Annotated in this window: 59 protein-coding genes and 3 pseudogenes (2 of these 62 cut by a window edge); 31 read left to right on the forward strand and 31 right to left on the reverse strand. The window is 69.9% G+C overall.

Going from position 1 to position 54,914, the window contains the following annotated elements:
• The 5 genes from QT196_RS38790 to QT196_RS38810 form a co-directional block, all read right to left on the reverse strand.
• A protein-coding gene (locus QT196_RS38790; RefSeq protein ID WP_290356884.1) for an integrase crosses the window boundary here: on the reverse strand, positions 1–717 show its beginning. It extends 810 nt beyond the left edge of the window; only the first 717 of its 1,527 coding nucleotides appear in the window; the start codon lies at positions 715–717; the stop codon falls past the left edge of the window.
• A gap of 59 nt (positions 718–776) precedes the next feature.
• A complete protein-coding gene (locus tag QT196_RS38795; RefSeq protein ID WP_290356885.1) occupies positions 777–1,070 on the reverse strand; it encodes a hypothetical protein in 294 nt (97 codons plus the stop codon).
• 216 nt (positions 1,071–1,286) lie between these two features.
• Positions 1,287–1,787 carry a Pycsar system effector family protein gene (locus QT196_RS38800; protein ID WP_290356886.1) on the reverse strand — a complete coding sequence of 167 codons (501 nt, stop codon included), beginning with the start codon at positions 1,785–1,787 and terminating at the stop codon, positions 1,287–1,289.
• Positions 1,788–1,871: 84 nt separating this feature from the next.
• Positions 1,872–2,459: a hypothetical protein gene (locus tag QT196_RS38805; RefSeq protein WP_290356887.1), complete on the reverse strand. Its 588-nt coding sequence runs from the start codon at positions 2,457–2,459 to the stop codon at positions 1,872–1,874.
• A gap of 218 nt (positions 2,460–2,677) precedes the next feature.
• Positions 2,678–3,520, reverse strand: a complete 843-nt coding sequence (locus tag QT196_RS38810) for an AAA family ATPase (protein WP_290356888.1) — start codon at positions 3,518–3,520, stop codon at positions 2,678–2,680.
• Positions 3,521–3,655: 135 nt separating this feature from the next.
• Between QT196_RS38810 and QT196_RS38815 the strand changes: the two genes are divergently transcribed.
• The 3 genes from QT196_RS38815 (at position 3,656) to QT196_RS38825 (ending at position 7,330) form a co-directional block, all read left to right on the forward strand.
• Positions 3,656–3,859, forward strand: coding sequence for a hypothetical protein (locus tag QT196_RS38815; protein WP_290356889.1), 204 nt, complete (start codon positions 3,656–3,658; stop codon positions 3,857–3,859).
• A 196-nt stretch (positions 3,860–4,055) separates the two neighbouring features.
• On the forward strand, positions 4,056–4,532 hold the full coding sequence (locus QT196_RS38820) for a hypothetical protein (RefSeq protein ID WP_290356890.1): 477 nt from the start codon (positions 4,056–4,058) through the stop codon (positions 4,530–4,532).
• 215 nt (positions 4,533–4,747) lie between these two features.
• Positions 4,748–7,330: a tetratricopeptide repeat protein gene (locus QT196_RS38825; RefSeq protein WP_290356891.1), complete on the forward strand. Its 2,583-nt coding sequence runs from the start codon at positions 4,748–4,750 to the stop codon at positions 7,328–7,330.
• Between the two features lie 545 nt (positions 7,331–7,875).
• On the opposite strand, the gene QT196_RS38830 is transcribed toward QT196_RS38825, so the two are convergent.
• The 15 genes from QT196_RS38830 to QT196_RS38900 all read right to left on the reverse strand — a co-directional run bounded on the left by QT196_RS38830 (position 7,876) and on the right by QT196_RS38900 (position 19,813).
• On the reverse strand, positions 7,876–10,170 hold the full coding sequence (locus QT196_RS38830; protein WP_290356892.1) for a hypothetical protein: 2,295 nt from the start codon (positions 10,168–10,170) through the stop codon (positions 7,876–7,878).
• Between the two features lie 89 nt (positions 10,171–10,259).
• Complete coding sequence (locus QT196_RS38835) at positions 10,260–10,766, reverse strand: hypothetical protein (RefSeq protein WP_290356893.1); 507 nt, start codon at positions 10,764–10,766, stop codon at positions 10,260–10,262.
• Positions 10,767–10,768: 2 nt separating this feature from the next.
• Complete coding sequence (locus QT196_RS38840) at positions 10,769–11,527, reverse strand: hypothetical protein (RefSeq protein WP_290356894.1); 759 nt, start codon at positions 11,525–11,527, stop codon at positions 10,769–10,771.
• The gene (locus QT196_RS38845) at positions 11,520–11,843 is read right to left on the reverse strand and encodes a hypothetical protein (RefSeq protein WP_290356895.1); all 324 of its coding nucleotides are present in this window, start codon (positions 11,841–11,843) and stop codon (positions 11,520–11,522) included. Before QT196_RS38845 ends, QT196_RS38840 begins: the two co-directional genes overlap by 8 nt.
• A 67-nt stretch (positions 11,844–11,910) precedes the next feature.
• Entirely contained in the window at positions 11,911–12,192 is a 282-nt protein-coding gene (locus QT196_RS38850) for a hypothetical protein (RefSeq protein ID WP_290356896.1), read from the reverse strand.
• Positions 12,189–12,389, reverse strand: coding sequence for a hypothetical protein (locus QT196_RS38855; protein ID WP_290356897.1), 201 nt, complete (start codon positions 12,387–12,389; stop codon positions 12,189–12,191). Before QT196_RS38855 ends, QT196_RS38850 begins: the two co-directional genes overlap by 4 nt.
• Positions 12,389–12,538 (reverse strand): hypothetical protein, encoded by a 150-nt coding sequence (locus QT196_RS38860; protein ID WP_290356898.1) that lies wholly within the window; start codon positions 12,536–12,538, stop codon positions 12,389–12,391. The genes QT196_RS38855 and QT196_RS38860 overlap by 1 nt, the downstream gene beginning before the upstream one ends.
• 206 nt (positions 12,539–12,744) lie before the next feature.
• Positions 12,745–12,936 carry a hypothetical protein gene (locus QT196_RS38865; RefSeq protein WP_290356899.1) on the reverse strand — a complete coding sequence of 64 codons (192 nt, stop codon included), beginning with the start codon at positions 12,934–12,936 and terminating at the stop codon, positions 12,745–12,747.
• Between the two features lie 43 nt (positions 12,937–12,979).
• Entirely contained in the window at positions 12,980–15,844 is a 2,865-nt protein-coding gene (locus QT196_RS38870; RefSeq protein ID WP_290356900.1) for a hypothetical protein, read from the reverse strand.
• A 65-nt stretch (positions 15,845–15,909) separates the two neighbouring features.
• On the reverse strand, positions 15,910–16,275 hold the full coding sequence (locus QT196_RS38875; RefSeq protein WP_290356901.1) for a hypothetical protein: 366 nt from the start codon (positions 16,273–16,275) through the stop codon (positions 15,910–15,912).
• Between the two features lie 109 nt (positions 16,276–16,384).
• Positions 16,385–16,759 (reverse strand): hypothetical protein, encoded by a 375-nt coding sequence (locus tag QT196_RS38880; RefSeq protein WP_290356902.1) that lies wholly within the window; start codon positions 16,757–16,759, stop codon positions 16,385–16,387.
• A gap of 57 nt (positions 16,760–16,816) precedes the next feature.
• A complete protein-coding gene (locus QT196_RS38885; protein ID WP_290356903.1) occupies positions 16,817–17,347 on the reverse strand; it encodes a hypothetical protein in 531 nt (176 codons plus the stop codon).
• Positions 17,348–17,805: 458 nt separating this feature from the next.
• Complete coding sequence (locus QT196_RS38890; RefSeq protein ID WP_290356904.1) at positions 17,806–18,315, reverse strand: hypothetical protein; 510 nt, start codon at positions 18,313–18,315, stop codon at positions 17,806–17,808.
• Between the two features lie 145 nt (positions 18,316–18,460).
• Positions 18,461–18,817 (reverse strand): hypothetical protein, encoded by a 357-nt coding sequence (locus QT196_RS38895; RefSeq protein ID WP_290356905.1) that lies wholly within the window; start codon positions 18,815–18,817, stop codon positions 18,461–18,463.
• Positions 18,818–19,003: 186 nt separating this feature from the next.
• Entirely contained in the window at positions 19,004–19,813 is an 810-nt protein-coding gene (locus QT196_RS38900; protein WP_290356906.1) for a hypothetical protein, read from the reverse strand.
• Between the two features lie 378 nt (positions 19,814–20,191).
• Here QT196_RS38900 and QT196_RS38905 point away from each other — a divergent pair, with 378 nt between their 5' ends.
• The 8 genes and pseudogenes from QT196_RS38905 to QT196_RS38940 all read left to right on the forward strand — a co-directional run.
• Positions 20,192–21,082 carry a sigma-70 family RNA polymerase sigma factor gene (locus QT196_RS38905; protein ID WP_290356907.1) on the forward strand — a complete coding sequence of 297 codons (891 nt, stop codon included), beginning with the start codon at positions 20,192–20,194 and terminating at the stop codon, positions 21,080–21,082.
• Between the two features lie 13 nt (positions 21,083–21,095).
• On the forward strand, positions 21,096–21,956 hold the full coding sequence (locus QT196_RS38910) for an integrase (protein ID WP_290356908.1): 861 nt from the start codon (positions 21,096–21,098) through the stop codon (positions 21,954–21,956).
• A 461-nt stretch (positions 21,957–22,417) separates the two neighbouring features.
• Entirely contained in the window at positions 22,418–22,852 is a 435-nt protein-coding gene (locus tag QT196_RS38915) for a hypothetical protein (protein ID WP_290356909.1), read from the forward strand.
• A gap of 35 nt (positions 22,853–22,887) precedes the next feature.
• The gene (locus QT196_RS38920; RefSeq protein WP_290356910.1) at positions 22,888–25,455 is read left to right on the forward strand and encodes a hypothetical protein; all 2,568 of its coding nucleotides are present in this window, start codon (positions 22,888–22,890) and stop codon (positions 25,453–25,455) included.
• Positions 25,452–25,808, forward strand: a complete 357-nt coding sequence (locus QT196_RS38925; RefSeq protein WP_290356911.1) for a hypothetical protein — start codon at positions 25,452–25,454, stop codon at positions 25,806–25,808. Before QT196_RS38920 ends, QT196_RS38925 begins: the two co-directional genes overlap by 4 nt.
• 45 nt (positions 25,809–25,853) lie before the next feature.
• Positions 25,854–26,258 carry a hypothetical protein gene (locus QT196_RS38930; protein ID WP_290356912.1) on the forward strand — a complete coding sequence of 135 codons (405 nt, stop codon included), beginning with the start codon at positions 25,854–25,856 and terminating at the stop codon, positions 26,256–26,258.
• Between the two features lie 238 nt (positions 26,259–26,496).
• A pseudogene (locus tag QT196_RS38935) lies at positions 26,497–26,592 on the forward strand (DUF5131 family protein); the annotation flags it as partial.
• A 993-nt stretch (positions 26,593–27,585) separates the two neighbouring features.
• Positions 27,586–28,257: pseudogene (locus QT196_RS38940) on the forward strand (phage Gp37/Gp68 family protein); the annotation flags it as partial.
• Here the strand turns inward: QT196_RS38940 and QT196_RS38945 are convergent.
• Complete coding sequence (locus QT196_RS38945; RefSeq protein WP_290356913.1) at positions 28,229–29,350, reverse strand: three-Cys-motif partner protein TcmP; 1,122 nt, start codon at positions 29,348–29,350, stop codon at positions 28,229–28,231. The pseudogene QT196_RS38940 and the gene QT196_RS38945 sit on opposite strands and share 29 nt — an antisense overlap.
• A 281-nt stretch (positions 29,351–29,631) precedes the next feature.
• Between QT196_RS38945 and QT196_RS38950 the strand changes: the two genes are divergently transcribed.
• Positions 29,632–29,943 (forward strand): hypothetical protein, encoded by a 312-nt coding sequence (locus QT196_RS38950; RefSeq protein ID WP_290356914.1) that lies wholly within the window; start codon positions 29,632–29,634, stop codon positions 29,941–29,943.
• Between the two features lie 70 nt (positions 29,944–30,013).
• A complete protein-coding gene (locus tag QT196_RS38955; RefSeq protein WP_290356915.1) occupies positions 30,014–30,709 on the forward strand; it encodes an alpha/beta hydrolase in 696 nt (231 codons plus the stop codon).
• A gap of 250 nt (positions 30,710–30,959) precedes the next feature.
• Here QT196_RS38955 and QT196_RS38960 read toward each other — a convergent pair whose 3' ends face one another.
• From QT196_RS38960 to QT196_RS38975, 4 genes are all read right to left on the reverse strand, one after another.
• Positions 30,960–31,781, reverse strand: a complete 822-nt coding sequence (locus tag QT196_RS38960) for an ATP-dependent DNA ligase (RefSeq protein WP_290356916.1) — start codon at positions 31,779–31,781, stop codon at positions 30,960–30,962.
• Positions 31,782–31,813: 32 nt separating this feature from the next.
• A complete protein-coding gene (locus tag QT196_RS38965) occupies positions 31,814–31,945 on the reverse strand; it encodes a hypothetical protein (RefSeq protein ID WP_290356917.1) in 132 nt (43 codons plus the stop codon).
• 175 nt (positions 31,946–32,120) lie between these two features.
• Complete coding sequence (locus QT196_RS38970) at positions 32,121–32,327, reverse strand: hypothetical protein (RefSeq protein WP_290356918.1); 207 nt, start codon at positions 32,325–32,327, stop codon at positions 32,121–32,123.
• A gap of 440 nt (positions 32,328–32,767) precedes the next feature.
• On the reverse strand, positions 32,768–33,361 hold the full coding sequence (locus QT196_RS38975) for a TetR/AcrR family transcriptional regulator (protein WP_290356919.1): 594 nt from the start codon (positions 33,359–33,361) through the stop codon (positions 32,768–32,770).
• A gap of 115 nt (positions 33,362–33,476) precedes the next feature.
• Between QT196_RS38975 and QT196_RS38980 the strand changes: the two genes are divergently transcribed.
• The gene (locus QT196_RS38980) at positions 33,477–34,451 is read left to right on the forward strand and encodes a zinc-binding dehydrogenase (RefSeq protein ID WP_290356920.1); all 975 of its coding nucleotides are present in this window, start codon (positions 33,477–33,479) and stop codon (positions 34,449–34,451) included.
• Positions 34,452–34,853: 402 nt separating this feature from the next.
• Positions 34,854–35,033: pseudogene (locus tag QT196_RS38985) on the forward strand (MFS transporter); the annotation flags it as partial.
• Positions 35,034–35,147: 114 nt separating this feature from the next.
• On the opposite strand, the gene QT196_RS38990 reads toward QT196_RS38985, so the two are convergent.
• Entirely contained in the window at positions 35,148–36,197 is a 1,050-nt protein-coding gene (locus tag QT196_RS38990; protein ID WP_356948510.1) for a hypothetical protein, read from the reverse strand.
• A 393-nt stretch (positions 36,198–36,590) separates the two neighbouring features.
• Between QT196_RS38990 and QT196_RS38995 the strand changes: the two genes are divergently transcribed.
• The 6 genes from QT196_RS38995 (at position 36,591) to QT196_RS39020 (ending at position 41,629) form a co-directional block, all read left to right on the forward strand.
• A complete protein-coding gene (locus tag QT196_RS38995) occupies positions 36,591–37,844 on the forward strand; it encodes a hypothetical protein (RefSeq protein ID WP_290356921.1) in 1,254 nt (417 codons plus the stop codon).
• Positions 37,845–37,981: 137 nt separating this feature from the next.
• A complete protein-coding gene (locus QT196_RS39000; RefSeq protein WP_290356922.1) occupies positions 37,982–38,947 on the forward strand; it encodes a DNA-processing protein DprA in 966 nt (321 codons plus the stop codon).
• Positions 38,948–39,213: 266 nt separating this feature from the next.
• Complete coding sequence (locus tag QT196_RS39005; protein ID WP_290356923.1) at positions 39,214–39,498, forward strand: hypothetical protein; 285 nt, start codon at positions 39,214–39,216, stop codon at positions 39,496–39,498.
• On the forward strand, positions 39,495–39,893 hold the full coding sequence (locus QT196_RS39010; protein ID WP_290356924.1) for a hypothetical protein: 399 nt from the start codon (positions 39,495–39,497) through the stop codon (positions 39,891–39,893). The genes QT196_RS39005 and QT196_RS39010 overlap by 4 nt, the downstream gene beginning before the upstream one ends.
• Before the next feature lie 242 nt (positions 39,894–40,135).
• A complete protein-coding gene (locus tag QT196_RS39015) occupies positions 40,136–41,119 on the forward strand; it encodes a hypothetical protein (RefSeq protein WP_290356925.1) in 984 nt (327 codons plus the stop codon).
• Positions 41,120–41,209: 90 nt separating this feature from the next.
• Positions 41,210–41,629, forward strand: coding sequence for a hypothetical protein (locus QT196_RS39020; protein ID WP_290356926.1), 420 nt, complete (start codon positions 41,210–41,212; stop codon positions 41,627–41,629).
• A gap of 15 nt (positions 41,630–41,644) precedes the next feature.
• Here the strand turns inward: QT196_RS39020 and QT196_RS39025 are convergent, their stop codons facing one another.
• Positions 41,645–41,878 (reverse strand): DUF6207 family protein, encoded by a 234-nt coding sequence (locus tag QT196_RS39025; protein WP_290356927.1) that lies wholly within the window; start codon positions 41,876–41,878, stop codon positions 41,645–41,647.
• Positions 41,879–42,083: 205 nt separating this feature from the next.
• On the reverse strand, positions 42,084–42,878 hold the full coding sequence (locus QT196_RS39030) for a Ku protein (protein ID WP_290356928.1): 795 nt from the start codon (positions 42,876–42,878) through the stop codon (positions 42,084–42,086).
• Positions 42,879–43,082: 204 nt separating this feature from the next.
• Here QT196_RS39030 and QT196_RS39035 point away from each other — a divergent pair, with 204 nt between their 5' ends.
• The 6 genes from QT196_RS39035 (at position 43,083) to QT196_RS39060 (ending at position 48,429) form a co-directional block, all read left to right on the forward strand.
• On the forward strand, positions 43,083–43,793 hold the full coding sequence (locus QT196_RS39035; RefSeq protein WP_290356929.1) for an HNH endonuclease family protein: 711 nt from the start codon (positions 43,083–43,085) through the stop codon (positions 43,791–43,793).
• Positions 43,794–44,951: 1,158 nt separating this feature from the next.
• Positions 44,952–45,830 carry a helix-turn-helix transcriptional regulator gene (locus tag QT196_RS39040; RefSeq protein ID WP_290356930.1) on the forward strand — a complete coding sequence of 293 codons (879 nt, stop codon included), beginning with the start codon at positions 44,952–44,954 and terminating at the stop codon, positions 45,828–45,830.
• A 45-nt stretch (positions 45,831–45,875) separates the two neighbouring features.
• The gene (locus QT196_RS39045; RefSeq protein ID WP_290356931.1) at positions 45,876–46,259 is read left to right on the forward strand and encodes a hypothetical protein; all 384 of its coding nucleotides are present in this window, start codon (positions 45,876–45,878) and stop codon (positions 46,257–46,259) included.
• Positions 46,256–46,402 carry a hypothetical protein gene (locus tag QT196_RS39050; RefSeq protein WP_290356932.1) on the forward strand — a complete coding sequence of 49 codons (147 nt, stop codon included), beginning with the start codon at positions 46,256–46,258 and terminating at the stop codon, positions 46,400–46,402. Before QT196_RS39045 ends, QT196_RS39050 begins: the two co-directional genes overlap by 4 nt.
• A gap of 478 nt (positions 46,403–46,880) precedes the next feature.
• Positions 46,881–47,897 carry a NucA/NucB deoxyribonuclease domain-containing protein gene (locus QT196_RS39055; protein WP_290356933.1) on the forward strand — a complete coding sequence of 339 codons (1,017 nt, stop codon included), beginning with the start codon at positions 46,881–46,883 and terminating at the stop codon, positions 47,895–47,897.
• 13 nt (positions 47,898–47,910) lie between these two features.
• Positions 47,911–48,429, forward strand: coding sequence for a hypothetical protein (locus QT196_RS39060; RefSeq protein ID WP_290356934.1), 519 nt, complete (start codon positions 47,911–47,913; stop codon positions 48,427–48,429).
• 114 nt (positions 48,430–48,543) lie between these two features.
• On the opposite strand, the gene QT196_RS39065 is transcribed toward QT196_RS39060, so the two are convergent.
• Entirely contained in the window at positions 48,544–48,945 is a 402-nt protein-coding gene (locus QT196_RS39065; RefSeq protein WP_290356935.1) for a DUF6415 family natural product biosynthesis protein, read from the reverse strand.
• On the reverse strand, positions 48,942–49,193 hold the full coding sequence (locus QT196_RS39070; protein ID WP_290356936.1) for a hypothetical protein: 252 nt from the start codon (positions 49,191–49,193) through the stop codon (positions 48,942–48,944). The genes QT196_RS39065 and QT196_RS39070 overlap by 4 nt, the downstream gene beginning before the upstream one ends.
• Before the next feature lie 258 nt (positions 49,194–49,451).
• Here QT196_RS39070 and QT196_RS39075 point away from each other — a divergent pair, with 258 nt between their 5' ends.
• The 4 genes from QT196_RS39075 (at position 49,452) to QT196_RS39090 (ending at position 53,604) form a co-directional block, all read left to right on the forward strand.
• On the forward strand, positions 49,452–50,939 hold the full coding sequence (locus QT196_RS39075) for a helix-turn-helix transcriptional regulator (protein ID WP_290356937.1): 1,488 nt from the start codon (positions 49,452–49,454) through the stop codon (positions 50,937–50,939).
• A 13-nt stretch (positions 50,940–50,952) separates the two neighbouring features.
• Positions 50,953–51,573, forward strand: a complete 621-nt coding sequence (locus QT196_RS39080; protein ID WP_290356938.1) for a 2'-5' RNA ligase family protein — start codon at positions 50,953–50,955, stop codon at positions 51,571–51,573.
• Positions 51,574–51,761: 188 nt separating this feature from the next.
• On the forward strand, positions 51,762–52,487 hold the full coding sequence (locus QT196_RS39085; RefSeq protein WP_290356939.1) for a hypothetical protein: 726 nt from the start codon (positions 51,762–51,764) through the stop codon (positions 52,485–52,487).
• A gap of 79 nt (positions 52,488–52,566) precedes the next feature.
• The gene (locus QT196_RS39090) at positions 52,567–53,604 is read left to right on the forward strand and encodes a hypothetical protein (protein ID WP_290356940.1); all 1,038 of its coding nucleotides are present in this window, start codon (positions 52,567–52,569) and stop codon (positions 53,602–53,604) included.
• A 57-nt stretch (positions 53,605–53,661) separates the two neighbouring features.
• Here QT196_RS39090 and QT196_RS39095 read toward each other — a convergent pair whose 3' ends face one another.
• Positions 53,662–54,914 carry the 3' portion of a transcriptional regulator gene (locus tag QT196_RS39095; RefSeq protein ID WP_290356941.1) on the reverse strand. Its footprint extends 121 nt past the window's final position, so 1,253 of the gene's 1,374 nt are visible here — the last part of the coding sequence; its start codon lies off the right edge, out of view; the stop codon is at positions 53,662–53,664.

Raw genomic sequence — 54,914 nt, forward strand, 5'->3', positions numbered from 1 at the left:
CCGCAGCCCTGTGCCGTAGAGCCCGTCGACGAACGCGCAGTCGCGCTGGCTATTGCGCCCGCGCCATCCGTCGATCTCCCGACCGCTCAGGTCCAGCCCGCGCAGCCCGACATCGACCCAGCGGGCGTAGCCGGCCGGGTCCAGCCACTTCACGTCCTTGCCGCGCACGACGTGCGGACCGGCCGCGAACGACTCCGTGCTCGTGCCTGGGGCAGGGCCAGGAACCTGTCGCCGGGCCACCGGATCGCTCACTCCGAACCGGAACCCGGCCCAGCGGTAGAAAGCGCTGATCGCGACCAGGTCGTCCAGGACCGTCCCACCGGCCACGCGCCGGACGTTGGCCTCGTCGGTCATCCGCCAGAACTTGAACCCGGCGATGTCCTCCTCATCGGCGTCGTGCCAGGCCCGGCTGGTCGCGTCGAGGAACCCCAGCCAGACGGCCACCGCGAAGGCGTACTTCCGCCTGGTGCCCGCGCTCGCGTTGCGCATCCGCGCCGAGGCGAAGAACCCGTTGACCTCCGGCACCGACCAGCCGTCGGACCGCAGCAGAACCGGCTGTCCCGGCTGCGTGCCGTGCGCGTGCGCCCATTCCGCCAGCGTCGGCAAGCCTGCCAGCACCGGATCGGTCGCGTACCACGAAACCTCCCGCCGCGGGTCGCACCAATGGACCTGCCAGCGCGCCAACGGACCGACTTCCACCTCAAGTTCATCGATCATCAACGAGTAACCGTACAGCCACCCAAAGTCACTGAATTCCCAGCAACATCCGGTTGTGGCTAGAGACCGCCGGCACATCCGATGGCGATGCGGCGGGGGCCGGCGGGCAGAGTCGCGTAGTCCGCGAGGTTGTTGAGCAGTTCGCGGGCGCCGGGGGTGTTCAGGACGACGCCCTGGACGCGGGGGTTGAGGCCGTCGAGGTCGAGGATGTCGCGGGCTGCGGCCGGATCGCGGAGCCGGTCGCGGACATCTTCGATCCGGACGGCGGCGGGTGGGACGGGGGAGCCGTCGGGGCCGGTGGGCAGGTGCAGGTAGCCGAAGGAGGTCAGGTGGATCGGGTGGGTCGGGCGCATGAAGGGCGCCTCCATTTCGCTGATGGGGAGCAGGGCGGGGGAGCAGCGCGACCGGCCGGGTAGGTCGGGCGCGGCGCTCCAGGTGGTGCTGCTGGTGGGTTGAGGCGCGAGTGGCGTAGGAGGCGCTCAGGCCGGCCTGTCAGTGGCTGTCGGTCAGGCGCGAAGACCTGGGGGACATCCTTGGCCGGACGTCAGGGCCGGGTGTGGCTGGTCGGGCTACAGGGCGGCGAGGGCCAAGGAGGCCGGCGCTGCGGCGGCCGCGAGCACGAGGAGTGCCAGGGCGGTACGGAGGAGGTCGACCGCCTTGGTGAGGGCCGTGAACTTGGCGACACCCAAGGCCGACAGAACCTTGACGTTGGCGAGGCGGTGATCCTGGGCCATCACCTCGCGGATTTCGTCGTGCGTGAGCTGCGCGAGGTGCGGGAAGCTGCCGGGCGCAGGGGTGAGGGCGGGGCCGGCTCCGCTGAGGCGAGGACGGACCACCCGCAGGAGTAAGTCCGCGGCCACGGCGAGGACGAGGGCGGCCAGGCCGCCGATGACCTTGGTGGCGAGGGGCAGCGGCTTGTCGACGAGGCTGGCGATACCGGCCAGGGCGGCGCCGTCGAAGGCCAGCAGCAGGCTTGCCTTGGAGTCTGTGCGGCTGATCTGGGCGTTCACCGATGCGAGCGTGGCGTCCAGGTTCTTGTCGATGTCGGGGTTGGGTGCCGTGATGGTCATGCGCAGGGTTCCCCAGTCGTGAGCGTGGGCGGCTGCACCGTTGGGGTGCGGCCGCCCACCTGTCTGTGTCGGTTCGTTGGTGCGTCAGAACGGCGGTTCGGCGGCACGCAGGTGCTTGGCCGGGGGAGCGATGTAGGTGGAGGGGGCGGCGGGAGTGCCCTCATATGGGGTGTGGTCCTCACAGCAGGGGCAGGGCGGGTCGTCCAGGCCCTGGCGGCCGAGATTGCCGCTGCCGCCGCATGCGACACAGCAGCCGTCTGCGGCGGGGTCCAGCGCCCAGTTGTGCCCGCAGCGGCGGCAGCGGGCACAGGGGGCGCTGTCGTCGGTGTGGGGGATGGGCAGGTCGTAGTCCTCGACGTCGGCGATCTGACAGCTGGGGCAGAAGCGGGGCGCCGGGCCGGGCGGTACGGGGCCGTCCAGGAGGGCGATGATGTGGGCGCCCAGGTCCCACGCCTCCGCGCTCTCGCGGATGTCCAGGCGGGAGATCCTCGCCTGGATCTCGATGCTCTGGCGCCGGAAGACATTGACGGCGAGCTGCAGCTGCTCCACCTCCTGGGCGGCGATGTCGGCTCGGCGTTTCTCGGCGACGGACCGGTCATGGAGTTCGTGGATCGAGCGGTAGAGCCGACGGAGCTGCTGGCGGAGCTGGGGCCTACGGATGATGAGGAACATGGTGGGGCCCTTCAGGTGGTGATCTGGTCAACGAGGCTGCTGAGCACAGCGAGGCCGTGGTGGATGGAGCGGGTCAGGCCGGTGAAGGAGAGCAAGCCGCCGAAGGAAGCTGAATCCAGCGGCGACGAGCGGGCGGCCGCTGCGCAGCGATTGGCCGCGGATGAGCGGGATGACGACGAGGCCGGGAGCGTGATGGCGCTGACGGACAGGACTATTGCTCAGCCCTCCGCGTCGTCGGCGCCATAGCCGTCGCAGCTGCACCAGGGCTCGTCGGCCGGCAGGTTGCCGTGGTAGACGGTCAGCAGGTCCGCGGCGCTGGTGACTCGGACCCAGGCCGGTCCGGGGCAGCCGTCCGGGCAGGCGGTTCGGGCCTGCCAGTGGTGGTCGTACGGGTCGCCCTCGTCATACCAGCGCACCACCAGTTCCTGTCCGGCCACCGCGAAGATGCCCGTGTCGAAGCCGGCGCCGGGGTCGGGGTCGGGGTGCCAGGTGAAGACGTCGGCCAGGTCCTCTCCGAAGGCCGCCCGGACGGAGGCGAACGGTTCGGGCTGGGCCTGTGCGGACCGCCGCAGCAGCACGCCCATCAGGTCCAGCTCGTCTGCGTAGTACGCCGCGGCGAACCCCTCGTCGTCCTGCAGCTGCTGCACGGTCGGCACACTTGCGTGCTGCCAGGCAACCGTCGGGTCGGGGACCTGCCGGGTGGCCGACCGGCCCCGCTGCCGGTCCTGGCAGGTCTCCAGCGGAGTGCGGCACACAATCGCCACGGCCTTCATGCGGTGGTCGCGGGCCCGGCGGGCCAGCGCCATGCGGTGAATGCGTTCCACGGACGTGGCGTCGATGACGACTGGGAGCTGGCGCCGCAGCCGGGCGTCGAGGGCCGGGTCGAACACCGCTAGGGCGTCGGGGGTGCTGGCCTGGTCGCCGCCGTCGCCGGCGACGAGCTCGCGGAAGGCGTCGAGTTCGAAGCGCCATCCGCGAGGAAACGACCTGGCGATGGTGGACTTGCCGGAGCCGCTCGGGCCGATTAGGGCTACGAGGGCGGGCTGGTGCTGGGTGAACACGGGTCTCCTCAGTGCTTGATGGTGCGCTTGTCGGCCCTGAGCGGGTCAGGGCTGGAGTGCTGCGCCGGTGGCCCACAGGGCGGTCAGGCCGGCGGTGGTGAGGGTGAGCCAGGCGAGGGCGCCGGCCCACAGGCGGTGGCCCATGCCGTCGGGGTCGCGGAGGTCGGCGTAGGTGTCGGCGAGGCGGGCGTGGAGGGTGGTCAGCCATCCGAGGTCGGCGTACCAGCGGCCGCGGCGGTCGACTTCTCCGTCTTTCTCGCCGTCCGGGTGGTGTCGGCCGTGGATCTGGTCGCGGTGGCTGGCGCCTTCGGCTTTGAGTTCGGCGGGGGTTACTGGTGAAGGGGCAGTATTCCGATCCTGCGCTATTCCCCTTGTCGGCCTACTGGCAAAGCGTCTTCATGTCGTCGGATTTCTCCTCGGGTGGGGGCGGGTAACCGGTTGATGTTGCCCGTCCTGCACTTGTGCTCCGTGCGGGTCGGTACGCTCTGCTGTGGAGCTCTGTTCGTCATGTGCGGTGCGGATCACGGGGGTTGGAATGCTGGATCAAGCATTGGTTGCTCTTGCTTCGGCCGGCGGGGCAGCGGTGGCCACGGCCGCTGGGACGGATATCTGGACGGCTTTCCGGGAACGGATGGCCCGCGTCTTCGGCCAGGACGGCTCACCGGGAAGCCGCATTGCTCTGGAACGTCTGGATCGGTCGGCGGCGGACCTGGACAGTGTCGGCGCCCAGGAGACCGAACGGATACGTGCCGATATGGCGGCCTCCTGGCAGACCCGCCTTCAGGACTGGCTGGAGACTTTGGACGAGGCCGAACGGGCGGAAGCGACCGGTCGGTTGCGCGAGCTGGTGGCCCTGGCAGGCCAGGCCCCTGCTGGAGTCTCGGCCGGGGACGGGGGACTGGCTGTCGGTGGGGACACGAGCATCCGGGCCGATCACGGGTCCGCAGCTGCCGGGGTGATGGGTGACGTGAGCCTGGGAAACCCTTCGCGGCCGGGTCCGGATCGGAGCTGACCGCACCCGGCGCTGAGCAAAGCCCGCGTGTCATTGCAGAGACATCGATCCTGGCCCAGTACGGTTCCGTCGCCGCTCAGTACCTGCGCATCGAGCATTTGGCGCTTCCTGCCGCGCCGCGGACGGCTTTGTCCTGGCCGCACCAGGTGGGGGCGATCCCGGGCCAGGCGGAGTGCTTCCAGCACCGTGGGGCGCTCACTGCTCTGGATTCCGCGATGTTCGCCAGCGGAACAGTAGTACTGGCCGGGGCCGCCGGCACCGGTAAGACACAACTCGCTGCTCGCTACGCCCGCACGGTTCAGCAGGCCAGGATGGTGGACCTGCTGGTATGGGTCACCGCCTCCAGCCGGGAAGCGATCGTCACGGGATATGCGCAAACCGGCACCGACGTTACCGGGGCGGACCCGGGCGATCCCGCACAGGCTGCCACCCGTTTCCTGACCTGGACCCAAACCACCGATCGCAGGTGGCTGATCGTGCTGGACGACCTTGCCGACCCCGCCGACCTGCAAGGCCTATGGCCCGTCGCCCAGCCCGGGTGCCGGGTGCTGATCACCACCCGGCGCCGTGACGCCGCTCTCTTTGGCCAAAAGCGCCGCCGCGTCGATGTCGGCCTGTTCACCCCCGCCGAAGCCACGGGCTACCTCGCCGCGAAACTCGCCGCCCAAGACCGCTCGGACCATCCCGACCAAATCGCGGGGCTCGCCGCGGATCTGGGTCACCTACCCTTGGCGCTGTCCCAGGCTGCCGCTTACCTTCTCGACCTCCATTTGGATTGCGCCGGCTACCGCACGCGGTTGGCCGACCGCCGTCGGGCACTGGCCGATCTGGCTCCTGAGAACAGCGGACTGCCCGATGATCAGCGAGCCACCGTGGCCGCGTCCTGGTCGCTCTCCACCGAGCACGCCGACCGCCTTCGGCCGAGGGGCCTGGCACGCCCTCTGCTACAACTCGCCAGCATGTTGGATCCCAACGGCATTCCCGCCACCGTCCTCACCAGTCCTCCCGCGCTGGCCTATCTGACCGGACACCGCACGCTTTGGGAGAGCGCCGACGCCCTGGATGGGCACTCGCTTGCGGCCAGTGCGGAGGATGCGGCAGACGCGCTGCGGTGCCTACACAGGCTCAGCCTGGTCGACCACACGCCCAACACCCCCCACCAGGCGCTGCGCGTCCACAACCTCGTCCAGCGTGCCACCCGAGAGGCCCTCCCTCGCGACCAGCACGATGCCGTTGCCCGCAGCTGTGCCGCCGCGCTCTACAGCGCTTGGCCGCAGATCGAGCGCGATACCTCTCTCTCCCACACCCTGCGTGCCAATGTTGACGCCTTGACCGGTCACGCCCCAGGTGTGCTGTGGCAGCCAGAGGGCCATCCAGTTCTCTTCCGTACCGGGGACAGCCTCACGGCAAGCGGTCTCGTCGACGCCACGCACGCCTACTGGGAGGGGTTGCTCAGTTCCTCCCGTCATCATCTTGGTCCTGATCATCCCCAGACCCTGGACATCCGTCAGCGCCTTGCCAACGCACAGGCGGATTCAGGGGACGTGGGTGGAGCCATCAGCGCGGCCTTCGAACTACTGGATGACAAAGTGCGGGTGCTCGGTCCCGATCACCGCGCCACTCTGGCCACCCGGATGACCCTCGCCTCTTGGCGAGGGGAATCGGGGGACGCGGCGGGGGCGTTCACGGCGCTTGGTGAGCTACTGGAGGTCCTTTTGCGGGTGCTCGGTCCCGATCACCGCGCCACTCTGGCCACCCGGGTCGTCCTCGCCCGGTGGCGGGGGGAGTCAGGGGATGCTGACGGGGCGGTCAGCGCCTTCGCCGAGGTGTTGGCGGACTCTCTGCGGGTACTGGGCGCCGACCACCCCGACATTTTGACCGCTCGTCAGCACCTCGCCCGATGGCAGGGGGAATCAGGGAATGAGGACGGGGCCGTCAGCCTCTTTACTGACCTGGTGGAGGACTTGCTGCGGGTATTGGGGCCGGACCACCCGAGCACCCTGGCTGCCCGGGCCAACCTTGCCTATTGGCGGGGGCAAACTGGGGACCTGGACGGGTCCGTCACCGCCTACACCGAAGTGCTGGAGGACTTTCTGCGGGTACTGGGGCCCGACCATCCGAGCACCCTGTCTGCCCGGGCCAACCTTGCACATAGGCGGTGGGAAGCTGGGGACGTGGACGGGTCCGTCACCGCCTACACCGAAGTGCTGGACCACTCTCTGCGGGTACTGGGACCCGACCACCCCAACATTCTGACCTACCGCAGCATGCTGGCTCATTGGCAGAGGGAATCGGACGCAGAAGGGGCCCTCGCCGCCCTCACCCACCTGGTGGACGACATGCTGCGGGTACTCGGGCCCGACGATGTGAGAACCCTGGAGGTCCGGTCCTCCCTCGGCCGATGGCAGGGGGAATCGGGGGACGTGGACGGGGCCGTTATCACCTACACCGTCCTTGTGGACGGCTTTCTACGGGTAGTAGGGCCCGACGATGTGAGAACCCTGGAGGCCCGGGCCGCGCTCGGTCGATATCAGTTGGAATCGGGGGACGCGGACGAGGCGGTCATCACTCTCATCGAACATGTGGACGCCCTGCTGCGGGTACTGGGGCCCGACGATGTGAGAACCCTGGAGGCCCGGACCACCCTCGGCCTTGTGCAGGTGCATTGGGGGGGCTCGGACGAGGCGGTCATCGCTTTCACCGAACTTGTGGACGACCTGCTGCGGGTACTAGGTCCCGATCACCCCCTAACTCTAGAAGCGCAAATGATCCTCGCCCAATGGCGAGCGTCCGAATAGCAGTGGTGACCAGCAAGCCGCGTACGAGTCATTCTTGCCCCTTGCTTGCAGCCGATGCGCTTTCCCATTTTCGGCAGAGGGGGCTGGTGGTGCGGCAGACGGGGCAGCGGTAGAGGTACCGGCGCATGATCGTTTTCTCCTGGGCGGGGACGAGCTGGCCCTCCGCGGCGGTGCCGGGAGGGCCAGGAGGTGTGGGTGGATGGGGCGTTGGTGGGTGAGGTCGAAGGGCGAGGCCCCTCTCGGGTTCAGTGCCGAAAGTGACGCTGGGTAGTCCTACGGGGCGGGGGAGTGCCTGATGCAGCCGCGGGTGGCCCAGACTGAGCCGGTGTTGAGCCACCAGGGACCTTGTCGGTGCTGAAGGGCGGGCATTCCGGCCTGTTGCCGGGGTTTGGCTGTTGGCCCGCTCTACCCGCTCGATTGCTGGTCAGCGGCCTGTTGCACCAGCTCGCGTGGTGCTCGGGCCCCGCTCGGGCCCGCTCGGCCGGTGGGCCTTTGAGCGGGGCCGGAGCGGGCGCTGAGCGCCCTGAGAGCGGGGTTTGAGCGGGTCAGGCGGCGCTGTCCTCGACGCTGAGGGCGTCTTCGAGCGCGGGGCGCTTGTAACCCTTCGCATTCTTGAGGTTGTCGACTGCGCCGATGCTGACGACGTTGCCGCAGCCGGCTTTGCGCAGGAGTGCGCCGAGCTGGGTCTTGTCGATGTCCTCGAATTCGCCGTCGTCGCCGATGGCTGCGGCGAGGGTTTCGACGCGGGCGCGGTCGGTGTCCATCTCGTCGAGGGCGGCGAGGCAGGCGCGGACGGCGCGGACTTCGCGGGGTTCGGTGATGCGGGGTTGCCCGGCGGCGTCGCCGGTGAGGGTGCCGGCCTGTTCGCGCATCTGACGGGCGCGCTGGCAGACCTTGGCGAAGTCGGGGAGGCGCAGGAAGTCGGCGCTGAGGATTTCCCAGCGGTGGCCGGTGGCGGCGACGACGACGCCGACGTGGTCTTCGGTGAGGACCGAGGCGTCGGCTCCGGCGTCGGAGGCGAGGTCTCCCAGGCTCATGCGGCTGGAGCGGGAGTCCAGGCAGCGTACGGAGACGCGTACGCCGAAGAGGTCCCGGAAGCCGGTGGGGACTTCTTCGCCGTCGGGGCGCTGGGTGCCGACGACGAGGAAGACGCCGGCGGCCGGTCCGGCCCGCAGCAGGTTCTTGAGCTTCTCCAGGGCTCGTTCGCGGCGCTTGGGTGGCAGGGCGAGCAGGTAGAGCTGGAGTTCGTCGATGACGGCCAGCAGGACGGGCAGGCCGTGCTTGCGGGCGAGTTCGGGGGTCAGGCGCCCGTCGGGGACCAGGTGCACGTCGACGGTCTTGAGGTCGGCGTAGCGGGTGTTCATGTCCTCGACGAGTTCTTCGAGGAGGTCCTCGAAGGCGGTCAGGCCGGCTTCGTTGGTGCCTTCGGTGAAGCGGTGCGCGACCGAGGCGACTGACTCCCAGTCCGTGCCTCCTTTGCCGTTGGCGAGGTAGAGCCGCACTCCGGGGTCCAGCAGGCCGGCGGCGACGTCCAGGCGCATCGCGGCGGTCTTGCCGAACCGCATGATCCCCGAATAGAAGTGGCTGGTGAAGCCGCCTGCGAACTCGGTGGGAATGGTCTTGGCTTCGCCCAGGACGGTCTGGCCGAGCGGGGTGCCGGCCCAGAAGTCCCAGCTCTCGGCGGTGGCGAGGGGGCTGGTGGCGTGGCCGACGGCCAGGTAGGGGTCCTTCTCGGCTTCCCACACGTGCATCCGGCGTCCGTGCCCTCCGTCCGAGGCTGGTACTTCGCGGATGATCAGCTGCATCGGTGGGATGCCGAGTTCACCGGCGATTACTTCGGTTTTGCCGATGACGTCCTTGACCAGCTTTCCTCCGCCCTTGGGGAGGTCGGCGGTCATGGTGTAGCCGTTGCCGACGCTGTAGTCCGGCCCGTCGAGCACCTCGATGCCCTTGGTGTTCTTGGAGTTCAGCAGACCGGCCGCCGTGAGAGCGGCGTTGAGGCGGATGACCTCCTCCGGCAGCACCTCGCCCTCCGCCTCAGGAGCCGTGGCCGTGGCGGTCTCGCCGGTGGCCTTGGGCAGCGGCTCCAGTTCGCGGGGGCCGACCAGGTCGGCGGGCAGGGCCCGCTGCGTCAGCGCCAGCGGGTGACGCCCCAGCCACCAGGCGGCGCCGGCCAGGACCGGCACCGCCACCAGACCGGCCAGCGGGGCTGCCAGGACGACGCCGAGGGTGGTTGCCCCGGCGGGCAGCAGCACCCCCACGAACCTGCCCAACGCACGGACGGAGCGGTACCGGCGGACCTGGTCACCGGTGGGCTGGGCTCCTGCGACGTCGAACGGGATCTTCGTCAGGGCGGATCCGGCGGTGCGGCGCAGCTTCAGCTCGGTGCCGACGTCCTTGAGCCGGCGGCCTTCTTCGGCGGTCAGGCCGAAGTCGACGGCGTCCCGGGTGATCTTCTGGGCCTTCTTGCCCAGGCGGTTGATGTCGGCGGTGATGTCCTCGCGCTGTTCGATGTAGGTGTCGAGGTAGCGCTTGACCAGGCGGCGCCGGATCTCCTCATCCGACATGTAACCCAGGGTCGTCCAGTGGCTGATGGCAGCCCAGGCGTGCCCCAGGCCGGGACGGGTGTGGCCGGCAACGGCGCGCAGCACAGTGGCCGCGTGGAGGGCGGTGCGACGCGCGGTGGACGGTCCCTGACCGGTGGTGTCGGCGGGCTGCTCCTGGTCCTCGTTGGAGTGGGGTCCGGGCTCCTGGTCGTCGACGATTTCAGCCCAGACGAATTCGCCCTCGTACGGGGCGATGTCGCCCCTGGGGGAGTGGTGGTCGTGGGTGGTGCTCACGGTGTCCTCCGTCGATGCGGCGTGTGTTCGGGCTGAGGCGGCCCGCCACACCCTCAGCTGGTGGGTGTGGGGGACCGTCCCGGCCCGGACTAGCCGCCGAAGGCCCAGAAGCCGATGTTGTTGGCGGTCAGAACGGCGCCGGCCACGAAGAAGCCGGTGAACCCGAGGCCAGTGCCGTAGCAGATTCCAACGCCGGCACCGATCATCATTTCCTTGAGGTCCTTGGCCTTGCCCTTGGCAGCGAAGAGCTTGACGCCGTACCAGGCCAGGCCGCACAGGCCGACGACCGCGCCCCCGGCAGAGACGGGGGTGATGGTGGTGTGCGGAGGGTTCGGCGTGGTCTTGGCGCCGGAAACCCCCTTCACAGCGGCTTCGCCGCCGATGTTGAGGCCGTGACGCACGGCGCCGCCGATCTCGCCGAGGATGCCGCCGGAGTTGACGGTGACCAGCAGCACGAACAGCCCGACGAGGATCACGGTCCACTTCGCGCGCAGCCACTTGAATTTGAAGCCGGCGACGATGACGACGGTGCCGATCGCGGCGCAGGCCAGGGTGCCGAAGCCGGCGTTGGCACCGGGGTTGTCGAAGATGTTCATGATCAGACTGCTCCTGTCAGGCGGTAGACAACAAAGCGCCAGGTGGCGACGGTCAGGCCGCAGATGGCGGCCCAGATGGCGGGGCGGGTGATGACCCACCCGAGCCGTGAAGTGATCAGGGCCCAGGCGGCGCGGACGCTGACCGCGGTGAGCCCCCACAGGGCCTTGCACAGCACGCCGAACGCGTTGGAGGCGTGCTTGCCGAGGAACACCGGCCCGACGAAGGCCAGGGCCGTTCCGGCGGGCACGAACACCGCGCCGATGCTGTAGGTCTTCAGGGCCTCAGCGACCCAGACGGTCGCGGTGTGATCGCCCAGCGGCGCGGCCGTGGCGACGGCGATGCACAGCAGATTCCGTTTGACCTGCAGGCGCCCCCAGTCGACCTTGTTCCCCTCGGAGTCCCACACGGCGCTGCGCTCGATGAGCGCGGTGGCCAGGTCGGTCCAGCCGAACCCGAACGCGCCCGAAATCGCAGCCTCCACACCGCGGCTGGCGACCGCGGTCACGTCGAACCGGCGCTCACTGGCCGGCTCGTCGGCGTACGCGCCGTCGGCGCCGACGGCGGGCTGGGTGGGGATGCGGGCCGGCGGGGCCGGGGGAGGGGCGCTGCCGGTGATGGGGCACACGACGTAGGTGTCGGTGGCGAGCGCGCAGCCCGAGCGGATCGGGCAGGCGGCGCAGCAGCCACCACCCTCAGGCGCGCCCAGGGGCCAGCTGGTGCTGGTGGCGGCGGGTTTGGTGAACGAGTAGGGGTCAGTCATCGCGGGGCTCCGCAACGGTGTGGGGACGACCGTCGATCGCGGTCTGCAGGCGGGCCTGCACACCGCGCTCCTCGCGCTCCTCGCGCTCCTCGCGTTCCTCGCGTTCCTCGTGAGCGGGGTCGTGGTCCGTGGCGGCTGGGCCCGGTTCGGCGGGCTCGAAGGTCGGCGGCAGCCGTGTGGGCTGTGCGGGGACGGCCGAGCGGGGCGGGGCGGGGTGGCCGGGTAGCAGGGTCCGGGTGGCCGGCGCGGTGGCTGCGGCGAGGCGGCGCAGGTGCCGCAGGCGGCGGGGGCGGCGGATCAGCAGGCAGGCGAACAAAGCGCTCTCCGGGACAGGACAGTGGCGGGCCTGCCCGGCAAGGGCAGGCCCGCAGCGACGTCGGGGGTCAGTTGGCGCGGCTGCGGCTCAGCGAACGGGCCTGCGCGCGGGAGCTGGCCTGCGGCATGGCGACGCGGAACCCGCAGGTGGCGGCGAAGGGGCACTTCGCGCAGGCCGTTGCGGCCTCGATCCGGGTGGTCAGCGGCGCACGGGCACTGGCGGCCCGGTCGAACAGGCCCACATCCGCCCTGCACGCGGCCACGCCGGCGCTGGTGGGAGCGACCGTGGCGACTGCGGCGCGGGTGCGGCGGTCGCGGCGTGCGGCCTCGGTCTTGAGGTCCTTGCTCATCGCCGCCACCAGCTCCCGCGGTCCTGGCGGGCACGCTCGGCGGCCTCCCACGCCTGACCCTGGCGGTCGGCCGCGGCCGCGCTGCGGTGGTGCTGCTCGCGGCGCCTGCGGGCGGCCCTGTCGGAGGCCGACTCACGGTCGCTGTAGGTCGTCGACGCCAGCTTCTGGTCGTTGCCGACGATGCCGAAGAACGCCATCAGCGGGCCTCCTTCTTCTGCGACTTGGGCGTACCGGGAACCGGCTTGGGCTCCGCCTTGAAGTGGCCACCGCGGGACGCCTGATAGGTCGTCTCGAAGCGGGGGTCCGGCTTGCTTCCGGGCGTGATGGGGATGGGTCGCAGTGGCATGCTGAGTCAGCTCCTTGAATGGGAGAGACTGTGCGGCGGCCGGGCCCTGGAAAGCGGGCCGCCGCACAGTCGGTTGAAAGGACCGTGCGCCCGGTCAGGCCCTGGAAAGCGGGCCGGGCGCACGGTGGCCGCCTGGCGGCCGTGGCCGGCCCCACACCCGCACCGAGGTGCGGTTGGGGCCGACACCGGTCGGCAGGAAGGCGTGGTCAGTGACCGGTGCGGGGAGAGCGACAGGCGGGGGCGATGGCCGCGTCGAGGAGCGCCAGGTCCATGTGCAGCCCGGCGAGGTCGATCAGCGTCTGGCGTCGTCGCTCGTTCGTGGCCTTCAGCGCGTGCCGGGTAAGGCCGCGGGCGATCTCCAGCGGGGGAGTGTTGTCGGGGTAGAACGGCATGTCCATGGTTGTCCTCCTCGGTCTCCTGCCGAGGTCGGCAGGGGACCGTTCAGTGGGTGGTGTGCTGCTTGAGGGCGACGGCGATCTTTCCGGCGCGGTCGGTGGCGATGGCGCCGCCGGCGGTCCGGACCGCTTCGGCGATGTTCGGGCGGTTGAGCGGACGGCCTTCGGACCGGAGGCGGTCCAGGGCGGTCCGCTCGTGCGCGGTGAGCGTGATGACGGTCTGCTCCGGTCCGTGGTCCGGGTGGCCGACGGGTTCGTCGGTCCGCTCCGGTCCGGCGGTCCGGGCCCCGTCGGTCCGGCGGTCCGGACCTCGGTCGTGGTCCCGGTCCGGACCGGTGTGGTCCGGACCGACATCTGCACGCCGCTCCTGTTCTGTGGCTTGCGGGCGCGGTCCGGCGGTCCGGTCCGGACCGTGGGCCGGTCCAGCCTGCGGTCCGGCAGTGTGGCCCGTCGCGGTCCGGTCGGGTCGACCGTTGCGGTCCGGACCGGCGGACGTGTGCAGAACGGTGGCCGCGTCGCGGTCCGGACCGGACTCCAGTGCGCGGACCGGACCGTACTCGCGGTCCGGTGCTGCGGCGGTCTGGACCGCGCCGCGGACCGGCAGTTCCCGGTCCGGACCACTGTGGACCGGGCCGACGGGAGGCGCCGGGTGCCCCGGTCCGGACCGGTCCATGCGGGTCAGGGTCAGGACCGTGGGGATGGCAGCCGGACCGTGATCGGCGGTCCGGACCCGGGGGACGACTACCCGGTGCAGCGCCCGGCCTTCCTTGACCGCGGTCCGTTCCGCCAGGCTCTTCTCGGCCGCCTCCCACGCCTGGTCCAGCGTGGCCAGCGAGGCGTCGGTGATCGCCATGGACCACGCCGTGAACGAGTGGCGGAAGTAGCGCACCCAGCGGATGGCGCCGATGCGCGGCCGCGCCTTGGCGATCTGGCCCTTGGCGCGCAGCGCCTTGCGGTGCAGGAGGGAGGCGTAGAGCTCCCACAGCACCATGCCGACGATGCTCATCGTGGCGAAGCTGACCGCGGACTGCGTGGGCATCCCGTCCTTGGCGCAGTGGTGGGCGTAGTTCATCGCGGCCGCGCCGCCCGCGAAGATCCAGGTGAAGATGCGGTAGAGCAGGCCAGCGTCGCCAGCCTTGCGGGCCTGGTGGTACATCCACCCGGTGAAAGCCGTGGTCAGCTCCCACGCCGCCGCGAAGCCGATCGCGAAGATCGTCATCCAGCCGAACTCGGTCTTGGCGTAGTCCATCTGCGACCACCAGGCCACCGCCATCGGGGCCAGGATCGGGCCGGCGACCAGCACCCGGCGGGCCTGGGTCGCCGACAGACGCCGGCACCAGTCCGACACCGCGGACAGCCGCTCGGGCAGAGGCTGGCGGCCCTCGCGCCGCTTGGCCTTGCGAGCCGCTGCGACGTCACGGCGCCGGTCGCGGGCATCGTCCTTGAGCTGACGGCGGGCCAGGCGCTGCTCCGTGCGGTCGGTCGCCCGCCTCAGTTGCTCGGCCGCCTCCGCGGCGGCGTCATCGGCTTCCTTCTGCCGGTCGGCCGCCGTCGTCAGCTGTGCCTGCGCCTTGGTCAGCAGCTCCTCAGCCTCCGACTTGGCGACGTCCGCGCTGTGCTGGGCGTCCTTCAGCAGCCGGCCCGCCTCCGCCTCGGCGGCCGCGGTGGTGCGCTGGGCGTCCTCGGCCGCCTCGGTGCGCTGGCGTTCGGTGTCCTCCTCGGCCAGGCGCCGAAGCCGGTCCGCCTCGGTCTGAGCCGCTGCGATCTTTCGGTCCGCTTCCTCGACGAGCGCGCGGGCGGTGACGGTGAGCCGTTCGGCCTCCAACTGCCCTGCGGTGCGCAGGCGCCCCGCCTCGGCTTCGGCATCGGCCCGGACAGCGTCGGCCACACTCTTGCCCTGTTCGCGCAACTCGTCGGCATCGCTGCGGGCCTGAGCCCGCGCGGCGTCGGCCTCACGACGCGACTCAGCGACGTGCTGCTCGGCCTCATCGCGGACTCGGGCCTGCTCCGACTCGGCCTCCGCCTGCATCCGGTCGGCCTTCTCGGCGACCTGGGCGAGGAGAGCGTCGGCCTGCGACCGGGCTTCGGCGAGCAGCTGCTCCGCCTGCTCCCGGGCGCTGCGCTGGATCGCCGTGGCCGCGCGATTGGCGTGTGCGCGGTGCCGGGCCGCGGCCGCGCGGGCGGAGGTGACGGTGTCCTTCGCCTGCCGGCGGGCCTCCTCCCGGGTCTGCTGGGCCTCACGAGCGCCGTCGGCCCGCACCCCCTCGGCCTCGGCGGTGGCCTGGCGCAGGCGGCGGCCAGCCTCCTCGATCACCTCGGCGAGGACCTGCCGGGCCTGTGCGTCGGCCTCCTTGCGTACCTGTCGGGCCTGAGCGCGGGCCTGGTCGTTCAGGGCTGCGGCGTGGCCCTGAGCGTCGGCGAGCAGTTCCTGTGCCCGGTTCGTGGCCTCCTGCGTGGCCTGCTGCTTGGTCGCTGCGGCGGCATGGTTGGCGCGGTTACGGTGGCGGGCCGCGGCCGCGCGGGCGGAGGTGGTGATGTCCTTCGCCTGCCGACGGGCCTCCTCCCGGGACCGCTTCGCCTCACGGCTGGCCGTCTTGCGAATCCCCTCGGCCTCGGCGGTGGCCTGGCGCAGGCGGCGGCCAGCCTCCTCGATCACCTCGGCGAGGACCTGCCGCGCCTGGCCGTGGGCGCCGGCCAGCACGTCGCCTCGCGCCCGGACGTCGACCAGGGGCTGGTCAGCCGCCAGCTTCGGCACGGACGCCGGGGCCTGGGCGGGCGTCTTCCTTGCCGGGGCGGGGGTACGGGTGCCGGGGGCCGCGGCGGGCTTCTTGGCAGGGGACTTGACCGCAGTCTTCCGAGCGGACTTCTGGGTCTTGGTCTTGCTGCGGGTGGCGGAACGGGGGGCGGCCACGCCGACTCCTCTCTCGATCAACACGGCGGCCCGCACCAGGTTCTGGGCGGGCCGCAAGGGTTCGTTCAGTCGCTCTGGGCGGGCAGCTGCGGCCGCTGATTGGCAGTCGCGTGCTGCTGGTGCAGCCAGGCAATGGCAGCCGCGGTCAAGTCGCCGACCCCGCCGTTGATGTTCAGCGGGGCGGTGTCGATGTCGCGCATCGCATCGATGGCCGGCAGCAGCCGCATGTAGTCCGGGTTGGCGTTGTGGACCGGGCGGCCGGTGGCAATGACGATCAGGTCGTGCGTGCCGTCCATCCAGCTGCGCTCGATCCGGCAGACAAAGGTGTGGTCGGCCGTCCCGGTCCAGAACATCTCCGGGTCGCGGTACAGGACGAACTGGCCCCGCTTGAACGGGGTCGTGGGGGTGGTGATCTGGGCGCTGTCGCGCACGGCAACTCCTGGCGAGTCAGCATGGTCCGGACTGTCCGGCTCCCCACCGCCCTGCCCGTGCCGTCAACGAGGACCGACACGGGCAGAGGAGGCAGTCGACAGGCAGGCGTCAGCGGACCCAGCGGCCGTCGCGAATGAGGGCGGTGCCGTCCTTGAGGGTGAGGTCGGTGACGAAGGGCGACAGCGTGGTGCCGTCCAGCGCACGCCGGGTGTAGTTGGTCGCCCACAGGTCGTGGCCGTCGCGGTTGCCGAACAGGTGGACTCGGGTGTCGAAGGCGGGCTCCAGCGCGGCAGCGGCGTTCTCGGCCCGCGACTCGCTCGGCAGGACGAGCGTGCCGCACGAGTCGTTGATGCCGATCAGGAACAGCTCGCGCAGCTCGAAGCCGCGCACGTCCAGCACGCTGAGCACCGGCTCGGTCGAGCCGTGGGTGTAGACGTTGTTCGGGTGGGTCTTTACCCAGCGGCTGGTTCCGAATCGGCTCATGTCAAAGGTCATCGTGGCTCCGTGTCAGATCAGAAGGGTCGGTCCGGCTGGCCGGCGCTACTGGCGGCTGGCCTGCGACGGAATGGCCTGCGGGGCGCCCGCGACCAGCTGGATCTGCGTGATCGTCCAGCCGTCGGTGCGGGTGCCGTCCGACGGCTTCCAGTCCTCGGGCGGCACGCCGAAAATCTCCGCTGCCTTGATGGCGCCCTGCTTGCTGCGGGCGGCGTTGATCGGGGCGCCCTTGCTCTGCAAGACGTAGACCTCGCACTCGCCATGCCGGGCGTCGGCCAGCTCGGCCTGGAGCCGCGTCATCCCCTCGTCCCGGGTCCGCAGCTGGGAGCGCAGACGGTCCGCGGAGTTGGCGCTGTTGTCGGCCTCGTCCTGCAGATGCTCGTACTCGGTCTGGGCCGTGGCGAGGTCCTTCTCCAGGTCCTGGACACGGTTTTGAAGCTCCGCACGCTGCCCCAGCAACTGGTTCCTGTCCTCGCGGATCGCGTCCAGCTCCTCGGCCAGCTTCGCTGCTTCCTGGTTGTCAACCTCACCGGTGGCGGCGGCCGCGCGCAGGGCCTCGAGTTCAGTGCGGCGCACAGCCTTCCAAGGCCAGAGCGTGATCTTCATCGTGTTGCCTCTCTGCCCTTTCGGGCGCGGCGGACCACGCGGTGCCGACCCGCCACGCCGCGTCCGTCAGGGCGTCGGACGCGACGAGCATGGCCAAGACAGCGCGAGGTCGGGCCGATCGGTGGATTCCCGTCGGCGCTGAGCGCGTCAGGCGGGGTGTATCGGACAGCGGCGGCGCCGCGGTGGGTGTACGTCAGCAACGCAGTGGCCGGAATCCCACGCTGCGTCAGCGGCCATCGCGGCCAGAAGCAGCAGTGCGTGGGTGGTGGGGCTGACACCGCTGTCGTCGGCAGCCCGCGCCGCGAAGTGCTGCGCGGCGCGGGCGGTGCGTATCTCGGGGGTGGTGATCGGATCTCCTGCTGTCCGGTTTCCGTGTCTGCGCCCAGCGGGTGAGACACGGAAACCGTCGGGACGGGGGAGGGGAGCAGCTAGCGCCCGCAGCGCTTGCAGGCGGAGCCTTCCTCGTTGGACTCGGAGCAGAAGGGGCAAGTGACCTCGCTCGTCACCGACCGCGAGGTCTCCAGCGAGCCCCCGCCGAGGTGCTCGTCACCGGCTGCCTGAGGCAGCACGGTGCGGGGTACCGCCTGGTCCCAGTCCTCCGCCGGGTTGTCCAGCTCGCGGTTGAGGTCCTCCTCCGTCGCCGCGACCGGGGACAGGGGGAGGGGCAGACGGTCCCGCATCGAATCCAGCGTGCGCGGCGCACGCCGAGAGTCGGGGATACGGGCGTCGGCGGTGCGCCGACGGTGCTGCACTTCGGTGTGCAGACGGGCCAGCGCGTCGGTGGCCTTAGCACGGTCAGCCTTCCAGGCGGCCAGGCACTGGTAGGCGTCGGTCTCGTCGCGCTCGTAACCGCGGTCGTCATCACGCTCGGTCCGCTTGATCACCTCACGCAGGCCGCTGCGCGGCCGGGTGATCGTGGATGCCATGCTGGTGCTCATCAGGTCCTCCAACTCAGGTCCTGGTACTGACAGCCCCCGGTCGCACCCGGGGGCTGTCGCCGTGGCCGGCTCGGACGAGCAGGCCACGAACCCCGGCGCCCCTCCCGCATGAGGGGGCGCCGAGGAACGCGGTCGCTCGTACGAGTCAGGCCGCCACGCGAGGTTCGAGGGCCGCGACGCCGGACGGCGCAGGCTCCTCAGCGAGCTGCCATGTCAGGTGCCGGTAAATCGCCACCCGCGCCGCATCCATCAGGACCTCGGGCAGCTCGGAGTCCAACCCCGGCCGCACATCGGTGTTGTCCAGTCCGCCGAGCAGCGCCTTAACCCACGCCTCCTGCACCAGGTCCTCGACGAGATGCGGGTCAGGCGCAGAGCGGTAGTCGGCTACCGGCAGGCGGTCCGCGATGAACTGCAGCAGCTGCTGCTGATGCGCGAGGAAAAGCTCCTCCGCAGGGGAATAGCGTCGGCCGGAGCGGTGGGCGGTGATCGTGGTCACGGACATCGCGGTCTCCTTGTGCTGGGTGGACAAAGCGCCCCAGGGAACCCCGAGGCGCGGTGCAGAGCTGATATCGCTGGGCTGCCACGTCGACTCCCCAACTGGGGAGTCGAGCGAGCAGCGGCCCCGGCCGCCCCGTTCTCTGCGGGGCGGCCGGGGCCGTGGTCGTGGTCGATCGTCTCGGGGTGCGGGTCAGGCGGCTGACGCGGCCGGGTTCCTCCGCGCATACCGCTTGCCCAGTTCGGCCTGTCGCCGTTCGTGCGCCTCCAGATCCTGCGGCGCCAGCGGAAGCTGGGGGCCGCGGAACTCGGAGAGCGATCCCGGGCGTCGCTCCGCGCACCGGTTGTTCGCCGCCTCGATCGCCTCTCCGCCGCGCTTGACCCACTGCGCCTTGCGCACGGCCGGCGCCGTCTGCTTCCGCTCGGTGCGCCGCTCCTGGCGCTCCGCCTGCTCGTGGGCCTCGAGGCGGGCGGGCTCCTGGGTGAGCGCGAGGACGTAGCGGCGGGCGAGGATGCCTCCGTCCATGCAGTGCTGGCCTCCGACGCACACCGTGCATCCCCTGCGGTGGGCGAGGTAGGCCCGGCGGGTCGTCCTCAGCGTGACTTCTGCCTGGATCCGGGAGACCGGCGCGGCCGGAGCCGGGAGCGGCTTGTAGAACTGCTGGGCGGCGTGCCGGTTCTCCTGCGGCATCGCGTCGCGCAGCAGCCGGTCCTGTTCGGCCTGCCAGCGCCGGACGTCGATGTCGATGACCACGAGCTGGTCGCTGCCGGGGCAGGTGACGTGCTTCTCGCCCTCCGCGACCTTGTCGGAGATGCAGTGCTCGCGGATCTTGAGGACCTTGTCGCCCATGATCCGGCGCCAGGTGCGGCAGTCGGGGCAGGCGATCGACTTCACTTCGCCGGGCCGGACGTTGAAGTCCTCCGGGGCCATGCTGCTGAGCTTGAGCGCCTCACGGCGGTTGGTGTTCTTGGTCCGGATGCGGCCGGGACGCTTGCGGGGCATCGAATCCTCCTGACGTGGGAGCGAGTGCGGGTGCTGCCTTCTCTGCCGCGCCAGGCCGGCCTTGCGGCAGGTTGGTCCTGGCGGACAGACAGCGCAGCAGCGCCGTTCGAGGTGGATCAGGTGGAGCTATTCAGTACAGGCGCCTAGGCCGGGGGAGCTCGGCTCACCCCACTGCCGCCGCTCCGAAGAGCAGTGACTCCTGCTGTTTTGCGGTGGTGCAGTGGGCGCCCGACGTGCAGGTATAGCAGGCGCAACCGGCGAATTTAGCGCCCTAAACCGACTGCGTACCGAAACCATAGGATCACCACAGCGCCCGCGTCAACCACCTTGAACCGATAGGGTTTAGTGAGGTAAACATGACCGACGAAGGGAGGGACTATGGAGAACGGGGAGCAGCTGGAAGCGGCCTTCGATGCCACGTTGTCCCAGTTGAAGGAGCTGTCCGACCCGCTGACGCGGGCGAAAGCTGCGCACAGACTCGCCGGCAGAGTGTCGGAGTACGGCAACGAATTCCAGGTCGTCCGCAACGAAGCGATGAACGAGACGCTGCGTACTGAGCAGCGGAACGCCACGCAGTTGGCGGGGGAGCTCGGCATCAGCAAAGGCCGCGTGAGCCAGCTGGTGAAGGGCGCTCCGCCGGAGCGGCTCTTCCTCGGCTCGGGGAAGGTCATCGTGGCGCTCGCCGAGAAGCTGGAGGATCGCAAGCTCAAGGACGGTCGGGACAAGCGTGTGCAAGGCCCCGTGATCGCCACGGAGGATGTCCAGACCTATGAGCGCCTCCGGACATTGGCCGAAGAGGTCGGCCTCGAAACCGCTTTTGAGCGGATCCCACTGGGCGGCAACGTCCACCTCAACAGGAACAACCTCGTCGTGATCTGCGGCCCGCGGCTATCGCCTCTGATCGAGCAGATCCTCGAGGGCGACCCCCACCTGCGGTTCGACAAGGACGCCGATGGCTGGTACCTGATCGACCGGAACACCGGCAAGATCTACCGCTCCCCCATGGACGAGGGCGGGAACGGCGACATCGCCTACTTCGGCCGACTTCCGCGGCCAGACGGCAAAGGCACTTTCCTCTATATCGCCGGCATCCACGCCCGGGGTTCTGGTGGCGTCGTGCACTGGCTGAACAGGGAGTTGGCCACCGTTCACCGCGAAATCAAGGTGAAACGGTTCTCGACCTTGATCTCCAGCCGGTTTGACTCCGAGACACTGGAGATCATCGAGAGCGAGCGCATCACGCCGTACTACCGCCCGGAAGGGGCATAACGTGCAGGTCTCCATGGCATCGACCCAGGGTGTGGGCGCGGCGAACGAGGACAGCGTGCACGCCAGCCCCACCGGCGTTGTCGTGCTGGACGGCCTCTCCGCCCCCAAGGACCTGCCCATGGGCTGCGTCCACGGCACCCCGTGGTTCGTACGACAGCTCGGCACGTCCCTGATCAACCTGATCGGCGACGACACGACGCTGCGTGAAGCACTTCGAACCGCCATTACCCAGGTCAATGAACTCCACCGCGACACCTGCGCACTGGATACGGAGGCCGTCCCCGCCTCCACAGTCGTGATGGTCCGCAAGCGCGACGACGTCCTCGACTACCTGGTGCTCTCCGACAACGTACTGCTGCTCGACCTCGCAGATGCGGGAGTGCAGGCCGTCACCGATAAGCGGGTCGAAGAGGTCGCCGCCGACGAGATGCGCGCCGCCCTCCAAGGCCCCGCCGGCACTCCCGAGCACGCGGCGAGGGTCTCCGAGCTCGTCACCGTCCAGCGTCGCCTCCGCAATCAGCCCGGCGGCTACTGGGTCGCAGCAACTGACCCATCCGCCGCCGATGAAGCAATCACCGGCACCGTCGATCTGACCAAGGTCCGGCAGGCCGCGCTGCTGACGGACGGCGCCAGTCGCCTCGTTGACTCGTTTGACGCGCTGACATGGCCGCAGCTCCTCGACTTTCTGCGCACCGAGGGACCAGCCTCTCTGATCTCTCGAACCCGTGAGGCTGAACTCTCCGACCCTGCCTGCGAACGGTGGCCTCGGTTCAAGCAGTCCGACGATGCAACCGCTGCCTACGTCAGCATGCTGGCCAGCTTTGATGGCACATCAGGCCGGGCTGGAGGTACCCAAGTCGACGACAACACGTAATCCCCGGAGCACACACAGGCCCCAGGGAGCGATAGGGTGACCTGCATTATTGATCAAAATTGAAAGTGGCCCCGTCGACCGACTTGGGGAAGCCGGGAGGGGCCACGTGGCTGGAGACCTTGTAGGAGGGGCCTCCAGCCTGCCGAACACCCTTAAGCCTGAGAGGGGTCGACGTGATTAGGGTACCCGCACCCCGCACCGGACTCATTGCACCCTGCCGTGGTGCCAGCAGCTGCACGCTCGCTGGCCCTTCGGCAGGGTGTTCGTGCTGTCTGCGCAACCCCGACCAGCCCTCCTCCGAGGAGGGGGTCGAGATGACGTAGGAGTGAGGGCGGTCTAGCCGCCCGGGACGCTCAGCTCCAGGTGTTGGCGCACCTTGCTGGCGTCCCCGTCACCAGAGGGGTTTGGCAGCCCCCCTGAAGGGATTGTCCGCCGGTTGCAGCCGGTCGAACAGTTCGATCTTGGTTCTCCAGAACCCAAAGCACCACGAGGGGCTTCGTCATGCCCTCCCACAGGAAGACGGTGTCATCTTGCATCAACGGTTTGGCTTTTGCCAGCCCACCCATGCCCGAATGGCGCGGATTGAGCATTTTTTGCTGTCGCATCGGTCGGTTTCCGCCACCAGCGACGACACCTTCCAGCCGCCCGGCGCGGCCGTGCTCCGTGGGCGTCCTCTGTCCACATGCACTCCGGTTCAGCGTGGCCGCATGATCTTTTTCGGGTTGCCTGTCACATCTGGCCGTTCGACGCTCCCTTCTCTGTACGTGATCTCGTCGTACGTCGCCCCTGCTCAGTCCGCTCAGATCGACCTGTCCGGTTTGGATGATGCTGTCGGCGGCATGGCTCCTCTCCACACACCGACCATGTCCGCCACCTCGCTCCGGGGGCACCAGTGAGTGCCGTCGCGGCGGCAGCCGCGCAGAACGTTCGAGTGCCCGGTCCGCGGCGGCCGGGACGGCATCTGGCGTCAGTGCCGGCCTCCGGGCAGCCGAGCGATGGCGGCCTGGGCGACGCGCTGCGCCTGGGGCGGGCGATGCGACTGCGGCTGCTCGCCGCGGTGCGGGCTCTGCTGGCGGACCCGTCGGTGGCCGGGTTGAAGGACGTACCGAAGCTGGCGGCGGTGGTGCTGTATGCGAAGTCGCGGGCGCCCAAGGGCGAGAAGACCGACCTTCAGACCTCGATCTGGGGCGCGGAGTTGGGCCGCTGGCTGGGCGTGAAGGAGTCGACGGTCCACCACAAGGTGCTGCCGGTGCTGCGCGACTCGGGGGCGCTGCGCACCCGAGTGGTGACGGATGCCAAGGGGCACCCGACCGGGCTGGACTGCCTGGTCATGCCGCTGTGGAACGCGCGCAAGAGTGGGGGAGCGGGGCACCCGCTGGCCCTGTCGAAGGCGGAGCTCGCGGTGCTGCTGCGCCTCATCGAGGCCCTGTTCGGGCCCGGCTGGTCGCCGAAGGACAAGGAGCCGACGCTGCCGGGACTGCTGGCCGACCGTACGGGCAGGGGGGCGGCGACCGATCGGCTCGGGCTGCTGCTGATGGTGCTGAACACGCGGGCTTCGGGCTGGTTGCAGCTGTGCGGCGGCTCGGTGAAGAAGCGCGAGGGGCGCGGGGCGGCGACGCTGGCGCGGCTGCTGGGCTGCTCGCCGTCCGGGGCGCGCAAGGTCCTGGCGCGGCTGACGGAGGCCGGTGTCGTGGCGCGGCAGCGCAAGGCGACCGGGACGCGGATGAACGGCCGGGGCCGCGTCATGCTGCTGCCGATCGCCCGCGCGTACGGTCGCGCTGTGGCCTCTGTGGAGGTTGTCCAGGGGGCCGGGGCGGTGTTTTCGGCGCGTCCCGATGGTGCGTTCGGAGATCATGGTCGGGCCGGTGCTGCTGGTGCCCTTGGTACGTCGGGGATCTGCGGTGCTGAGGGCACCGAGAATGCGGCGGATCAGGAGCGTCCCGATGGTGCAGAGCTCCACGCAGACCACGCTTCTGTGGTTACTCCCGTAGTTCCTGTGCCGCTCTCTGGTCGCTTTTCCGGCGAAGGCCGTGGGACTGACGGCCGTCGGCCGGAACGCCTGTCCGTGCGCGAGGACCAGGTCGTCAGCGGCGAGGACGCCGTTGCCTCGATCGGGTCGCCGGTGGCTGAGGGCGGCCCGCTGCGCGGGGAAAAGCCCACAGATTCCCCGGTCGACGAGCAGGATGGGCAGCGTGCTGCCGGGGCTGGGACCGGGGGCCGGCCGAAGGCCGCTGGTGGTGGAAAGGCGCAGCAGCGGCGGAGGGGGGGCCTTCCGGCTGATCTTGGTCTGCGGGTGGCTCTGGGGCCGGTCGAGGGGCTGTGGGAGCGGCTCAGTGGCTGGCAGCAGGACCAGGTCGAAGCGGCCGCGAAGGCGCAGGTGAAGCGGCTGGCGGGCATGCTGATGCGGCCGGAGGAGGCGCCGCAGCTGCTGGCCGACCGGCTCACCGACCGCTTGTCGGAGACCGGCGGCGAGGCCCTGGTCACCGGCCCGTACGGATGGCTGATCCGCAAGGGGCTGGTGCAGCGGCCGGCCTGCTCGGACTGGCGGTGCGACGACGGGATCCGGCTGGACACCGGCGGCGATTGCGCGTCCTGCGGCAACGTGGTCCACCTCCGGCGTGCCCGGCGGGCGAGGATCGCGGCGGAGGTCGACCGGCAGCTGCCCGGTCTGGATGACGGCGAGCGCCTCCAGGTCCTCGAAGAACGGCTGCGCGCACAGGCGGCCCTCGAGGCGGAGGACTTCGTACGGCGGCGTGAGCAAGCCGCAGCCGAGGAGACCCGGCGGGATGCAGCCCGTGCGGCTGCGCGGGAGCAGGCCCAGCGCGAGCGTCAGGCCGCGGCCGCCGACGCCGAGCTCCGCCAGGCCCTGCCGTGCGAGGACTGCGGGCTTCAGCGGTCAGCCGGGCTGTGCGAGGCGTGCGGCTACCGGCGCCGGACCGAGGCCCTGACGGTGGAGGCCGGCATGGTCGCGGCCACCTGGTCCGCCGACCTGGACAACCAGGGCGACGTCACCGCCGTCGCCGCCCACGCGAGGACGGCGCTGGAGACCGACATCGAGCGTGCCCGGCGCGAGTTCCTGGAGCTGGTGGAGCCGGGCGAGCTGGACGAGGACCCGGCCCTGGCGGCGTCCGCGATCGCCTTCGCCGCGCTCCAGGCGGTGCAGCAGGCGCTGCCGGAGTACCACAGCAGAGCCCTCAACCGCCTTGGCCAGACCGAGGAAGCCGAAGCCGAGGCCCGGCGGGCGTACGCGACCGAGCAGAACCGCCGCTGGCACAAGCACAATCCGAACGGCGCGGATGCCATCGCCGCCGCGACGAAGGCCGCCGACGCCGCCCGGGAGCGCACCGCGCAGTACCTGCTGGCCGAGCGGCTGGAGCAGCTGCGCGTGCAGGCCGCCGCCCGCACCGAGACGACTGCGGCCGCGCCGTGGACGGACCGGCTGCCCGACCTTGCTATGCGCCCGCTGGACGACGACACGGCCGAGGCGGTGCTCGCATGACCGGCGAGCTGAGCGGGGTCGACCTCGCGCGCCAGGCCCTGATCGCCGCCCGGGAGGCAGCGAAGAAGAACAGCGCCACCCGCAAGGCGAAGCCGAAGCGGCGCACCGGCACGGTCGTACGCCGTGACGGCCGCGAACCGCTCGGGCTCGGCGCGGCGATCGGCATCATGATGACCGAGCGCGGCATGGTCGCCCCGGCGGCCGGCGGAAGCGTCCTCGCCCGGTTCGACGACATCCTCGCCGCGGCCGCGCCCGAACTCGCCGGGCACGTCCAGGCCGTGAAGTTCGACGCGGACACCGGCCGCCTGGACGTCGCCCCCGACGCCCCCGCATACGGCACGAAGCTGCGCTAGAGCACGCCGAAGCTGATCGCGGCCGCCAACAAGCAGGTGGCCAACGTGAACGTCCGCACCCTGCGCGTCCTGCCGCCCGCGCCCGTGCAGACCGGACCCGCCACGGCGGCTGCCGGCCCGGCCCCACAGCCAGCCGCGCCCGCCGCGCCAGTGGAGCGCCGGACGCCGCCGGCCGGCTACCTGCGCGCGCTCGCCGCCCACCGTGCCAGCCGCACGCCGACGACCGTGGACCCGACGATCCAGGCAGCGGCCGAGCGGCAGACCCGCCAGCAGGCACGCGAACCGGAGGAGCTGTTCGGCGACGGGCAGGCAGTCGTGGAAGAGCGGCGCGAGCGTGCCGCACGGCAGAGGGCGGCAGACACCACCCGGGCACGCGCCCTGAGACGTCTGGCTGATGAGCGGGCTGGCCGAGTCAGCAGCACCCCGCAGCGACTGGAGCGACCGGCATGACGACCGGAGCGACCGGTCCCGCATCCGTCACCGGTCCGAGGCCGGCGCGGGCTCGGATCCGGCGGGCGGGAGCAGCCGCGTGAAGACAGTTCACCTCGGAAGGGAAGGGTTCGCATGTTCGATTTAGGGAGTTCCGTCGTCTGCCCCATGAGCCGGTGGTTGGATGCCGGTATCGGGCAACCGGCAGCAGTCGTTGGACAGTTACCGGTACAGCCGGCGCAGAGTAGAGGGGCGAGCGGTGAGTGACGGCAGCGCGATCGAATGGACCGAGGCCACATGGAACCCGACGACCGGCTGCGACCGGGTGTCGAAAGGGTGCGACAACTGCCTTGCTCCCGAGACACTGGTGCTTTACGCCGATATGACCTGGCGCCCGATCGGCGAAGCAAAAATCGGTGATGTCCTCGTCGGATTCACAGACCTCCCAGGCCCCGGCCGCAACAGGGTCGTCGAGCGGTCTGTCGTCGAACACGTCTGGACCCGAGAAGCTCCCACCGTCGAGCTACAGGTTGGCTCCCGGCGGGTCGTCGCGAGCGACGATCACAAGTGGCTCGCTCAGGTGCGCCCTTGGTGGCGTGAGACGGCCCGACTGAGCCTCGGCACGCGCCTCCGCGTGTTGGGAGATACCGACCGCCGGGCCGCCTGCGAGTCGTCCGATTACCAAGCGGGTTACATTGCAGGCGCGACCCAGGGGGATGGCACCTTCCGCTGGGACCCCGCCTGGCGCTCGGACAAGCTCGGGTATCCGCAGTCCTACTGGCGCATCGCCGTCTTGGCTACGGACCGCCCGATCCTTGATCGACTGGTCCGGTACTTGGCGACCTTTGACGTACCTCTTGAGGTCAAGCCGTTCACGAACAGCGGCCCATCGCCGATGATCAAGGTTGAAACTCGAGCACTGAAGACACTCGCCAAGATCGCTGACGTCTTGGAGGCCCGTTCCTCGGAGGAATGGAAGGCTGGCTGGCTAGCCGGGATGTTCGACACCGACGGCATGTACGACAGGAACCTGCGCATCAGCCAGCGCAAAGACAACGGAGTCCTCGAACGCGTTGAGGCTTACGGCGCTGACCTCGGTTTCACCTTCAAGATCGAGAAGTGGGAGCGGGCCTGTCCGACAGCGCGCCTCACGGGCGACCTCGATACGCGCATCCGGTTCCTCACGGCCATCGCTCCAGCCCTTGAACGAAAGCTCTCCGACTTCTACGGGCGCCTCTTGGAGACCCCCGTAGCTGAAGTGACAGGACTGCAACGGGGGCCTGTCCGCGAGCTCATCGACATTCAAACCTCGACGGGCACATTTATCGCGGAAGGGATCTGCACGCACAACTGTTACGCGCTGACCCTTGCGAAGCGGCTGAAGGCGATGGGGTCAGCGAAATACCAGAGCGACGGCGACCCCCGCACTTCCGGGCCTGGGTTCGATCTAACGCTGCACCCTGACACGCTGCGTGTGCCGTACGGATGGAAGAGTCCGCGCACCGTGTTCGTAAATTCTATGAGCGACTTGTTCCACGCGCGGGTGCCGCTCGACTACGTGCGGCAGGTCTTTGAGGTGATCGCGGATACCCCGCAGCACACCTACCAGCTCCTGACCAAGCGCGCCCGCCGGCTACGACAAGTTGCCGGGCGGCTGGAGTGGCCGGAGAACCTTTGGATGGGCGTCTCAGTGGAGAGCGCGAAGGAGCTGCCCCGGGTTGACGATCTACGTCAAGTCCCGGCGGCTGTGCGGTTCCTGTCGTGCGAACCGCTGCTCGGTCCGCTGGAGGGGCTCGACCTGGAAGGCATCGACTGGGTGATTGCCGGTGGGGAATCCGGGCCCGGGCACCGCCCGCTGGAGGAGGGTTGGGTGACCGGGATCCGGGATGCCTGCGCGGCCGCGCAGGTGGCGTTTTTCTTCAAACAATGGGGTGGACGCACCCCGAAGGCCGGCGGCCGCACACTGCAGGGGCAGACGTGGGACCAGCTGCCTATGACCGCACCGGTGCCGGCAGGCTGACCCTGCTCTTGTTGGTGAGCTTGCCCGGGGACTGCAGCACCACCGCGCCGTCCCCGCGCAGCTCCCGCACCGCTTTGAGGGCGTGCTTGGGCATCCAGCGCGCGGTTTCCCGCAGTAGCCAGTCCCCGATTTCCTCCACCGTGGCCGTCCCGACCCTCAGGCGTTGGGTGACCAGCTCTAGCAGCTCGGGGTCGGAATACTCGGCGAGCTGGCGGAAGGCGAGCTGGCCGTCGGGCTCGGCGCCTCGGGTGCGTGGGTCGTGGAAGCTCTCACCGTCGCGGTCGTCCACCTTCCACATCGCCTCCTTCATCGCTTTGAGGCCAGCGGGGCTGCCCGTGCCGAAGACGAGATAGAGGTGCTTGCCGGTGCGGGGCACCAGCCGGAACTGCAGCTGGAAGCCGAAGCCGGCCCGGCGCAGCGCATCGCGGTAAGTGCGCAGCCACACCCGCCAGCGCTCGTCGGAACGGAGTTCGGCATCGGCCGGCGTCCAAAAGCCGCGGCCGCCAAAGACGGTGTCGAGGGTGTCGGCGTTGAGTTCCTCGCGGCGGCTGAACCAGTTGGGCCCGAAGGTGGTGATGACCTCGCTGGAACGGTTGCGGGCGATCCGCGACATCACCCCGAGAGGGACGTTGACGTTGCCCCAGCTGTCGAAGATCCCCAGAATCGGGTTGCCCCAGGCCCCCAGTTCGTCCAGGACGGCGAGGCTGTCGCGGCCTGCCTCGCCACGGCGGACCTCCACACGTACGGGTAGATCCTTCAGCGGGCCGAAGCATGCTTCGAGCTCGGCGACCAGGTGCGCGTGCCGCGCCCGGTCCTTCTCGATGAAGACGAGGTGGACCCTGCGAGGGCTGAGGTTCATGCGGTCGACCGCGTCGTGGTTCAAGAGGCGGTCGAGGATGAAGACGGGCGAGCCCGGCTCCCTCCCCTCGTAGCGGCCGGGGCCGGCGAAGGCATCCAGCAGCGTCACCCGCGGCCGCGCATAGCCGGTCCTCTGCGACGTCTGCAGCAGGATCGGCCACCAGGCATCCAAATACCGCTGGTAGAGCCGGTGTTTGGCCGCTGTCGCCGGTTCGAGTTTCCACAGCACACCCATGAGCCGCCCCCTTGCCATCAGACCATGACCATTGCCGTGATTGTCCGATGACTCAGCGTGTGTGCACCAGAGGGCGTCGGCCGGACGAACGGCACGTCTCCGATGACCGCCGCTGGGAAGCCTGGCTCGACCCTGCTCACCAGGACCGCACCTCTTGGACGAGATCACCGACGGCTGACGCGACGGTCGGTGCTGCACTGCTGGCGGCCGCGGCTTCGATGGCTTGCTGGGCTGAATGAGTGAGTACGGGTCTCGGTCGGCGCGATATCGTGGAGCGCCTGATGACCGCTGATTTCCATGATCTGGCAGGAGTGCCCCCCGTGGCCGAGGACCCCATCGCACACGGCGAGCTTGATGCGCTGACGCGCCGTACCGAGGCGGTCGAGGACCGTGTCGAGGCGCTGCAGGTACAAACCGGCGGGAATTTCGCTGCGGTCATCGAGGGCCAAGCGGCGCTGCGTCGTGAGGTGCGCGACGGGTTCGCCGCGGTCAACGCCCGCCTCGACTCTCTGGCGGGCGAGGTGCGAACCGGGAACGCGCAGATCCTGGAGCTGCTCTCCCAGCTCGTGGGCAAGAACCCTGACGCCAGCTGACCCATCCCCTCGAACGCAAAAGGCTGCCCGGACCGATCGAAAGGCAGTCAAGGCAGACGTGGAGGTGGCGATGAGGGTCGTGTTCGTGCATGGGGCGTGCGTGCGGGACGGGTCGTGGTGGTGGCACCGCACCGCCGAGCTGCTGCAGGAGCGGGGGGTGCTGAGCGTGGCCCCGGCGCTGCCGAGCTGCGGCGAGGCGGGCCTGCCCGGCGGTGTCGGTGGTCCGGGGCTGCCCGAGGATGTTGCCGCGGTGCGGCAGGTGCTGCAGGCTGGCGACCTGCCGACCGTTGTGGTCGCCCACAGCTACGGCGGTGTCGTCACTGCGGAGGCCGCTGCGGGAATCGGGTCGGTGCGCCACCTGCTGCTGGTCTCCAGCTACCTGCCCGAGGTCGGGCAGAGCCTGTCGGAGTTCGCGGACGGCAGCCCCGCCCCGTTCCTCGACGTCGACCCCGACGCCGGCACGTTCGGGGTTCGCCCCGAGCTGCTCGTGGACACGTTCCTGCAGGACTGCGATCCCGGGGTCCAGGCGCAGGCGGCGGACCACCTCGCCCGGCAGAGCGTGCAGGTGACCGGGCAGCCGGTCGGGGCGGCCGCATGGCAGCAGGTGCCCTCGACGTACCTCGTCTGCGCCCAGGACCGGGGCACCCCGCCGCGGCTGCAACGCGAGTTCGCCCGCCGCGCCGGCAGCGTCGTCGAGCTCGACGCCGGCCACCACCCGTTCCTGTCCCAGCCCGCCGCGGTCCGCGACCTGCTGCTGAGCCTGTAATGGCAGCCGCGGACGAGCCGGGCCGGCGATTCGAGGACCAGGGGTCGTCGTGAGCGCCGAGGAAGAACTTCTGTCGAGGGCCTATACGGCCCACAACGGGCAGGACGTTGAGCTGCGAACACCGTCGAACTGCGCCACCCGCTCCTCCTGCGCCGGTGGCGCGCAGCGCTGGACAAGCTGGCCGGGATGATCGCCCCTGGCCGGGCGTCCAGGCGCGCGCCGCCGCGACCGCCCATCCCGCCCTTGCCGATCACTCCCCGCCGGACAGCGGGGCGTCCTGCGGCGCCATGTCGGCCCGTACCCGCAGCAGTCGGACGGGGTGTCGCCACCGGCCGGCATCCATCGCGGTGTCGGCGCTGACTTCGGCGACCAGATCGGGCTTGGTCAGGTCGGCGGAGAGCGTCTCGCGCGAGCCCCAGCCCGCCGAGAAGGAGCGTCCGTGCCAGGGATGGTCTGCTGCCGCGGGCTTCAGCTGGCCGGCGAGCTGCCTGCCAGCCTGTGCTGACAGTGGGGTGCTGCGGCCGACGTACCGCAGGCGGCCGGAGGCATCGTATCGGCCCAGGAGCACGCCGGTGGGACGGGCCAGTGTGCCGGTGACGCCGCCGATCACGGCTTCCGTGGTGTGCCGGATCCGCAGTTTGCTCCAGGACCTGGCCGCCGGGCGGTAGGGCTGGTTGAGCTTCTTCGCCACGATGCCTTCGAGACCGACGTCGGCCGCCGCCCATTCGCGCATCCAGCGTTCCGCCTCGGCGCGCTCGAGCGTCATCGGGCACAGCGTCCACGGCGGCCTCAGCCCCTCCTCGGCGAAGAGTCGCTCCAGCCTCTCGCGCCGCCGCAGGTACGGCTGCGCCATCAGGTTCTCGCCTGCTACGTGCAACAGGTCGAATACGACGAAGTGGGCGGGGGCTTCGCGGATTTCGCGCGCCACCGCGGCGGCGGTGCGGTTCATGCGACGCTGCAGCCGGTCGAAGGCCAGCCGGCCCTCGTGCCAGACCACCAGCTCGCCATCGAGGAGGACACCGCCCTCGGGCAGGTCGCGTTGCGCGGCCGCCGCGATGTCGCCGAACGCCACCGTCAGCGCGGTGCCCCGTCGCGAGCGCAGTTCTACCTGCGCCCATCGGAGTGCCGGGCGAGCAGGCAGCGGTACCCGTCCCACTTGGCCTCGTACGCCACCCCGGCCGCCGGTAGCACAGTGACCGGCGCCGCCAGCATCGGCTCGGGAACCTGTAGCACCATGCCTGACCGCTACCACCCGGCGGACCTGGTGGCACTGCCCGCCGGGGAAGTCGACCTGGGCAGGTCAATGGGGAAGGCCGCAAGCACGAAGCCGCCCCGTCGACGAGGTCTCGGGGCGTGGCCTTCGTGGCTTGGCCAGCCGCAGGTCAGGCGCGTGCAGGCCGAATGCCCTCCATCAGCATTCCTCGGCAGGGAGCCGTCGGGCCAGGTTCCCGGCCAGGTGCCGGGCTGCGTAGGATCCTGCGCCGTTGCTGGCGCTGAGCAGCTGCAGCAGCTCGATCGTGGCGCGGGCCTCGCGCAAGGTCAGCAGGGGTAGCCGTTTCTCGTCGTAGGCGACGACGCTGTCGACCAGTGCCAGGAGCCGGTCATCGATGTCACTCATGACGGGCACAACTGGCCGTGCTCGGTTCGGTCACGGCACAACGGGAGCAGCGCAGTGCGGAGAGAAGTGAAGGGCATGAGCCGGTCGGCTCATGCCCTTCAGCCCCATCCGCGGGGACGGATGTGATGGACGCACCAGCCCAACGAACGACCGGCCACGACGGTCACGCACGGGCGTTGGCGGTAGTGGTGCTGGAGCTCCGGCGCGTTGTCGGCCCTGTGCTGGCTGAGCAGGGTCGGGGACTGGCGCCGTGGCTGATGCTCCGCTTCCAGTCCCCGGCCCTAATTCGTCGCTGCTCAACAAGGTGTCCTGACCCAGGGCTTCGAAGAGCCCGGGACAGTAGTACCAACGGGTGATGCCTGCTGACACAGGCACTAGTGACAACCGAGTGGGAGATGGGCGGTCTTCGGCCGTGAGGTGGCGCGGCCGCCGGCGGGCCGTTACGCCTCCAGCATGCCGGTGACCAACAGCCGTAGCGACACCGCAAGCCGTTGAGCCTCTCCTTGCCCCAGCAGGCGCACGATCGGCCCGTTCTGCAGAGCGCCGAGCAGGATATGGGCCAGCAACTCGGCGTCCAGGTCAGAGCGTTCCTCGGTGATCAGCTCGCTGATGTGGCCGTGCCAGAACCCGTAGACCGAGTGCTGTTCGCGCGAGTCCTCCTGGGCGTCGCGGGGGGCTGTCGCCGCCTGGCCGAGAGCGGCCAGCAGACCCTTGTTGCGGCCGACCACGTCCACGACCGCGTCGAGGAAGGCCAGCAGCCGCTGCCTGGGCGGGGCTCCCGGGCCCAGCGGCGGGGGGCCGTCCGTGACCGATTCACGCAGGGCGTGGGCTCGTTCCAGCATCAGCTCTCGCATCAGGCCCGCGCGGCTGCCGAAGCGGTGGAACACCGTGCCCTTCCCGACCCCGGCCGCGGCAGCGATGCGCTCCATCGACACCTGCTCCGGAGGGTGCTCGGAGAGGAGGCTCTCAGTGGCCTTCAGGATCGCGTGCCGATTACGTGCCGCGTCGGCGCGTTCACGACGGACTTCCGCCATCAGCTAGCTCCTCATCCAGGACCGCGATCCGTAGACAACTGGACCGACGGTCCAGTACGGTCGAATTGGACCGCCAGTCCAGTTTAGAGCACCCTCTTGTTGAAGGAGATCTGCCATGCGACGAATCCGCTACCACTCCTACGGTGGCCCCGAGGTCCTCACCCTGGAAGAAGTCCCCGTTCCCGTCCCAGAGGCGGGGCAGGTGCTCATCCGGGCCGAAGCGATCGGCGCCAACTTCGTGGACACCCAGCTCCGGCGCGGCATGGCCCAGACCGAGCTCTACCCGCGGCCCTTACCCAGGTCCCTCACCGGCGACGTGGTGGGCACGGTCGAGGCGGTCGGGCCGGACACGGATCCGGCCCTGATCGGACAGCAGGTCGCCACGGCCTCCGAGGACGCGTTCTGCGACCTCATCCTCGCGGACGCACAGTGGCTCGTCCCGGTACCCGACGGGCTCGACGCGGGCACGGCCAGCGCGCTCCCGATGGTGGCACCGGTGGCCCTGGGCGTGCTGCACGCCGGGCGGCTGGCGCCCGGCGAGACCGTACTGGTTCACTCCGCCGCGGGCGCCATCGGCCACCTCGCCGTGCAGCTCGCGAAGGTACTCGGTGCGGGTACGGTCATCGCCACGGCCAGTACGGCCGCCAAGCTGGACTTCGCCCGCGCCCACGGCGCCGACATCGGCGTCAACTACACCGATGAGGACTGGCCGGAGCAGGCCCGCACGGCCGCACCCGGCGGCGTGGACGTCGTCCTCGACGCGGCCGGCGGCAACATCCTGCGCCGCAGCCTGGACCTACTGGCCCCGTACGGACGGCTCGTGACGTATGGAGCCGCGAGCGGAGAGCTCGGCAGCATCCCCGTCACCGACCTGTTCGCCCTGAGGTCCGTCATGGGGTTCTCCCTCATAGCCGCGCATGCGGCCGACGCCGAGCGCGCCGTGAAGGACCTGGCTGAACTTACCGAGTACGCGGCCCAGGGGTTGCTACGCACAGCGGTCCACGCCCGGCTGCCGCTGACCGAGACCACCGAGGTGCACCGGCTGCTGGAGAGCCGTGCACAGCTGGGCCGCATACTGGTCGTCCCGTAGAACGGCCGGGCCGGTCCGAACGCTCGTTGCTACGGCTGACAAACAGCGAGTGCCAAGCTCAGCTCCACACCGGCGCGCATCAGGGAAGTCCGAGTGCTCTCGCGTACCGCCGGCACCATCCCCCACATTCGAACATGCCCTGCGGAAGATCACGGAAGGCGAGCCTGTCACCGTCGTCGAGTACGAGCCGTCGCCGCGCCCAGCCGTCTCCTCGAGGGTCGGCATCTGGCCGTAGAAGTCCAGCACGTCTCGACGGGGTGGCCGCCCGCTCTGGTGCCGGGATGAGCGGCCCTCCCGTCAGGTGCGCGATGGCGGCACCTGACGCTGTAGAGCCCGCCGCCCCACGCCGAGGGGCCTTCCGGGCCGTGCAGCTCTCAGGCCCAGGACAACGTCCCACCCTTCGTGCACGGCCCCCTGGCTCTGCTCGCGCTCGCGATCTCAGCCTCCGGAATCGGCACCACGGAATTCGTGATGATGGGCCTGCTGCCCAACGTCGCGGATGATCTGGGCACTTCCCTGCTCGCTTCCGGCTACCTCGGCGTCGTCATCGGCGTCCCGCTCCTGACCGCCCTCGACTCCCGCGCATCCCGTGCAAGCGGGTGCTGATCGGAGAGGCCCACCAGGCGGACGAAGACGAGGACGTCATTCGGCTCTCGCCGGCCGGTGACCGGGCCCGGGCGGTCTACGAGTCCGGCCTCAGCGGGTGGGCAGCGGGGATTTCTCCGGTAGAACGATCCCATCGGATTGGGCGGTCTTCCCCGGTCGTAGTGTCCACGGCACGGGTGCAGTATCGGTCAGCCATTCGTTCACCAGGAGCCGGCGCACAATGAAGGTTCGCAGGCTCCGTGGCAGCTCCCAGCCCAGTCCGGTGCACAACTGCTGGTAAGACGGGCCATGGCCGTGCTCCGCGCGGAACGCAACGGTGTACTGCGCTGCCAGCGGGCCGCGGTCGGGGTGTTCCCCCTTCCAGGCGCCGTATGCCTCCCGAACATACCGCGGTGACGGAATAACGGAGGCGTTGGCTGTGAAGGCGCCCGCCACCTGATCGAGAGACAGCGCGCACACGGAGCAGCTCTCGACCGCCTCGACATGCCGCCGCAGGGCCGGAGCAGCCTTGCTCTTCCACTGCGTCCACTCAGCCGTGCTGATCTGCGGCCGCTCGAGGGTGCGGCTCGGTGTCTTTGTCGCCGCGGCCTCCTCGGGCTCGGCGGGGTCTCGGAGCATGCCGGCGAAGTGCCGCATCTCTGGGGCGAGTCGGTAGAAGCCCCCGGAGTGTTCGGTGATGAACTTCTTGTTCAGCAGTTCGGGGAGAGCGGCGCGGCAGGCTTCGGGCAGGTCGTCGGGGAGGTTCCCATGGAGCTTGGAGGAACTGTGCGCAGCCAGGAATAGCGCTGCGAGTCGTGTGGGCGGCAGGGTCTTCTTGACCGGTTTCGAGGTCAGTGTGCGCGTGGTCCACCCAGAAACCCGGGAGCGTGTTTGCTTGCCGAACGGCAGTGGGTGCTGCGTCTCAGCGGCGAGGGCAGGCACTGTCACCGGGACAGGGGTCTCCGGGTCTCCGTCGAGCAGCGGGTCAGGAATCTGCCATTCCAGGCCGCGGAGAGCGGCAACGGCTTGGGCTGGGTCTGAGAGCCTCAGCGACCGGAGGTCTATGCCCGTGATGTTGCCGACTCCGCCTCGCGCGGCCCTGATGGCCACAACGACCGCGAGTAGCTGGGAATCGGGGGAGGGCAGCGGAAGTGCGGCCACGTACGACAGGAGAGTGCGTGCCGCCTGACCTTGCTGGGTCGTGAGCAGGAATGGCAGCGGAGTGGGGGCGGTGGCGATAGCAGGCGTTGACACAGCACACCTAACGCCGCATTACGGTCAGTGTCACTCTTCCCTGCGCCGTCCGTGCCCCTGACTGCTGCACAGGCGGAATTGATGAGTCGGCCGGCCCGATGGCGGCGCGCTGCTGTGTGATCGAGGTGCCGGGACGGGGGAGTTCGGCGGGATCTCCGTGCCGGGCAATGGATACGGGTCAGAACCCGTCGTGAGTACCTCGAGGAGGCGGGAAGTGGAAACCGCAGGTACGCAGCCAGACGGGTTGAGATCATGGTGGGAGGGGCAGATCGTGATCACGGCGCTGGGGAAGGGGCGGGGATGGACGACAGCAGCACGGTGCGCGCGGTCGTGTTCGACCACAAGGCGGTCCTGCGAGCCGGGCGCGCTTACGACGGGATCGCCGATCTCCTTCAGTGGCTCGACGAACACGGCATCTCCTTCGTGCTGCTCACCAGCAATCCGGTCGATGCCGAAGCCGCCATGATGGCGGCCGGCCTGCCCGCTCCCGCCCTCCACCTGTCCCGCGACGACATTCCCGGCGCGCCGGCCCGCGGCAGCGGTGTCTGGCTGGAGACGGTCGCCGACTGCCTCAAGCTCCGTACGAACCAGATCATGCTCGTCGGCACCTCGGAGTGGGACTGGCGCACGGGCATCAACGCTGGCGTCGTTCATGTCCTCGCCCGCTGGGCCAACTACGTCCGCGACGGCAAGGGCATGATCACCCTGTCGGCCGCCGAGCCGGCGGACGTCGGTGAGCTCTTGGAGCACTTCTTCCTGGACGAGCCCCGCTGGGCCTTCGCCCGTGACGATGCCCGCGCCTTTAAGATCCGCTCACTGCTTACCCCCAACGTCCGCTTCCCGCAGACCCGTGGGACCTTCCAGCTCCAGGACGTCTTCACCCGGGGGCAGACCATCTCCGTCGGCAACCAGGATGCCCGCGACATCCTGATGCTGCGCCTGCTGGCCTCCGCCTACCTCGACGGCGCACTGCCCCACCGCAGCCTCTTCTGCGTCTACCCCAGCAGCTCGCCGGGCCGGGTCAGCGCGCAGCTCGCCGGGTTCCTCACCAACGCCAAGGTGATGGTCGGCTCCCGCTACATGGAGGACCTCCTGGAGCGCGTCACCCAAGCCCCGGACACCAGCCTGGAGCGGGTGAAGATGAACAGGGGCCAGGTGAGCACGGCGGACATCTCCATAGCTGCCCAGGCCCGCACTGTCCGGGTCAACCCGAGGTACCGGGGGAGGCTGACGGGCAAGACAGTGATCGTCTTCGACGATTTCACCACCGAGGGAAAGTCGATCGAGTGGGCGCGCATCCTCCTGAGCAAAGCCGGAGCAGCGCAGGTCATCGCCTTGACGGTCGGCAAGTACGGCTCCCGCCACACCAACTACGCGTTGCGCCCCACGACCTCGAACGACTCCGGCGTCGCGATCGACCCATACACGGTCAGTAACCTCTCGGCTGCCGACTTCGTGTCCACGGTCTTCTCAGGAACCTATGGTCCGGGCCCGGAGGATTCCCTGACGGCCGCCATGGCTCACTTCGCGGCCGCCGCACAGAACACCGACTGAGTCTGCACCTCATCCGGTATACCGCCTCGCCAGCACCCTTCGGGCCCGCCCACGGCTCCCGTACGCCATGATGGAAGTGGCCCGAGACACCGCTTCATCCTTCGAACATCCCGGGGCCACGAGTAGAAGGACACCTGATGGACCTCGATATCACCGCTGCCCAGCACGATCTGCTGACCCTGTGCGCGCTGCGCGTCGGCGACGCCACCCTCGACTGGAGCCTGCTCGCCCGCAGCGCCCAGAGCCCCGAGGGCCTGGCCGCGCTCATGGACGGGCAGCTGCGCGAGGACTCGCGTGCCGCGACCAAGAACCGCCCCCTGCTGCAACAGGCCCTGGCCGCAGGCCTGGACGACGCCCGTGCCCGCGTCGACGCGGAGCTGGCCGCAGCCAGCGAAGCCGGTGCCCGACTGGTCACGGCCCTCGACGAGGACTACCCGGCGAACCTGCGCGTGATCGGCAACCTGCCGCCGTTCCTCTTCTACCGTGGCGAGCTCAGCGAGCGTGACGCCCGCTCTATTGCCGTCGTCGGCACCCGTCAGGCCTCCGAGGACGGACTGCGCCGAGCGGCACGGATGGCCCGCGAGCTTGTCGAGCACGACGTCGCGATCGCCAGCGGACTGGCCAAGGGCATCGACGCCGCCGCCCACCAGGCCACCCTGACCGCAGGCGGCCGGACCTTCGCCGTCATGGGCACCGGCATTGCTGCCGCCATCTACCCGGCCGAGAACCGGTCGCTCGCCAAGGCCATCCTCGCCTCTGACGGTGCGCTACTGAGCCAGTTCTGGCCGACCAGCCCTCCCGCGAAGTACACCTTCCCGCGCCGCAACGTCGTCACCTCCGGCACCACCCTGGGCAGCGTCGTCATCGAAGCCTCCAGCACCTCCGGCGCGAAGATGCAGGCACGCCTGGCCGCCGAGCACGGCAAGCTCGTTTTCCTGATCAGCTCCCTCGCCGACGCCCAACCTTGGGCCAAGAAGATGCTCGACGAGAACAAGGCGGGCCTGGTCACCCAGTGCAGCGACATCACTGACCGCCTCGAACGCGCCGCAGACACCCAGAGCGCCGGCCCGCAGCTCCAGCAGCTCGCCCTGACCAGCCTGTGACCGCAGGCCTCCCTGATCCTGCAAGCTTCCCCGGCCGCCCGGTATGCGCGGCCGGGAGCGCCGGCGAGGCTCTGCCGCACCCGGCCGGGCGTCGAGAATGCCCTTGCGCCGCTTGGCAAGCGGTATGCCCCGGCAGCGCAGCGGCGCGAAGTGCACGGCGCTGGCTCCTGGCCACGTGAACGGCAGGTGAGCGCCACTATTCACCGTCCCGGCAGGTGCCGCGATGACCCCGAGCTCTGACGCTGTAGAGCCTCTATAATTGACCTATGGCTTCGACGACGATTCAGGTGCAGCGGGAGACTCGTGATCACCTTGCCGAGCTCGCCAAGGAGCGCGGCGTGAGCATCGGACAGTTGGTAGAAGCGCTTGCCGCCCAGCAGCCGACCGCGGCACAGCGGGCAGAACGGCTGGCCGCTGACCGGGAGGTCGTGCGCCGGATGATGGGCGTGGACATCCCCGACGAGGAGTTCGAGCAGGCGCCCGATGTGCTCGGCAACATCTACAAGATCGCCGCCGAGAAGATCCGGGCCGCCAGGGGCACCGCAGCGTGATCATCCTGGACACCAGCGCCGTCAGGGCGCTCGCCGGCGGCCACAAAACCCTGAATCTCCTGGCCGGCAACATGGCGAACACTCCCGGCGAACACCTCAGCATCCCTGCTCTGTGCCTGACGCAGGCCGAAGCTGGCGAAGAAGACCTCTCGCAGCGCCTCCTCGCCCTCTCCTCCGTGGTCGTCGACAGCCTCGACACGATGGCCGCCGTCAGCGTCGGCACCATGATCCGCGACGGCTACGGCGGCCCCGACACCTGCCACGCCCTGTACTGCGCACTGCCACGCCCCGAGTTCACTGGGATGTCGATCCTGCTGACCGGCAACGAGGACGCCTACCCATCCGGCGTGGTCACCGTCGACATCGACTCACCCGGAATGCTCGGCTTTCACTGACGGGCAGGCGATCCGTCGGCCCTGACCGGCGTCGCCGCTGAGGCGGATGATCATCACGCGGCACCCTGTCGGAGGCATGTGCGGTGACCTTGGGCGCCCGTACACGTTGTACGGCCGTGCCGACGCCTTCCAGCACCTCTCCCGCCCCGTTCGCGCCCGCTGAGAGGAGCGCCCCTCAGCCTTTCCTGCTGACGATCCAGCACGGAGCCGCCGCCCGCCTTCTCCTGAGCTACGTGGCCTCGATGCCGCTCGCAGGTGCCGACGCGCAGCTCCTGGCCGCGGTGATCGCCATCCGTGCGGCCCGCGGCAGGACCGGAAAAATCACCGGTCAGAACCTGGGTTCTCTGCGCCTGACCGACGCGGAGGGTGCTGTTGCCGCTCTCACCGCTCTGGGCTGGCAATTCGCGGGTGACCCGCTGGGCGGCGATGGCGAGACCCCCGTGGCAGTCACGGTGCCGAACCTGGCTGAGGCGCTGCCGCTCAGTGGGACGGCGCGGTCGCGGGTTTCGGGATGGATGAACCGCACGCTCGCCATGAAACCGGTCAAGAAGTTCTCCCCGCAGGCGCAGCTGGCGGCTCTGTTCCTGGCCGCCCACAGTTCGAACGACCGCCACGGTGTGCTGCCCGATGAGATGCCCGAGCACTGCCGCCAGGCGCTGCCCGATCTGATGTCGGAGGGGTTCGTCGTCGACCTGGCCGACGACCGATATCTGCTGGATGAGTCCGTACGGCACCTGTCGGGCCTGCACCCGCGCTCGCACGACAGCATGGCGGTCGTCCGGGTGCGCTGGGAGGTGTGGAAGGACGGGGTGAGTCCGGCGTTGCGCCGTCACGCCGAGGCGGTGGAACACTGCCCGCTGTGCGCGCTGCCCCTGGAGCGGGTGGCACAGGCGTTCATGCAGCCGGGTCTGCCCATCCAGGCCCTGCCGAAGGTGCGAACCGCGTACGGCGCGTGGAAGGACACGCAGCCCGACCGCGGTCACCACGCTGCCGAGTTCGCCGCCACCTGGCGGGCCGAGCACGGCCACGGCCCGTCGATCACGCAGCTCTGCTCGGGGCTGGGATGGCCTGTGGAGTCACGGGAACTGCGGGCCTTCATCGTCAAGCGGCTGGTCGACAACGAGCGGCTGACCCACACCTTTCCCGTGCCGTGGACACTGCGCCCCGGGAAGGCCGCCCAGGAAAGCAAGACCACGGCACCGGTCTTCCGCTACGGCAAGCAATGACCGCCGGTGGCAAGTCATTCCGGGTCCACCAGATAACCTGCCGAAGTTGCAGCCCCGCTGGTCACATAGCCTCAGCCGATGAGGGGCGGGATGAGGGAAGAGCCGGTCGTCGCATCCGTCGCGTATACGGCTGTGTGCGAGAACTGCGGCGCGCAGCTGGAGTGCTGGGGCACACAGGCCTTGGTCGCCGGGGTGTTGCGCTGGGATGTGGAGTCCGCCTGCGCGGCGTGCGGGCAGGCGACAGCCACGTGCGGCCACGACGTCCCCCACCAGCTGAGAGATCGTCTGCTTGCTGACCTCGGGCCGACCACGCTCCACCTGGCGGACACCCCGGCCCGCGTCGTACTCATGCGGGTCCTGCGCGCGCAGCTCGGCACCGACCTGGCGAACATCGCAGCCCTTACGCACCGGGTCCTGGACGGTACCTACACAGGGACGCTGCCCGAGGTGGAACATCTCGCCCGCACGCTGCGCATGGCAGGCATCGCAGCGGTGGCCGGGGGCCGCTGAGGCGCGGCGGACGACTCAGGCGGTGTCGGGGCCGAAGCGGCCGTGGGGGAGTGGTGTGCGGCGTAGGTCGGCGTAGGCGCGGACGGTGACGCCGGCCCCGCCGGGGGTGCGCCAGGGTGCGGAGGGGCCGCTGGAGAGCCACAGTCCGCCGAGCGCGGAGGCGGCCTGGGCGGCGGTTGCCTCATCGGCTGCCGTGATGTTGATGACGACCAGACCCGGCTCGCTCAGATGCTCTGGGGAGATCTTCATGAATGGGCAGATGCCTGCGGCCGGCCAGCGGTTCGTCGAGACCGCGAACTTCACCCGTACGTGCCAGCGCCGCACCGCAGCCGTGCCGACGGTCGATCAGCGGTCCGAAGCCGTAGCGGACGGCTTCGGCGGCAGCGGCCCGGACTTCAGCCTCAGTGACCTGCTGGGCTCGGCAGGCACCGTCCTGCCGGGCCGCCGCGACCATTCACTGCCGGGAGCGGCGTGCGGCCTGGACGCTCTGCTCCAGTGCGGTAAGAAGGTCCACGGCGGGCTGCGGCGTCGGCAGCTCCGGGACTTCGCTTCCCACCGTCTTGGCTGCCACCAGTTGCTCCAGCGCGTGACCGTACTCGTCCTCCAGCTGCTGCATCTCGATCCCGGTGAGCTCGGACAGGAGTCGCTCGGCGACCTGCATTTCCCGGTCGGTGACGGGCACCGACGGGCCCAGGTCCCCGGGCTCGCGTACCTCATCGCTCCACAGCAGGGTCTGCAACACGAGCACCCCGTGCCGTGGGCGCAATACGGCCAGTCGTTCGCGCTGGCGGAGGGCGATTTTGCAGATGCCCACATAGCCGGTGCGCGCGAGGACCTCGGTCAGCAGGACGTACGGGCGGTCCGCGGCCGGCCCCTCGGGCGCCGCGTAGTAGGCGCGGCCGTAGCTGATCGGGTCGATCTCGGTGCCGGGGACGAATCCGAGCACCTCCGCCACGTGGCGCGTGGGAAGCGGGAGGCGTTCCAGGTCTTCGTCAGTGATCGGTACGAGCCCTCCGTCCGGTAGCTCTACCGCCCGCCCGACGTCCGCATAACTGATCTCCTCCTGCGGGCCTTCCACCTCGCAGACCCGCTTGTGGCGAATCCGGCCACCGCATCCGGAGTGCATCTCCCTGAAGCGGCCACGGTGCTCCTCCGTCGCGGCCACCAACCGGACGGGCACCGCCACAAGACCGAAGGACACGGCGCCGCGCCACACAGTCCGCATCGGCATCGGTGGTTTGGCTTCCATGCCCCCAGCCTCCGGCTGACGGCAGCAGGTCGCACTGCGGACTACTCCACGAAGCATCAAGCTGCCGGGGGCGGATGCAGACGCATGGTTGGAGTGCGGCTGTGGTGTGAAACGCCCGTCGCGGGGGCCCGGATCCCAGTTGACGGCACCTGGTGCGATGGGTAGACCCATGGAGCTGACGTACTCATCCGACCTAGGAGCCCTATGTCCTCCGCGCGCCGCTTGATGGCTCTGGCCTGCCCGTTGCTGGTCCTGTCCGCGGCCGCGTGCACTCCGAGCGCCTCCCACGAGGATGCGAAGCCGCCGCCGACGGACCCGAGCGCCTCGTCCTCCGGCGGCACCAAGGCCGGCCTTCGTCTGACGGACGCGATCGGCCGGTTGAAGGTGACCCGCGAAGCCAGGTCCGGCTACGAGCGGGACAAGTTCCACCTGTGGACCGACGAGGACCACGACGGCTGCGACACCCGCAAGGAAGTGCTCCTGGCCGAAGCGGTGAAGAAGCCACAGCAGGGCAAGAGCTGCAAGCTGACCGGCGGCAGCTGGCGCTCGTACTACGACGACAAGACCGTCACCAACGCACGCAAGCTCGACATCGACCACGTCGTCCCCCTCGCCGAGGCATGGGACTCCGGCGCCTCGAAGTGGACGCCGGGGCGCCGGGCGCTGTACGCCAATGACCTGGAGGGCGAGCGCAGTCTCGTCGCGGTCAGCCTGGGCCCGAACCGGACCAAGGGCGACAAGGATCCGGCCGAGTGGATGCCGCCGGCGAAGGACGCCACCTGCACTTACGTCACCGATTGGGTCACGGTGAAGCTCCGCTGGAAGCTGTCCGCCGACCGCGCCGAGGTCAAAGCCCTGCGCACAACGGCCGCGGGCTGTAAGGACGCGACCGTGACACTTACGCCGGCGCCGTAGCCCGCCGCTGGCAGGGATCGTCGCGGCGCTCTGCCGGCTCGCCCGTCAGCGGCCCTTCCGAAGACACGACTCCTCGGCCCTGCTCTGCTGCGGACTCGCGGTGCCCCGGGACGGAGAGCCGGATGCGGGGGCGAAGGTGTGCCGGGGCTCTCCACGTCGAGTAGATCGACATCGGCCAGTAGCACGTGGCTGTTCCAGCTGTGGGGCATGATGGGCTCGGAACCGGCGGGGCACTATATCGACACAATGTAATTTGCGGTCGCTTATCGCAAAGTTCGTCACGTGCGGCCCGCTGGTGTAGGAAAATTCGCCGTCATTGCCGAGTGCATGACGGGTGATGTTGCTTTCGTGTAGCCGATGAACCTCAAACCCGCTTTCGTGACGAACTCGTCGCTCTCTGTGTATGCGAGGGGTTAGGGTCGGCAACGCGAGAGGGCCCTGTGGCGGCGTCCAACCATTCCGCAGGGCCCTCTTGCGTTCATCTGTGACCACGAAGCAAGGAGTCAGAGTGCACCCTCGTTCGCGTCTCGCCGGTCTGACCAGCGGGTTCGAAATTAGCATGCGCCGTACGCCCGAGCGCCAAACTCCCGGACTTGTCGACACGACTGTCAACATCGGTGCCGGGGCGTTCGTCGCCGTTGCCTCACTGGGTCTTGTCCTCATCTACGGGCCGGCAGCAGTGCCCGCGATCGTGGTGCTGACGCCGCTCGCCTACGTGGCAAACCGGTCCTACCTCCGTCATCGCTCGCAGCGCCAGAGCTAACAGGCCCTTACGCCCGGCCCATCCCGCCGCATCCTCGGCCGGGCCGGGCCCGAGTCAAGCCCGCCACCGTAAGCGGGCCGTTTCGTGGCGCTTGGCAGCGACATATTCACTGCTGTCACGTCACGAAAACCCCTGCGGATGAACACAACCGACGTGTTCACGCATCCCTGTTCTCACACGGATAGTCGATGAGGAAGAACGAGCGACCCCTCCGCTGCCAACGATGCCAGCGTGTCTTTCCCCGCCCCCACTCCACCGGGCGCATTCCCCGGTACTGCAGCGGTAGCTGCCGCAGCGCCAGCTACCGACGCCGTACCTCCATCCCCTCCAGCCCCCGCTCCTACAGCGCCGCTTCGGTACGCCTCTCCCGGGCCGTGCTGAGCAAGGCCAAGGCGATGGCCAACAATTCCCAACGTCCGGTGCCGGCGGCCCCGCTGGAGATGCTGCAGATCTGCGTCGCCCTGCGGCGCGACCTGGAGGACATCACCGCGGTCGCCGTACGCCAGGCTCTCGCCGACGGCGCCATCTGGAAGGACGTTGCGAAGGTGATGGGGGCGGCCGAAAGCACCCTCAAGACCAACTACTCGCTGGAGAGAGTGGACAAGATGCTCAAGGCGCGCATGGAACGCGGACCTGCCCGCCCCCGCCAGCCAGCGGTGCCCAAGAACCGCGGTGGCACCACGCCTTCGTCTGCGCAGCCGCTGCTACCGGGCCAGGCCGGCTACCCGCTCTCGTGTGCGCTGTCCTACCTGCGGCGCACGAGCAAGAACACGGTGGGGAGCCTGGCCTACCTCACCGGGGTGTCGGCCTCGTACATCTACCGGATCACCTCCGGAGAGCGAACTCCCAGCTGGGAGGTCACCAAGCGCTTCGCCCTCGCCTGCGAGGCCGACCCGGAAGACCTGATGTTCCTGTGGAATCAGGCCCACTCCCTGCAGCCCCCACCGGCCCGCAGCTACGCAGAAGCGGTCCGTGCCCTTCAAGCCGCCCTGCGCGGACTGCACCTGGCCGCATCCAGCCCCGACCTCCCGCGCCTCCCAAAGACCGCACACCTCACCGCCCGCGCGGCCGGGGCCCTCCTGGCGACCAGCACCGACGCTCCCCCTACCGACTACCACCTGCGCTGGCCGGTGGTCAGGGATCTGACGACCGCACTGCAGGGCGACCTGCAGGCCATCCGCCCGCTGTGGGAACACGTCAAATCCCCGCCCCCGCCCGCCGATCACGGCAGCGACGGAGACGGGCCGTCCTGGCCGGCTGCCGCCTTCGGCTGACCCACTCACCGACACCGCACTCCGCACCGAACACCTGGGGGAACCATGCCGCCCGCCTCACTCACCGCCGACGGCTCCAGCCCGCACACCACCCCCGTGCATCCCCCGCTCGGCGAGCAGGCCATCACCGTGGTCCTGCCCGCCGACTTCGCAGCCTTCTGCCAGCTCCACCACGAGATCTACCAGCACTTCGCCCACCACCTCCTTGCCAACCACGACACCGCGGCCGACGCCGTCCAGCACGCCCTGGGCGACCTGGCGGCCTCCTGGACCCAGGCCCTGGCCAGCCACCACACCACCGCCATCGCCTGGGAAGCTCTCACCCACCGCATCCAGCGCGCCCACACCCCGCCAACACCCCCGCGAGCGCCCTGTACTCCCTCGTCCCCGCCGCAGAAGCCGACGCCGCCGTCCTGCACCGCATCATGAGGTTGAGCATCACCACCACCGCCGACACCCTCGGCACCGAATCCACCACCGTCACCTCACTATTGGCCACCTTCGACCGCCGGCTGGCCGCCGGAGCGACCACGGCCCTGCGCGCATGCTGGCGAGCGGCCCGACAGGCGTAACCGTCGAGGATGTGTCGCCAGCGATAGGTGTGCCCTGGGCCGGTTGCAGCAGCCCAGTGGTCGGCGAGGACGAGGACAACACCAGAGCCTGTGACACGGAGCCGGTCGCTGCAACCCCTCGTTGACGGACACCGCAGCAAGAAGAGCCGCACCCGGCGAAGCCCTTCCTCCACTACCTCCGGGCCCGGATCGGCACTGCAGCGGGTTGGTCGATCGCGGCGGGGCAAGGGCGCGGGGGCGTGACCAAGGGCGCGTGGCTGTGCGGGGGCCGCCCTTGTGTGGTCACCAAATGGCGCAATACGCTCACGCACTGTCGGGGGACGGCCTCTGACCCTGCTCCGCCCCGGTGGGTGTGGAGCAACAGGTCCGCCGTCCGGTGCGGTGCGTCGGGGGTCAGCACCGAGGGGAGCGACGAACGCTGTCCGCGTGAGACTCCTGCGCGCCTGCTGCTGGGCGGCCGGTTCGCAGGAAGGGGAACATGCGTACCGCATTCAAGAAAATCTCCACCGTGGTGGGATGTGCCGCCGTGCTGGCCACCTTGGTATCGGCTGCTCCGGCTGCGGAGAGCGCCGCGGTGCCGGGTGGGTTGAAGGTGTCGCTTCAGGCGCCGCAGGCGGTTGCGGGCTCGGAACGCTCCCTGGCTGCTGCTGGGTGTGCGCCGGGGGAGAACCGCTATAACCGCACCCAGTCGTGCATCAAGGCGCCCGGGAAGCTGAACATCACCCGCAATGGGCGCCTGGAAGGCGTGATCCGGTTCACGGTCACCCAGGCCATGCAACTGCACAACTCGCGCAACTTCTCAGAGAAGTACACGTTCAAGGTCACCGGCATCGCAGGGAACACCAGCGCGGTCACCGCGGCCTTCAACGTCTCGTGCGGCGGGTCCTGCCGGGCAACGAATCACGTCAGGGGCCCGCGGGCGGTACGGGCAGGCACCGTGATCTCCGGCCCGGTCAACTACCACGACTCCACCACCACCCAGCACCAGGACCGGGCCAAGTACAGCCTGACGTTCCTCAAGCCCGGGTACACCACCGGACTCTCGCGCTGGGAATCGATGACCTTCCGCTGCGACGACATCATCCGCGGCAGCGGCATCGGCGCGGGATGCGTCTTCCCCCGCTACGCACCCGTCCTGACGACGATGGCGAACCTGCCGCACATCCGGGCCAACATCAAGCGGATCCAGCAGGCCGGCCCGCACCACTACGGCAAGCGAGGCAACTCGCCCCTGACCCGGGCGACCAGCACGGCCGTCGAGCGGGCCAACCGGCGCGTCGCCTGCCCCCGCAACCGACCCGGCCGGCCCGCCGGCCACAGCTGTGACGAGTACCCCTTCGCCAAGACCTTCCAGGGCGCCTCGCGCACCCGCAAGCCGGACTGGGGCTGGGCCTGGGTCCCGGCGAGGGAGCAAAACGCACAGGGCGGCTACCTCAGCTCCTTCTATGCTGCCCAGCGTGTGCTGAACAAGGACAAGTTCTGGGTGGCGGTGTAGAGGAGCAGGCGACATGTCCAAGGCGACGGCCAACGTGCCGGTGTCGTACAACCAGTACTACATCGGCGGGGAGATCTTCGACGTCGAAGCATGGGACTACACCGGCTTCAACGGCCTGGTCGCCGCCTTGGACGCCCCCGGGCACTTCGCGGTGCCAGGGCAGTTCGCCGTCGTGATGACCGGCACCGAGACCGGCGACGTCCGCGTCAGCGTCGACATCCTCGCCACCACCCCCCAGGAGGTCGAACTCGATGCCTGGGACGAGGTCGTCGAGGTCAGCCTCTCCCTGCCCGGCCGTAAGCGCGGTGTGACGACCTTCAACGTCGACGACTTCGAACTGCCCGACTTTCCCGAGCCCGGCCCCTACCGAGTCAGGGTCCATGCCCGCGGCCGCGACCAGGGTCAGAATCTGCTGATGGTCGAGGACGAACCCGTTGAAGAACACCTCCTCCTCGTCTGGCCCGCCCCGCCCGCGCCGGAAACGGTGCACAAACTCACCGACGCCTACGGAGCCACGATCCGCGCCTCATGAACCGGTACAGCCCCGAGCCGCTGACCGCGCGATGGGAGAAGCCCCAGCGGCCGCGGTGGAGTGCGGCGCGCCGGGGCTTCAATTCGCCTGAGCCACGGGGGAAGCTGCAGGCGGTCAGGGGAGTGGTGGCGCAGCCGGCCGGGTGCCCTGGATCCGGTCCAGGCGCTCGTACAAGGCGCGCACCTGACGGGCGCGCATCTGCGCACACCGGGCGGTTCCCCGCCGCGGCTGGCCCAATCTCCGCTCCGCCTCCTCCAGCACCACCTCGGCCAGGACGCGCGGCTCGGCGCGCGGCGGCAGGCCCTCGCACAGATACCGGAGTTCGGCTGCCACCACCCGACCGTGCCCGGTGAGCTGGAGGGCGATCTGCTCGAAATCGCGGGGCTGGAGGGCCGGGGCTTGGCCGGGGCCGGCCCAGCCGATGACGGCTTGCACCAAGCGGCTGTGCGCCTCGCGGTTCTGGGACAGGCCGAACTCCGAGTTGTGCCGGCTGTCCGGGTCGTACACGACGGTCACCGCCCCGCCCCCGCCCTCGAGGCATCAAGCGCATCGGCAGCCTCGTTGATGCGCTGCGCCAGCCGGGACGCGAGCTCCGCATTGCAGCCGCCCAGGTCGACGAAGCCGCGGCCGTTGACCGGATGGGAGCCGCGCAGCGAGGGCAGGACGACGTCCAGCCGGGCCAGGGCGGCCGCGAGGGTCGAGGCTGCGGTAGCGCCGGCCCGATGGGCGTCGCGTTGTGTGTTCTTGGTGGTCGGGCGTGTCATAACGGCCCCTTCATGCGGGCTGCGAACTGTCGTCTCCGGACGGCAGGAGGAATGGGCTCCACAGTTCCAAGGCGCGCCGTCCCTGTCGCGGGCACGAGAGTCCAACTTTTGTGGACACCCCAGGGTTTCGCGACCTGCTGTGACATCGATGGGCGCCGCAGGTGTGGGCGCTGACAGCCCGTGCAGAACGTCCGGTTGACGCTTCTGCAATTCGCTGCCGCCCTACCGTGAGGGCAGGCACACCGTCGAGGAGTGGACATGGCCCCACATCCGAGTGGCGCGAAGCGCGACCGGGATCGACTCCGGCAGGAGATGACGGAGGCTGGCTGCGATCTGGCGCAGATCAGCATGGAGATGCGGACGCGGTTTCGGATGCGGCCCCGTGAGGCGTGGCGACAAGCGCACGGCCTGACGCTGCAGGCCGCCGCGGACCGTGTCAGCGACCTTGGAGGGGCGCGCCGCGGGGTGGAGGTGGCCGCGGACGCATCACTGGTCGCGAAATGGGAGAAGTGGCCGGCCTGCTCGGGCCGGAAGCCGTCCCCACAGGTGCTGGTGATGCTGGCCGAGCTCTACGGGTGCGATGTCGCCGAGCTCCTCGACTACGAGGACCGCGTGGCGCTCCCGCCAGCCGATCTGCAGGTGCTGGAGCACCGGCCCGCGCCAGCACCGACGGCACCGCCACCGCGGCCGCCGGCGGCGGTGGAACCGCAGGGCACCACCCTGGTGGAGGCCGCCGCGGACGAGTCGGCGGCCTGGGCGATGTGGGCTGAGTCCACCAACGTCGGTGACCTGGCGTGTGAGCAGCTGCTGGCCGATACTCGCGCCCTGGCCCACGCCTACCTCGCGGCCGATCCGCCGCTCCGCGTCTTCGCCGCGGCCCGGCGCATGCGGGACAAGGTTTTCCGACTGCTGGAGGGCCACCAACACCCCCGGCAGACCAGAGAGCTGTATGCGCTGGCCGGCTATCTGTGCGGGCTGCTGGCCTGGATCAGCTGCGATCTGGACCAGCCCCACCAGGCCGATACCCACGGCCGCACCGCATGGCTGTGCGCCGAGCTAGCCGACCACGACGGAGTACGCGCCTGGACACTGTCCACACGGTCAAAGGTTGCACTGTGGGACGGTCGGATGCGCGAGGCCATCACGCACGCCCGCAGGGGTGCCTCCCACCGCCCACCGGGAACCGTGGGAATTCTCCTGGCGTGCCAGGAAGCCGACGCATGGGCGCGTCTTGGGGCCGCGGGTGAAGCCGAGGAGGCCCTGACCCGCGTAGAGGAGGCCCACACCGCGCAGCACGGCCCGGACGACGACATCGGCGGACTGTTCAGCTGCGACGACTTCCGGCGCGCCAACTACACCACCGGCGTACGACTACGCACCGGCAGCGTGGCAACAGCCCGGGACGAGGCGGCCGCCGCCCTGGCCCTCCCCACCCGCCGCGCATACGGCACGGAGGCGCAGATGCGCATCACCCTCGCCTCCGCACACGTCGTCCTCGGTCACCCCGAGGGCGCGCTGGAGGCCCTTCAGCCCGTCCTCGCCCTGGTGCCCGAGCAGCGTCTGGCCCCCGTCGCGTCGAGACTGCGGGAGTTCGCCGGCGACCTCGCCCGGACCCCAGTGTCGGGCGGGCGGGTAACGAGCCACCTGCAAGCGGCGGTCGAGCACTGGTGCCTCGAATCTGCGCCCCGCCGATTCGCCCTACCGCCAGGCGCGCCGGGCCCTCTGGCCGGAGGGGTGGCTGACTGATGGGATGCGGCCCATGACACACGCCGACCGTATGACCAACCACTGGTGGTGGAGGCCCGGCTGGGGCCCGGGAAGCCGCTTCTTCACCTTCCACTTCACCTTCCGGCAGGCGAACGACCTGCACCGCCTGGCCGCCGAGTACCGGCGCGCTCTGGCCGACGTTGACGGCCTGGACCTGGTGCCCGACGAGTCCCTGCACCTGACCACTCAGGGGCTCGACTTCACCGACCGCGTCCCGGACGGCGATCTCCGTGCCATCCTCACCGCCGCCCAGCACCGACTCGCTGCCCTCCCTGCATTCGATCTGACGGTGCACCGCCCCGAGATCACCCCCGAGGCGGTCCGCTGGGAGGCCGCGCCCAGCGGACCGCCCGCCGCGGTCAGAACCGCGCTGCGCGACGCCATCGGCACGGTGTGGAAGACCGTCCCTGAGCCCGCCGACGGGTTCGGCCCGCACGTCACGATCGCCTACAGCAGCGCCGACGGGCCCGCCGCGCCGGTCCGGGCCGCCCTCGACACCGTGAAGGCCGCGCCGGTCACCGTGCACGTGGATCACGTCGAGTTGATCGTCCTGCACCGGGACCGGCAGATGTACGAGTGGGAAGCCCACACGCAGCTCCCCCTCAGCGGGTAGCAGGAGCCACCGGTGCGCACCGCGCGCCGGTGGCGCAGCGTCGCAGGAGGAAGTGTGCGGGAGCAGTCAGCCGGTGAAAGGCGAACAGCCAGCAGCCGAGAATGGGAGGCTGAGGCGCGTCAGTGACGTCCTGTCAGTCTCCCTAACCCCAGAGGGAGCCCGATGATGCCCCCACCCGCACCCTGCTGTTGCCCCTCGGGCAGGACGCCCTGGCCGGCCTGTACCAGCTGGACACGCTGTTCCTGACGCTCCGGCGCGCCCTGGTCCCGGACGCCGAGGGGGTGCCGATCCCTGGTGCACCCATCGAGGACGTCTCCGAGGCGTACTGGCGGGTGCGCGGCGCGCTGCCCGAGGGGACGGAGGAGCTGGTGAACGGGACGGAGGAGTACCCACACAACGTGCTGCTGCTGGTAGGCCCCGACGGTGGGGCGGTGGTGCACCTGGCCGCCATTGAGGTGGCCGAAGCGGATCTCGCGCTGCTCGCCGTGTTCGCTGACGCGCTCGACCGCGCGGCCGGCCCGCGCCCCGGCCCGGAGTTCGAGGCGCTCACGGAGGCGCTGGGCGAACTCGGGTGGAAGCCCGCCTACCAGTGGCTGCTCGAGGGGGACGAGGCCACCGTCGCCCGCTGGGTGCGGCGGGCGCTGTCGCCGGTCCTGCACTCGCCCTTCAAGGGCCCTCGCGGCGCCGCCGACCACGAGATGCTGTCCGCGGTGCTGCGGCACGCTGAGGGCTGGGACAGCATCAAGGTGAACCAGGACGAGGAGGAGGTAGTCGGACGCGTGATGCTGAGCCTGGTGCGCTCGGCGATCGATCGCCGGCGTTACCCCCCAGGGCGACACCGGCCGTTACCTCGCCGTCGCGCTGTCCAGGCGCCTCGGTCGCCTGCTCACCCCGGCCGACCTCGGATTAGCTGAGCCGGAGGAGGATGACAGCATCGGGCTGGCCCTCGGGGCCGACCCGATCGACGCCCTGCTGCCGATGTGGAGGTTCGAGTTGGACCGGCGCCGTTTCCTCACGTCCTCCGCGTACTCGGTGGCCGCCGCTGCTCTGCCCCTGACCTACGTGCAGGAGATCGCTGACCGCACCGCTGCGGCCCGCTCCGGACACACCGTCGGCATGGCCGAAGTCGCCGCCGTGCGCGACATGGTGCGCGTCTTCTCCGAGATGGACGAACGCCACGGCGGTCAACACGGCCGCAGCGCGCTCGTGCAGTACCTGCGCGACGACGTCGCCCCACTGTGCCGGGGGCGCTTTCGCACAGGGAAAATCCGCCAGCACATGCTCTCCGCCGCCTCCCGCGGCGTACACCTGCTGGGCTGGAAGTCCTACGACGCAGGCCAGCAAGGACTCGCGCAGCGCTACTACCTTCAGTCCTACGCGCTCGCCGTCGAATCCGGCATCACCGGGCACGACGGGTTCGTGATGCGCACGATGGCCATGCAAGGGCTCAAGCTGCACCGGCCCGAACACTGCCTCGGCCTGGCCGAGACAGGCCTGAACCGCGCCAAGGGCAAAGTCGACGCCCAGACTGAATCCCTCTTCCGCGTCGTCCACGCCCACACCCTGGCCAAGGCCGGACAGCGCACGACCGCCCTCGCCGAAGCCGAGCGGGCAAGCGCCCTGCTGACCGCCAACCCCGGCGACGAAGTCCCGTTCTGGGCCCTGGCCTGGGGACCCCCGGCCGCATCGGTGTACTCACGCAACGCCAAGGTCTACGAGACCCTCGGCGACCACCGCACCGCCGCCGAGCAGTACGGCCGCGCCGCCGGCGCCCGCCCCGCCGGCACCTACGCGCGGATCGTCGCCCTGGACCTGGTCGCCGGCGCCGAAATGCAGCTCAAGCGCGGCCAGATCGAGCAAGCGTGCACCACCTGGAACCGGGCCCTGGACCACATGGACGGCGTACGGTCCGTCCGCACCCGTAAGGCCGTCACCCGCATGCGCGGCGACCTCGCCCGTTTCCGCGCCCGCGGCGTACGCTGCGCGGCCGAACTAGACGAACGAGCCATCGACTTCCTCGCAGGCGCCTGACGTGAACCACTCCCGTCGGCGAGGTCAGGATGGGTGCTCGTGCAACGCGCGCCCGTCTCAGCCGGTCAGCGCGAGGAAGTCCTTCACCACGGGGACACCGCGGCGGCGTACCAGGGCGCTGCGCAGCTCGGTGAGAGCGCTGCTGCCGCGCGCGGAGCTGACGCCACCCATCAGGTCCACGGCGTGCCGCGCGGTCTCCACTGTGCCGTCCAGGTCCTCCAGGGCGAGATAGGCGGACGCCTTCCGGATCAGATAGATGGCCGCTCCGCGCGGCTCCTTCTCGGCGTCGTACGGGTCGGCGTGTGTTGCGGCGGCGGTGAAGTGCTCCAGGGCGCGGGCCGGATCGTGCAGGCTCAGGGCGGCTGACGCGGCGGCCTGGTGGATCTCGCCCGCGTTGACCCAGTACACCGTCGGCAGGTCGGCAGTGGCGGGGACGCCGTTGTCATACGCGGACAGTGCGTCGTCGATTGCCCGGTACGCAGCGGCCGGCTCACCCGCGAGCGAGTACGCACGGGCCCGCCGGATGTGGAGCATAGTCAGGGCCCGCGGGGAGGCGATGCGGTCTTGGTGTACCAGCGCGCCGTTGATCAGATCGAGTGCGCTGCGGGGGTCGGAGGTAGTGCTGCCGTAGCGGACGTTGGCCCAGAAGGCGGCGACGATCGCGCCGGTGGTGTGGTCACCGGAGCTGGCGGAGGCCCGCAGCGCGGCGTGAAGGTGCTTCTCGGCCGCGGCGACGTCGCCGTTGTCGTAGGAGCACCAGCCCGCCAGACGGGAGGCTTCGGCGGCGCTGGCGTATAGGCGGCGCTCGGTGGCTTCGGTGTAGGAGTTGTCCCGCAGGAGCCGTTTGATGAGCCGCACCTCGGCTCGGGCGGCGTCGTAGACGTAGTCGGCGCCCAGGTCGTCGTCCAGGTGGCGAAGCTCGTCCAGCCGGATGTCGAACCGGTCAGCGACCCTCTTGCCGATCTTGCGGCCAGTGACGGCATTGGCGGAGGTGGGGGCGGCGATGGCCCATTGAGCGATAGCCGCGGCGACGGTGCCGCCCCCGGCAGTGAGAAAGGCGCGTCGGTCCACGGTGGGCCCTCCGGCATCGTCGAGTGCGGTAATGGTTCCCTCTGCGGTCCACGGCGACTCCCATACGGCGCTGTGGTCCCGGATGCCGAGAAGCAGCCAATGCGGCCAGGTGCGTGCGCGTACCTCGAAGGCCGGGATTTCCAGCACGGCGGCCATGGCGAGCTGCGTCGGCTCGTTGGGAACCTGCGGACGTACGGGCCGGGTCCAGCGGGAGAGCTTCTCCTTGCGGCAGCCGAGAC

This window comes from Streptomyces sp. P9-2B-2, from assembly GCF_030406865.1.
GTDB lineage: Bacteria > Actinomycetota > Actinomycetes > Streptomycetales > Streptomycetaceae > Streptomyces > Streptomyces platensis.

Excerpts from the sequence above, each read along its gene's own strand:
- QT196_RS38795 (WP_290356885.1), bottom strand. The coding sequence starts at position 1,070 with ATGCGCCCGACCCACCCGATCCACCTGACCTCCTTCGGCTACCTGCAC.
- QT196_RS38800 (WP_290356886.1), bottom strand. The coding sequence starts at position 1,787 with ATGACCATCACGGCACCCAACCCCGACATCGACAAGAACCTGGACGCC.
- QT196_RS38805 (WP_290356887.1), bottom strand. The coding sequence starts at position 2,459 with ATGTTCCTCATCATCCGTAGGCCCCAGCTCCGCCAGCAGCTCCGTCGG.
- QT196_RS38820 (WP_290356890.1), top strand. The coding sequence starts at position 4,056 with ATGCTGGATCAAGCATTGGTTGCTCTTGCTTCGGCCGGCGGGGCAGCG.
- QT196_RS38825 (WP_290356891.1), top strand. The coding sequence starts at position 4,748 with ATGTTCGCCAGCGGAACAGTAGTACTGGCCGGGGCCGCCGGCACCGGT.
- QT196_RS38835 (WP_290356893.1), bottom strand. The coding sequence starts at position 10,766 with ATGAACATCTTCGACAACCCCGGTGCCAACGCCGGCTTCGGCACCCTG.
- QT196_RS38840 (WP_290356894.1), bottom strand. The coding sequence starts at position 11,527 with ATGACTGACCCCTACTCGTTCACCAAACCCGCCGCCACCAGCACCAGC.
- QT196_RS38850 (WP_290356896.1), bottom strand. The coding sequence starts at position 12,192 with ATGAGCAAGGACCTCAAGACCGAGGCCGCACGCCGCGACCGCCGCACC.
- QT196_RS38855 (WP_290356897.1), bottom strand. The coding sequence starts at position 12,389 with ATGGCGTTCTTCGGCATCGTCGGCAACGACCAGAAGCTGGCGTCGACG.
- QT196_RS38860 (WP_290356898.1), bottom strand. The coding sequence starts at position 12,538 with ATGCCACTGCGACCCATCCCCATCACGCCCGGAAGCAAGCCGGACCCC.
- QT196_RS38865 (WP_290356899.1), bottom strand. The coding sequence starts at position 12,936 with ATGGACATGCCGTTCTACCCCGACAACACTCCCCCGCTGGAGATCGCC.
- QT196_RS38880 (WP_290356902.1), bottom strand. The coding sequence starts at position 16,759 with ATGAGCCGATTCGGAACCAGCCGCTGGGTAAAGACCCACCCGAACAAC.
- QT196_RS38890 (WP_290356904.1), bottom strand. The coding sequence starts at position 18,315 with ATGAGCACCAGCATGGCATCCACGATCACCCGGCCGCGCAGCGGCCTG.
- QT196_RS38895 (WP_290356905.1), bottom strand. The coding sequence starts at position 18,817 with ATGTCCGTGACCACGATCACCGCCCACCGCTCCGGCCGACGCTATTCC.
- QT196_RS38900 (WP_290356906.1), bottom strand. The coding sequence starts at position 19,813 with ATGCCCCGCAAGCGTCCCGGCCGCATCCGGACCAAGAACACCAACCGC.
- QT196_RS38905 (WP_290356907.1), top strand. The coding sequence starts at position 20,192 with ATGGAGAACGGGGAGCAGCTGGAAGCGGCCTTCGATGCCACGTTGTCC.
- QT196_RS38910 (WP_290356908.1), top strand. The coding sequence starts at position 21,096 with ATGGCATCGACCCAGGGTGTGGGCGCGGCGAACGAGGACAGCGTGCAC.
- QT196_RS38925 (WP_290356911.1), top strand. The coding sequence starts at position 25,452 with ATGACCGGCGAGCTGAGCGGGGTCGACCTCGCGCGCCAGGCCCTGATC.
- QT196_RS38945 (WP_290356913.1), bottom strand. The coding sequence starts at position 29,350 with ATGGGTGTGCTGTGGAAACTCGAACCGGCGACAGCGGCCAAACACCGG.
- QT196_RS38950 (WP_290356914.1), top strand. The coding sequence starts at position 29,632 with ATGACCGCTGATTTCCATGATCTGGCAGGAGTGCCCCCCGTGGCCGAG.
- QT196_RS38955 (WP_290356915.1), top strand. The coding sequence starts at position 30,014 with ATGAGGGTCGTGTTCGTGCATGGGGCGTGCGTGCGGGACGGGTCGTGG.
- QT196_RS38965 (WP_290356917.1), bottom strand. The coding sequence starts at position 31,945 with ATGGTGCTACAGGTTCCCGAGCCGATGCTGGCGGCGCCGGTCACTGTG.
- QT196_RS38970 (WP_290356918.1), bottom strand. The coding sequence starts at position 32,327 with ATGAGTGACATCGATGACCGGCTCCTGGCACTGGTCGACAGCGTCGTC.
- QT196_RS38975 (WP_290356919.1), bottom strand. The coding sequence starts at position 33,361 with ATGGCGGAAGTCCGTCGTGAACGCGCCGACGCGGCACGTAATCGGCAC.
- QT196_RS38980 (WP_290356920.1), top strand. The coding sequence starts at position 33,477 with ATGCGACGAATCCGCTACCACTCCTACGGTGGCCCCGAGGTCCTCACC.
- QT196_RS38995 (WP_290356921.1), top strand. The coding sequence starts at position 36,591 with ATGGACGACAGCAGCACGGTGCGCGCGGTCGTGTTCGACCACAAGGCG.
- QT196_RS39000 (WP_290356922.1), top strand. The coding sequence starts at position 37,982 with ATGGACCTCGATATCACCGCTGCCCAGCACGATCTGCTGACCCTGTGC.
- QT196_RS39005 (WP_290356923.1), top strand. The coding sequence starts at position 39,214 with ATGGCTTCGACGACGATTCAGGTGCAGCGGGAGACTCGTGATCACCTT.
- QT196_RS39015 (WP_290356925.1), top strand. The coding sequence starts at position 40,136 with ATGCCGCTCGCAGGTGCCGACGCGCAGCTCCTGGCCGCGGTGATCGCC.
- QT196_RS39020 (WP_290356926.1), top strand. The coding sequence starts at position 41,210 with ATGAGGGAAGAGCCGGTCGTCGCATCCGTCGCGTATACGGCTGTGTGC.
- QT196_RS39025 (WP_290356927.1), bottom strand. The coding sequence starts at position 41,878 with ATGAAGATCTCCCCAGAGCATCTGAGCGAGCCGGGTCTGGTCGTCATC.
- QT196_RS39030 (WP_290356928.1), bottom strand. The coding sequence starts at position 42,878 with ATGGAAGCCAAACCACCGATGCCGATGCGGACTGTGTGGCGCGGCGCC.
- QT196_RS39035 (WP_290356929.1), top strand. The coding sequence starts at position 43,083 with ATGTCCTCCGCGCGCCGCTTGATGGCTCTGGCCTGCCCGTTGCTGGTC.
- QT196_RS39040 (WP_290356930.1), top strand. The coding sequence starts at position 44,952 with ATGGCCAACAATTCCCAACGTCCGGTGCCGGCGGCCCCGCTGGAGATG.
- QT196_RS39045 (WP_290356931.1), top strand. The coding sequence starts at position 45,876 with ATGCCGCCCGCCTCACTCACCGCCGACGGCTCCAGCCCGCACACCACC.
- QT196_RS39050 (WP_290356932.1), top strand. The coding sequence starts at position 46,256 with ATGAGGTTGAGCATCACCACCACCGCCGACACCCTCGGCACCGAATCC.
- QT196_RS39055 (WP_290356933.1), top strand. The coding sequence starts at position 46,881 with ATGCGTACCGCATTCAAGAAAATCTCCACCGTGGTGGGATGTGCCGCC.
- QT196_RS39060 (WP_290356934.1), top strand. The coding sequence starts at position 47,911 with ATGTCCAAGGCGACGGCCAACGTGCCGGTGTCGTACAACCAGTACTAC.
- QT196_RS39070 (WP_290356936.1), bottom strand. The coding sequence starts at position 49,193 with ATGACACGCCCGACCACCAAGAACACACAACGCGACGCCCATCGGGCC.
- QT196_RS39075 (WP_290356937.1), top strand. The coding sequence starts at position 49,452 with ATGGCCCCACATCCGAGTGGCGCGAAGCGCGACCGGGATCGACTCCGG.
- QT196_RS39080 (WP_290356938.1), top strand. The coding sequence starts at position 50,953 with ATGACACACGCCGACCGTATGACCAACCACTGGTGGTGGAGGCCCGGC.